The organism is Bacillus sp. FCW2 (genome assembly GCF_021228595.1).
GTDB lineage: Bacteria > Bacillota > Bacilli > Bacillales > Bacillaceae > Bacillus > Bacillus velezensis.
The window spans coordinates 3166993-3224663 of record NZ_CP089436.1 but is presented as its reverse complement, the minus strand read 5'-3'; the positions used below and the strand labels follow the sequence as shown (position 1 = coordinate 3224663).

At 46.2% G+C, this 57671-nt stretch carries 52 protein-coding genes, 2 pseudogenes and 2 riboswitches (2 of these 56 only partly in view); of the genes and pseudogenes, 12 read left to right on the top strand and 42 right to left on the bottom strand.

The window, feature by feature from the left end; translation table 11 throughout:
* From cotJC to K3G25_RS16060, 6 genes are all read right to left on the bottom strand, one after another.
* A protein-coding gene (gene cotJC / locus K3G25_RS16085) for a spore coat protein CotJC (RefSeq protein ID WP_003155700.1) crosses the window boundary here: on the bottom strand, window positions 1-558 show its 5' portion. The gene continues 12 nt to the left of window position 1, outside the view; 558 of the gene's 570 nt are visible here — the first part of the coding sequence; it begins with the start codon at window positions 556-558; the stop codon falls past the left edge of the window.
* Between the two features lie 14 nt (window positions 559-572).
* Entirely contained in the window at window positions 573-836 is a 264-nt protein-coding gene (cotJB, locus tag K3G25_RS16080) for a spore coat protein CotJB (protein WP_007408934.1), read from the bottom strand.
* Window positions 820-1068, bottom strand: a complete 249-nt coding sequence (gene cotJA, locus K3G25_RS16075; protein ID WP_003155704.1) for a spore coat-associated protein CotJA — start codon at window positions 1066-1068, stop codon at window positions 820-822. Before cotJA ends, cotJB begins: the two co-directional genes overlap by 17 nt.
* 133 nt (window positions 1069-1201) lie before the next feature.
* Window positions 1202-2071, bottom strand: coding sequence for an aminoglycoside 6-adenylyltransferase (gene ant(6) / locus K3G25_RS16070; RefSeq protein ID WP_017419060.1), 870 nt, complete (start codon window positions 2069-2071; stop codon window positions 1202-1204).
* Between the two features lie 197 nt (window positions 2072-2268).
* Entirely contained in the window at window positions 2269-2562 is a 294-nt protein-coding gene (locus tag K3G25_RS20900; protein ID WP_025649911.1) for a hypothetical protein, read from the bottom strand.
* A gap of 179 nt (window positions 2563-2741) precedes the next feature.
* On the bottom strand, window positions 2742-3461 hold the full coding sequence (locus K3G25_RS16060; RefSeq protein WP_003155709.1) for a YebC/PmpR family DNA-binding transcriptional regulator: 720 nt from the start codon (window positions 3459-3461) through the stop codon (window positions 2742-2744).
* 343 nt (window positions 3462-3804) lie between these two features.
* Between K3G25_RS16060 and K3G25_RS16055 the strand changes: the two genes are divergently transcribed.
* The 7 genes and pseudogenes from K3G25_RS16055 to K3G25_RS16025 all read left to right on the top strand — a co-directional run.
* Entirely contained in the window at window positions 3805-4104 is a 300-nt protein-coding gene (locus K3G25_RS16055) for a contact-dependent growth inhibition system immunity protein (RefSeq protein WP_061861935.1), read from the top strand.
* 91 nt (window positions 4105-4195) lie between these two features.
* The gene (locus K3G25_RS16050) at window positions 4196-6079 is read left to right on the top strand and encodes a ribonuclease YeeF family protein (RefSeq protein ID WP_232489403.1); all 1884 of its coding nucleotides are present in this window, start codon (window positions 4196-4198) and stop codon (window positions 6077-6079) included.
* Window positions 6080-6095: 16 nt separating this feature from the next.
* Window positions 6096-6386: a contact-dependent growth inhibition system immunity protein gene (locus K3G25_RS16045; RefSeq protein WP_015417243.1), complete on the top strand. Its 291-nt coding sequence runs from the start codon at window positions 6096-6098 to the stop codon at window positions 6384-6386.
* Between the two features lie 596 nt (window positions 6387-6982).
* Window positions 6983-7378, top strand: coding sequence for an immunity 22 family protein (locus tag K3G25_RS16040; protein WP_232489402.1), 396 nt, complete (start codon window positions 6983-6985; stop codon window positions 7376-7378).
* Between the two features lie 280 nt (window positions 7379-7658).
* A pseudogene (locus K3G25_RS16035) lies at window positions 7659-8261 on the top strand (DNA/RNA non-specific endonuclease); the annotation flags it as partial.
* Between the two features lie 4 nt (window positions 8262-8265).
* Window positions 8266-8736, top strand: a complete 471-nt coding sequence (locus K3G25_RS16030) for an antitoxin YezG family protein (RefSeq protein WP_088056297.1) — start codon at window positions 8266-8268, stop codon at window positions 8734-8736.
* Window positions 8737-8827: 91 nt separating this feature from the next.
* Window positions 8828-9087, top strand: a pseudogene (locus tag K3G25_RS16025) (TIGR01741 family protein); the annotation flags it as partial.
* A 67-nt stretch (window positions 9088-9154) separates the two neighbouring features.
* On the opposite strand, the gene K3G25_RS16020 reads toward K3G25_RS16025, so the two are convergent.
* From K3G25_RS16020 to K3G25_RS15990, 7 genes are all read right to left on the bottom strand, one after another.
* Entirely contained in the window at window positions 9155-10030 is an 876-nt protein-coding gene (locus tag K3G25_RS16020) for an ABC transporter permease (RefSeq protein WP_103527092.1), read from the bottom strand.
* Complete coding sequence (locus tag K3G25_RS16015) at window positions 10031-10984, bottom strand: ABC transporter ATP-binding protein (protein ID WP_014417126.1); 954 nt, start codon at window positions 10982-10984, stop codon at window positions 10031-10033.
* 262 nt (window positions 10985-11246) lie between these two features.
* A complete protein-coding gene (locus K3G25_RS16010) occupies window positions 11247-13742 on the bottom strand; it encodes an FtsX-like permease family protein (RefSeq protein ID WP_232489401.1) in 2496 nt (831 codons plus the stop codon).
* The gene (locus tag K3G25_RS16005; RefSeq protein ID WP_014417124.1) at window positions 13739-14494 is read right to left on the bottom strand and encodes an ABC transporter ATP-binding protein; all 756 of its coding nucleotides are present in this window, start codon (window positions 14492-14494) and stop codon (window positions 13739-13741) included. The genes K3G25_RS16010 and K3G25_RS16005 overlap by 4 nt, the downstream gene beginning before the upstream one ends.
* 387 nt (window positions 14495-14881) lie before the next feature.
* A complete protein-coding gene (gene rlmD, locus K3G25_RS16000) occupies window positions 14882-16261 on the bottom strand; it encodes a 23S rRNA (uracil(1939)-C(5))-methyltransferase RlmD (protein ID WP_053285245.1) in 1380 nt (459 codons plus the stop codon).
* A 147-nt stretch (window positions 16262-16408) separates the two neighbouring features.
* Window positions 16409-17320 carry a diacylglycerol kinase gene (locus K3G25_RS15995; protein WP_232489400.1) on the bottom strand — a complete coding sequence of 304 codons (912 nt, stop codon included), beginning with the start codon at window positions 17318-17320 and terminating at the stop codon, window positions 16409-16411.
* Between the two features lie 152 nt (window positions 17321-17472).
* Window positions 17473-20616, bottom strand: coding sequence for an efflux RND transporter permease subunit (locus tag K3G25_RS15990; protein ID WP_232489753.1), 3144 nt, complete (start codon window positions 20614-20616; stop codon window positions 17473-17475).
* A gap of 128 nt (window positions 20617-20744) precedes the next feature.
* Between K3G25_RS15990 and K3G25_RS15985 the strand changes: the two genes are divergently transcribed.
* On the top strand, window positions 20745-21593 hold the full coding sequence (locus K3G25_RS15985) for a TetR/AcrR family transcriptional regulator (protein ID WP_021495171.1): 849 nt from the start codon (window positions 20745-20747) through the stop codon (window positions 21591-21593).
* A 63-nt stretch (window positions 21594-21656) separates the two neighbouring features.
* On the opposite strand, the gene gatB is transcribed toward K3G25_RS15985, so the two are convergent.
* Genes gatB through gatC form a run of 3 tightly spaced genes read right to left on the bottom strand, consistent with a single transcriptional unit; the run spans window position 21657 to window position 24863 of the window.
* Window positions 21657-23087, bottom strand: a complete 1431-nt coding sequence (gene gatB, locus K3G25_RS15980; RefSeq protein WP_003155730.1) for an Asp-tRNA(Asn)/Glu-tRNA(Gln) amidotransferase subunit GatB — start codon at window positions 23085-23087, stop codon at window positions 21657-21659.
* Window positions 23088-23100: 13 nt separating this feature from the next.
* Entirely contained in the window at window positions 23101-24558 is a 1458-nt protein-coding gene (gene gatA / locus K3G25_RS15975) for an Asp-tRNA(Asn)/Glu-tRNA(Gln) amidotransferase subunit GatA (protein ID WP_007408915.1), read from the bottom strand.
* Window positions 24559-24572: 14 nt separating this feature from the next.
* Window positions 24573-24863, bottom strand: a complete 291-nt coding sequence (gene gatC / locus K3G25_RS15970; protein WP_003155732.1) for an Asp-tRNA(Asn)/Glu-tRNA(Gln) amidotransferase subunit GatC — start codon at window positions 24861-24863, stop codon at window positions 24573-24575.
* 421 nt (window positions 24864-25284) lie between these two features.
* On the opposite strand from gatC, the gene putP reads away from it, so the two are divergent.
* Both putP and K3G25_RS15960 read left to right on the top strand, forming a co-directional pair.
* The gene (gene putP / locus K3G25_RS15965; RefSeq protein WP_021495172.1) at window positions 25285-26763 is read left to right on the top strand and encodes a sodium/proline symporter PutP; all 1479 of its coding nucleotides are present in this window, start codon (window positions 25285-25287) and stop codon (window positions 26761-26763) included.
* Window positions 26764-26883: 120 nt separating this feature from the next.
* Complete coding sequence (locus tag K3G25_RS15960; RefSeq protein ID WP_003155735.1) at window positions 26884-27576, top strand: MgtC/SapB family protein; 693 nt, start codon at window positions 26884-26886, stop codon at window positions 27574-27576.
* A gap of 37 nt (window positions 27577-27613) precedes the next feature.
* On the opposite strand, the gene K3G25_RS15955 is transcribed toward K3G25_RS15960, so the two are convergent.
* The 5 genes from K3G25_RS15955 to K3G25_RS15935 form a co-directional block, all read right to left on the bottom strand.
* Entirely contained in the window at window positions 27614-28609 is a 996-nt protein-coding gene (locus tag K3G25_RS15955) for a phosphotransferase enzyme family protein (protein ID WP_053285246.1), read from the bottom strand.
* Window positions 28610-28846: 237 nt separating this feature from the next.
* Window positions 28847-30043, bottom strand: a complete 1197-nt coding sequence (locus tag K3G25_RS15950; protein WP_014417115.1) for a CamS family sex pheromone protein — start codon at window positions 30041-30043, stop codon at window positions 28847-28849.
* 15 nt (window positions 30044-30058) lie between these two features.
* On the bottom strand, window positions 30059-32065 hold the full coding sequence (gene ligA, locus K3G25_RS15945) for an NAD-dependent DNA ligase LigA (protein ID WP_121984691.1): 2007 nt from the start codon (window positions 32063-32065) through the stop codon (window positions 30059-30061).
* Window positions 32066-32089: 24 nt separating this feature from the next.
* The gene (gene pcrA / locus K3G25_RS15940) at window positions 32090-34309 is read right to left on the bottom strand and encodes a DNA helicase PcrA (RefSeq protein ID WP_021495175.1); all 2220 of its coding nucleotides are present in this window, start codon (window positions 34307-34309) and stop codon (window positions 32090-32092) included.
* Between the two features lie 57 nt (window positions 34310-34366).
* Window positions 34367-35056, bottom strand: coding sequence for a heptaprenylglyceryl phosphate synthase (locus tag K3G25_RS15935; protein ID WP_003155740.1), 690 nt, complete (start codon window positions 35054-35056; stop codon window positions 34367-34369).
* A gap of 195 nt (window positions 35057-35251) precedes the next feature.
* Here K3G25_RS15935 and K3G25_RS15930 point away from each other — a divergent pair, with 195 nt between their 5' ends.
* Window positions 35252-36826, top strand: coding sequence for an FMN-binding glutamate synthase family protein (locus K3G25_RS15930; RefSeq protein WP_232489399.1), 1575 nt, complete (start codon window positions 35252-35254; stop codon window positions 36824-36826).
* Window positions 36827-36861: 35 nt separating this feature from the next.
* On the opposite strand, the gene K3G25_RS15925 is transcribed toward K3G25_RS15930, so the two are convergent.
* Genes K3G25_RS15925 through K3G25_RS15915 form a run of 3 tightly spaced genes read right to left on the bottom strand, consistent with a single transcriptional unit; the run spans window position 36862 to window position 39938 of the window.
* Window positions 36862-37173 carry a YerC/YecD family TrpR-related protein gene (locus K3G25_RS15925; RefSeq protein ID WP_003155745.1) on the bottom strand — a complete coding sequence of 104 codons (312 nt, stop codon included), beginning with the start codon at window positions 37171-37173 and terminating at the stop codon, window positions 36862-36864.
* Between the two features lie 2 nt (window positions 37174-37175).
* On the bottom strand, window positions 37176-38171 hold the full coding sequence (locus tag K3G25_RS15920) for a DUF3048 domain-containing protein (RefSeq protein WP_017419031.1): 996 nt from the start codon (window positions 38169-38171) through the stop codon (window positions 37176-37178).
* 24 nt (window positions 38172-38195) lie between these two features.
* On the bottom strand, window positions 38196-39938 hold the full coding sequence (locus tag K3G25_RS15915; protein WP_014417109.1) for an adenine deaminase: 1743 nt from the start codon (window positions 39936-39938) through the stop codon (window positions 38196-38198).
* A 121-nt stretch (window positions 39939-40059) separates the two neighbouring features.
* Here K3G25_RS15915 and K3G25_RS15910 point away from each other — a divergent pair, with 121 nt between their 5' ends.
* Window positions 40060-40290, top strand: coding sequence for a YgaP family membrane protein (locus K3G25_RS15910; RefSeq protein ID WP_017419030.1), 231 nt, complete (start codon window positions 40060-40062; stop codon window positions 40288-40290).
* A 156-nt stretch (window positions 40291-40446) separates the two neighbouring features.
* Here K3G25_RS15910 and purD read toward each other — a convergent pair whose 3' ends face one another.
* The 18 genes from purD to K3G25_RS15820 all read right to left on the bottom strand — a co-directional run.
* Window positions 40447-41715 carry a phosphoribosylamine--glycine ligase gene (gene purD / locus K3G25_RS15905; RefSeq protein ID WP_088056303.1) on the bottom strand — a complete coding sequence of 423 codons (1269 nt, stop codon included), beginning with the start codon at window positions 41713-41715 and terminating at the stop codon, window positions 40447-40449.
* Window positions 41716-41730: 15 nt separating this feature from the next.
* Complete coding sequence (purH, locus tag K3G25_RS15900) at window positions 41731-43269, bottom strand: bifunctional phosphoribosylaminoimidazolecarboxamide formyltransferase/IMP cyclohydrolase (protein ID WP_232489398.1); 1539 nt, start codon at window positions 43267-43269, stop codon at window positions 41731-41733.
* Window positions 43266-43853: a phosphoribosylglycinamide formyltransferase gene (gene purN, locus K3G25_RS15895; protein ID WP_007408902.1), complete on the bottom strand. Its 588-nt coding sequence runs from the start codon at window positions 43851-43853 to the stop codon at window positions 43266-43268. The genes purH and purN overlap by 4 nt, the downstream gene beginning before the upstream one ends.
* Complete coding sequence (gene purM, locus K3G25_RS15890; RefSeq protein WP_065180626.1) at window positions 43850-44890, bottom strand: phosphoribosylformylglycinamidine cyclo-ligase; 1041 nt, start codon at window positions 44888-44890, stop codon at window positions 43850-43852. The genes purN and purM overlap by 4 nt, the downstream gene beginning before the upstream one ends.
* Window positions 44891-44981: 91 nt before the next feature.
* On the bottom strand, window positions 44982-46412 hold the full coding sequence (gene purF, locus K3G25_RS15885; RefSeq protein WP_007408900.1) for an amidophosphoribosyltransferase: 1431 nt from the start codon (window positions 46410-46412) through the stop codon (window positions 44982-44984).
* The gene (gene purL / locus K3G25_RS15880) at window positions 46388-48616 is read right to left on the bottom strand and encodes a phosphoribosylformylglycinamidine synthase subunit PurL (protein WP_232489397.1); all 2229 of its coding nucleotides are present in this window, start codon (window positions 48614-48616) and stop codon (window positions 46388-46390) included. The genes purF and purL overlap by 25 nt, the downstream gene beginning before the upstream one ends.
* Window positions 48600-49283: a phosphoribosylformylglycinamidine synthase subunit PurQ gene (purQ, locus tag K3G25_RS15875; RefSeq protein ID WP_232489396.1), complete on the bottom strand. Its 684-nt coding sequence runs from the start codon at window positions 49281-49283 to the stop codon at window positions 48600-48602. The genes purL and purQ overlap by 17 nt, the downstream gene beginning before the upstream one ends.
* Complete coding sequence (gene purS / locus K3G25_RS15870) at window positions 49280-49534, bottom strand: phosphoribosylformylglycinamidine synthase subunit PurS (RefSeq protein WP_014417102.1); 255 nt, start codon at window positions 49532-49534, stop codon at window positions 49280-49282. The genes purQ and purS overlap by 4 nt, the downstream gene beginning before the upstream one ends.
* Window positions 49534-50253 carry a phosphoribosylaminoimidazolesuccinocarboxamide synthase gene (gene purC, locus K3G25_RS15865; RefSeq protein WP_014417101.1) on the bottom strand — a complete coding sequence of 240 codons (720 nt, stop codon included), beginning with the start codon at window positions 50251-50253 and terminating at the stop codon, window positions 49534-49536. Before purC ends, purS begins: the two co-directional genes overlap by 1 nt.
* 75 nt (window positions 50254-50328) lie before the next feature.
* Window positions 50329-51621 carry an adenylosuccinate lyase gene (gene purB / locus K3G25_RS15860; protein WP_014417100.1) on the bottom strand — a complete coding sequence of 431 codons (1293 nt, stop codon included), beginning with the start codon at window positions 51619-51621 and terminating at the stop codon, window positions 50329-50331.
* Window positions 51621-52802, bottom strand: coding sequence for a 5-(carboxyamino)imidazole ribonucleotide synthase (gene purK / locus K3G25_RS15855; protein ID WP_022552700.1), 1182 nt, complete (start codon window positions 52800-52802; stop codon window positions 51621-51623). The genes purB and purK overlap by 1 nt, the downstream gene beginning before the upstream one ends.
* Window positions 52756-53244, bottom strand: coding sequence for a 5-(carboxyamino)imidazole ribonucleotide mutase (gene purE / locus K3G25_RS15850; protein WP_007609846.1), 489 nt, complete (start codon window positions 53242-53244; stop codon window positions 52756-52758). Before purE ends, purK begins: the two co-directional genes overlap by 47 nt.
* A gap of 132 nt (window positions 53245-53376) precedes the next feature.
* Window positions 53377-53478, bottom strand: a riboswitch (purine riboswitch).
* Between the two features lie 78 nt (window positions 53479-53556).
* Window positions 53557-53754: an NETI motif-containing protein gene (locus K3G25_RS15845; RefSeq protein ID WP_007609843.1), complete on the bottom strand. Its 198-nt coding sequence runs from the start codon at window positions 53752-53754 to the stop codon at window positions 53557-53559.
* Window positions 53751-54305: a DUF2179 domain-containing protein gene (locus tag K3G25_RS15840; protein ID WP_014469850.1), complete on the bottom strand. Its 555-nt coding sequence runs from the start codon at window positions 54303-54305 to the stop codon at window positions 53751-53753. Before K3G25_RS15840 ends, K3G25_RS15845 begins: the two co-directional genes overlap by 4 nt.
* Before the next feature lie 122 nt (window positions 54306-54427).
* Window positions 54428-54601, bottom strand: coding sequence for a Fur-regulated basic protein FbpA (locus K3G25_RS15835; protein WP_003155777.1), 174 nt, complete (start codon window positions 54599-54601; stop codon window positions 54428-54430).
* A 138-nt stretch (window positions 54602-54739) separates the two neighbouring features.
* Window positions 54740-55522, bottom strand: coding sequence for a DUF6574 domain-containing protein (locus K3G25_RS15830; protein ID WP_021495184.1), 783 nt, complete (start codon window positions 55520-55522; stop codon window positions 54740-54742).
* Between the two features lie 197 nt (window positions 55523-55719).
* Window positions 55720-57042, bottom strand: a complete 1323-nt coding sequence (locus K3G25_RS15825; protein ID WP_007408891.1) for an NCS2 family permease — start codon at window positions 57040-57042, stop codon at window positions 55720-55722.
* A gap of 131 nt (window positions 57043-57173) precedes the next feature.
* Window positions 57174-57275: riboswitch (purine riboswitch) on the bottom strand.
* A gap of 123 nt (window positions 57276-57398) precedes the next feature.
* Window positions 57399-57671 carry the 3' portion of a DUF4179 domain-containing protein gene (locus K3G25_RS15820; protein WP_029973751.1) on the bottom strand. Its footprint extends 1170 nt past the window's final position, so only the last 273 of its 1443 coding nucleotides appear in the window; its start codon lies beyond the right edge, outside the window — the gene reads right to left on this strand; its stop codon occupies window positions 57399-57401.

Genomic DNA, 57671 nt, shown 5'->3' with positions numbered 1-57671 from the left:
CTTCTTATCACGTTCTTCTTTTAAAATCTCAACCGCTTCCCTGAAACGCATAGAGTGGACGATTTCACGCTCACGCAGAAAACGGAGTGAATCATTCAGGTCAGGATCATCGGAAATATCAATAATCCATTGATACGTCGCTCTCGCCTTTTCTTCAGCCGCAATATCCTCATATAAATCAGCGATCGGATCTCCCTTCGCCTGTATGTAAGACGCTGTGAACGGAACTCCGGCCGCATTGTGATAAAACAGCGCGCTGTCATGGTTGACGTAATGATCACTGAGCCCTGCATCACGCAGCTGCTCCGGGGTCGCATCTTTTGTCAGCTTATAAATCATCGTCGCAATCATTTCTAAATGCGCAAACTCCTCCGTGCCGATATCCGTCAGCAGGCCGATCACCTTGTCAGGAATCGTGTAGCGCTGGTTTAAGTACCGGAGCGCTGCGGCCAATTCGCCGTCCGCCCCGCCGTATTGTTCAATGAGAAACTTAGCCAGCATCGGGTTGCATGTACTCACTTTAACCGGATACTGCAGCTTTTTTTCATATACCCACATTTACAGATCCCTCCTTATACTTGCCATGGCCAAGGACCGCGGCCCCAGTCCCATTGAGCGCCGACCTGACTCACGCCGAATTGCAGAAGCGGTCCGTACTCAGGCTCAAACCGCTTTCTCAGCTGTCTTGAGTACCGGGAATATTCATGAAACTGCTGAAGCGCGAGACGGTCATGGGGATGTGTATCCAGATAAAGCGTCAGCTCCACCAAGACAAAGTCCGCCGCCTGGATTTGTTCCAGCAGCCGATAGTATTCATCATCAATCTTTTTCGCCATATTCGATTCCCCCCCGATAAGGATTATCATAGAAATCGTAAAGATCCTTCCAAAGGGTCCCTTTTCTCAATGCCTCCATCGGGGAAAACTGCTCCAAGTGATACGGCTGAAACCGCATATAAAGATGCGGCGGCGTTCTGTAATATTTTCTCCCGATCGGCGGGCAGGGATCAAACCGGCTGTGGAAGGGTTTATAGGATTTGACCGGTGTAAACGGCTGATTTTCTTTCATTACGATCCTCCTTTCCTAAACACATGACCTTAATAGGTATGAATCCGTATCGGCATTTATGCCCTGTAAGAAAATAAAAAAGCCCGTTAAAAACGGACTCAATGTAACTCATCTGGAATTTGAAGTAAAAAAATCATAATGAAAAATCTGATTGAAAGCGCTGATAATGTTTCAATGTATATTCCGTAATTTGTTGATCATATTCAGGATATTCATATCTCAATAAAACAGCCACTGACTTTGAATATGCTCTGAAGAGACCTTGGCAGTCAAACAATGCCTTCCACACGCTTTCATAAGTATTGCCGACATAAGTATTCAGCAGGATTTCCCAATCTTTCGCATTCATGTAATGTTGAATATACTTATAATTCTTCCCTACACTTAATGAAAACTGATTCTCTATCCCGATATTCCACGCAATCATACGCAAAACATTAGGCCTTAAAATGTCATTCATATGATCCAGCGCAAACAGTATTTCTTTACGCATTAATCCTTTAATCACATAGGTTGAAACCATCCAAAATTCATTACAGCAATCATCAAACTCTCGGGGAGTCGGTTTCTTTATATGATATTGTTCATCACTCGCAATAATCTTATGGTTGATTCGGTCATCCTTGTCTAATACTATTTCCGCCAAACCATCACTCTGTGTAAAATAATCCTCTGTTTGACTCAGAGGGATCAAAGTTAAGTCGATTTTATGATGATCTTTAAATAGCATTAGATAGGAGAACCAGTCTCCGAGTTCCGGAGGGAAAAGTTCCATATCTTCAGGTTTTTGCATCATCATTCTTTCGCCAAACTGATCCAGCCAGCTGTCGTCAGATGTGAAGGAGTCCATATCGGTCACAAAATAAGAAATATCATAGTCTTGAAATCTGTCTCTCGGTACATTTTTATTGGTTCTTGATCCCTCTAAAGTGACAAGACGGATTCTCTCGTCCTTCATCGCAATATCAAGAATCAATTTCATCATTTCGTCTTCACTTCTCACATGTAAAACCTCCCGATAAAGAGATTTTTACAGATCATGCTTTTCAGTTTATAAACAACAGAAAGAAAAGGTTTGTGAGCTTGCTCATGATTTACAGAAAGCCTTATGTACTTGATGATTTTGCTCCAATCGTAACACAGCTGCAAGAACATGAGAAGAGCACTCCTGCTGTTCCAAGAGTGCTTTTTCCCGAATGGTCAGATATATTGGCTGTCCCGATGATGATGATGGAACGGGTAGCCGCCGTAGCCTCCGCCATAGCCGCCAAAACCGTACCCCGGATATCCCCCGAAGCCTCCGTAGCCGCCGTAGCCGCCAAAACCGCCGTAACCGCCAAAACCGTATCCCGGGTAGCCGTAGCCTCCGCCGAAACCGTATCCCGGATATCCTCCGAAGCCTCCGTGGCCGCCAAAACCGTACCCCGGGTAGCCTCCGAAGCCTCCATAGCCGCCGCCAAAGCCTCCGCCGTAAATCGGTCTTCTTTCATTCATGATTTATCGCTCCTTCACATAGGTTACAGTCCAGTTTATGACATCCGGAAGGAAACGTATGGGCATCCGCCCAGTTTTGGCGAAATAATCAATAATTGCTTACGGAGATATACGATACAGGCCGACCGCGTAAGCAAAATAAAAAGGCCGGAACTTATGCCGCCCCGGCCTTTTTGTCTTTATTCGCCTAAATCTACATTGTGATAAACCTGCTGTACGTCTTCCAGATCTTCCAGCACATCGATCAGCTTTTCAAATTGAGCTTTCGCATCTTCCGGAAGCTCGACTTCATTTTGCGCAAGCATCGTCAGCTCGGCAACCGTGAACTCTTCAACGCCGGCATTTTTGAATGCCTCCTGCACGGCATGGAATTGGTCAGGCTCGGCATACACGATAACACTGTCATCCTCTTCTAAAATATCGCGCACGTCCACATCAGCTTCCATCAGCAATTCCAGCGCTTCATCCGCCGTCTTGCCTTCAACGCCGATAACGGCGGTCGCATCGAACATGTAAGCGACAGACCCGCTCACACCCATATTTCCGCCGTTTTTCCCGAATGCGGCGCGCACTTCAGGCGCCGTGCGGTTTACATTATTCGTTAACGCATCAACGATGATCATTGAACCGTTCGGCCCGAAACCTTCGTAACGCAGCTCGTCAAAGTTCTCCTCCGCGCCGCCTTTCGCCTTTTCAATCGCACGCTCAATAATATTTTTCGGCACACTGTACGTCTTCGCGCGCTCAAGCACCACTTTTAACGCCTGGTTCGATTCCGGATCTGGCTCGCCCTGTTTTGCCGCCACATAAATCTCACGGCCGAACTTCGCGTAAATCCGGCTCGTATTTGCGTCCTTCGATGCTTTCTTTTCTTTAATATTGTTCCACTTACGGCCCATTTTGTTCCACTCTCTTTCACGAATTGAATCTGTATGATAAATACTCTGCTTCTATTATACCTCAGCGGTTAGGTTGTTTCGAGTGTAAGACATTAGAAAAAACAGGCACGCTTAAAATCACCGGAGCGCAGTAAGCCGAATTTGAAGGTTATTGTACAAAACATAAAAAGCCTCCCTTCATACAGGAAGGAAGTCGCAAGCCAAAAGATTCATTTTATTCTTATTACCTATTTCCTACACTGTATATCCCGACTCACGTGGTAAAATTTTGATATCGAACAAAAGAAAGGATATGGTCATGAAAGTTTTCGAAGCAAACAGCCTACCCCACGAGGTGAGAACAATGATCGAAACAAATATTTCTGAACCTGTATTTCAATTTTTAGGAGGGACTTTCCATCAAGATATAGACACTCCTGAGACAGCTCTTGAAGAATACTTAGCAGAGATACCTAAAAAAGAACAAGAAAACGATGTAGTAGCACTCAAAACGTTTATAAATAGCGATTACTCAGATGAAGAAAAAAATGATTTTATAGAAGAGTCTGCAGATGGTGTAGATATCAATAGTTACGGACTATCCCCAATACTATGGCTCGGACAAGTCATTCAAAAAATCGAAAAGAATATTGAGGCTTTATAGATTCAGGGAAACCCTATTCCTATGTTTGCACAGTCCCTGATAAGTTTCTTAATCTTTCCCTCTATAAACCCCCGAATGAAAGGATATGGTCATGAAAGTTTTCGAAGCAACCACCCTCCTCGCCGCTGCCAAACAGCGCGCGGGTGAATACAAAAAACTGCGCGGCCAGATGGTCAATCTGAAAAAAGCGTTTCAAGGTATGGCTGACCTTGGTGACAATGATTTCTCAGGCCGGGGCGCTGACAATATCAAAGCTTTTTTCAAGGACCACGCCGGCGTCACAGACAGCTGGCTTGATCTGATCGACATGAAAATCGCATTTCTCACAAGCCTTCCCGGTAAGGTCGAAGACGCCGGACTTTCCAATTCGCATGTGGAGGAATCATTTCTGGAGCACGAGCTCACCCACGCCCTCAGTAAATCAAAGGCGATTATGGAAGAGCAGAAAAAGGACATGCGCTCCATCCTCGGAGAGATCGAAGACATCATCTCGCTCGAATTGTTTTCAACCGAAAGCACGGATCAGAAGCTTTCTTCAGCTGACAAAAAAAGAAGCGAAACGATACATAAACTCGGCAAACTTGATCACGATCTAACGAAAGAATACGCAGAAACCGAAGCGAACGAACAGTTCATCCAAGCTGACTTCCAGCAGCTCCAAAACGCTACAGGCAAAGGAAAAAGCGCCACGCCGCTTCACTACAACGCCAAAGCGTATCGCGAAAGCGACATCCATAAGAAAAAAGGCGATATCGCAAGACATTCGGATGCTTATTTGACGATGAAGAAGGAAGAAGCGAAAGAGCGGGAAATCAAGGATCTGAAGAAAAAGCTTGCTGATGGTGTCACCGATCCGGATGAGTATTTGGAAATCGCGAAGAAAATCGGCTATGAAAACCTTGAACCCGCTCAGGTGCAATATGTGATGCAGCTCGAACAAGCAAAACAGCTCGAAGAAGTCGGAGAAACGGCTTGGGATATCGTCAAAGGAATAGGCGTCGGCCTTTATGATGTCGGGAAAGACACAATAACCGGCGTCAAAGATCTGGCTGTCGGCGCATGGGATTTTTACCATCTCTCCGATGAACAAAAAGTCGCTAAAACCATATCCGGCGTATTGAACACGCCCTCTTACGCAAAAATCATATGGACAAACCTGGCGGATTCATGGAATGATAAAATGGTTAACGGGGATGCGTATTCAAGATCACATTACATCACCTACGCCATCGGGAGCATTGTCGGGCTCAAAGGTTCCGGCTCAGCTGTAAAAGTATCAAGCAAGCTCGCCAAAACAGGTGCCGCCAAAGTGGATAACGTCTTGGAAGCCGGAGAAAAAGCGGCTGCAAAACATGTAAAAACCGGGATTGAAAAAGGAAATGACTATATTAATTCCGTTTCGAAAAACAAGTACGAACCCGCGCTTGCCGGAATAGCACAGAATATTGAAAATACTCACAATGTGAAGAATACGCCTTTGTTGAAAAGTATTATTGAAGATAAAAAAGAGAGTGTGCTCAGTAAGTCTGTGACTTCTGACAATAGCGGTATACATAGTGTTAAACAAGGAGACAGCAGCCCTCTCGCACCAGGCGGTGGCTTAGCTGCTCATGAAGCAAAAGGCGGACACCTTATAGAAAGACATGTTGGGAAAACAGATAAAGAATTAATAGAAAGACTGAAGACTGATCCTAACCCACATATTACAGCTTCATCTACTTTTAAAGATAGGGCTACCGCTGAAAGAATTGCTAATTCAGTTTTAAACGATCCAAAAAATATAAAGAAAATCGAAAATTGGATTGATGATCCTAAAAAACCTAAATTAATGTTAAGATACAAGGGCGATGGAGAAATAATCGGCAGAAGTGTATCAAGAAATTCAGAACTAGTAGAAAACGTTACAAACGCGAAAATTATACTCAAAAAAGATAATAACGGTAACTTTATTCTTACAGGATATCCAACCAAATAGAAAGAGAGGAAGTATCATGGATGAAAGGTATGATTTCTTAGATGAATTAGAAAATTTTTTAGGTGCAACATTTCATCAAGATATCCAATCCCCTGAACACGCCTTAGACGAATTTATTGAGGAAATTAGTAAAGAAGGTTTGCTATTTACAGTAAAGTATTGCGAAGAGTTTCTAAATAGCGATCTAACTAAAGAAGAAAAGGAAGACATTATAAAGTGTAATGCAGAAATATATTTCCCGACAATTGGCTTACCGCCTATAGAATGGTTAAAAAGTGTAATAGAACAACTAAAAGAGGCTATTTAAAAGAAACACTGAAAGGCCCCCATTTTATGGAGGGCCTTTTTATATTGATACCGAATTTTTCGGCTTTCTTATCCGGATAGAAATGCAATACCGACAGTGCGGTTTGGATCTACTTGACGGCATCACCAGCTGAACTTTTCAACAATTTTGCCCCTAAAAGAGATACGAACAATAAATTTCGAGCCAAAAAATCAAGTTCGCCAACAACTTGCGAATTTGATAAACCGGCTTTATTAAGAGAAAGTAAAAAATCCTAGCGTAGCAAGGGTTTCGTCTATGATTCCGACTGGGCCCGAACCAGCGACCTCTACCCTGTCAAGGTAGTGATTATCTTCTGATACAAACATTGGAATATTACAGCGCAACAAATAAGAGATTTAAGAACTGCTATAAACGAAGTTGAGTTCGTAAATCCTGTTGGTAAACACGGGGGATTGGGCTCTACAGCTGCCCATAATGAATTGCTAGGAATTATTGATTCATCTCTGAACTATAATATATTTGTCCGTAGATTGAATAATTGGGCAAACTATAGACTTAAAGGTGGAGTGGAAGCCCTGCCAAAAGGATTGAGGATTAAATAATAGGAGGTTTATATGGAACGCAAAAATTACGTATCATTGTGGATCGGAAGTATAAAGGATAATGAACCATTAAGTAAATATGTTGAATTAGTTTACAATGAAGATGAGGGTGATTTTCTTCCTTCCCAATTTTTAATTGACTTTGATATAGATATCGATGATTTAGATGAAGATTTTATAGAAAAAGTTGCACATGAAAATAGTCGTAACAATTTACCTGCACTAATTGACGGCTGTTCATACGATAGTGTCATCTTACCTCGTTTCGAAGACATGGTAGGTACCACACTCCCTGATCAAATCAATGCTGCTGTTCTTTTATACAATTTTGAATATGACGGCAGGGAGAAAGAAATAAACGATAAAAACTATTCATTTAAATTTATTGGTACTGTTTCCTATGTTTAAAAGAAAAAATTATAATAAAGTATAATTCAGAATTACGTTTTCATAATGTAGTGATTATATGAGATGGTTATTTATACTACTTGGAAGAGGATAAAAAGTAGGATGACTAGAAGAAGGCTCTCTTTTTTTCAGAGGCCTTTTTTGTTTGCGTGTAAAACCTAAAAGACTATAAATATCCATAGATAAACAAAAGGAGGGGCGTTCTCTCAAAGACAAAGTAACTAACTATAACTGGAGGCTTTTCTCCACTATCGCCCACTCCATGCGTGGTACCGCCAAAGGAGTACCTTACAAACACAGTCAACAGCAAAAGTTTAAAAGAGGCACTGCAAGCATTCGCCAAAGTGGTACTGCCGAAACCTCCGCAACACCGGCACCGCATGTACCGCCGGTAACAGTCAAATACGGCGCCGAGCATTTTGCGAAATGGACCAGAAAGAAAGTATTGAAGCCGAATGTCATCTACACAAAAGAAGGCTACACGTACACCACTGACAACTATGGTAGAATTACAAGTGTCAAAGCAGACTTGCAGCTGGAAGAAGCAAAACGCAACCAATATGCACAGTCAAAAGCAGGTAAACCAGACTGTCTGACAGATGACGATAGAGGCCACCTAATCGCCACTCAATTCAAAGGCTCAGGCCAGTTCGACAACATCGTGCCGATGAATTCTCAGATTAATAGGAGCGGCAGGAAATGGTATGAGATGGAGCAGGAATGGGCAAAAGCTCTTAAAGAAGAACCTCCCAAATTAGTAACAATTGAAATTAAGCCTATTTATAGTGGAGACTCTTTAATACCTAATTTATTTAAGGTCAAATATAAGATCGGAAATAAAAGATTTAAAAATGTTAGAATAAAAAATCAAGCAGGAGGCTGATATTGTGGAAACTGAAAAGATGGGAGTACTGTATCAAAAAATAGCTGAGCAAATAAATGAAATCATTCCGTCTGAGTGGGAGAAGGTTGCTCTTTATGCCGAAATTTTAGATGATTCTTCAGAAGTTTACTTCTTCTTTACTACTCCACAAAATCAGGAATATATATATTCACACGATATTCCTGAACATTTTAATGTTGATGAAGATATATATGACGAACTTCTATATGAATTGCATGATTACTTTGAAGAGTTACGGGATCAATTTAAAACAAACAACGAGGACTTATGGACAAACCTCACTTTGCATCTCGAACGAAGCGGTAAATTCTCAATTGACTACGATTACACCGATGTCATCGCCTCAGACTTAAACGGAACACAACGGCAAGTGGTATGGGAATATCAAAACTTGGGGATTTTGCCTGAAGATGAGGACGACAAAGAATTTGTAATAAGCTACTTCGGTCTATAAATCAATAATGGCTCAGCAGTTCCCTGCTGGGCTATTTTTTATAACTAGGATTTCTCGACAATTGAAGGTGAAAAAGTTGGAAACTAAGCAAATGCAAGATTTGCACCACATTATTGGTGAAAAATTAAATGACATCATACATTGTGAATGGACAAAAATATATCTTTATGCAGAAGTATTAGATGACTCTACCATGGTTCTCTATCACTTCAAGACACCAAATGTCAACTGATTTATTCGCAAAATATACCAGTCCGATACAGTGTAAGTAAAGATATCTTCAAAACTTTTTCAAGAGAAATCCGAGAACTCTTTGAGGAATTAAGAATTGAGCACAAAAAGAATAATGATAAACAAAACAGGCAGCATCCAGTAAACGGATGCTGCCTGTTACATCGTTATGTATCGTCTGAAGAAGTCATTTATTTTGTTTTTTAAATATGAAAATAGATATGACGGTAAATATGATGGCTGTAATGACAATGACCCACAAGCTCGCAGCCGTACTGATAAAATGGCCGTTTAACTTGTAGACGATCCCGTAATGCTTTTCATATTCCTGTATTTGGGTTGTGGAAGCATGTTTAAATACTTTATCAACTGAGTCTGTCATAAACGCTTTTCTGAACAGAACAGCGGTGTGGCTGATAGGGAAATACATAATAATCTTCTGCACAAACACCGGTACGCCGCCGATCGGCACATATACTCCGCATAAAAAACCGATGGCTGTTCCGACAATCGTACTTAACGTCGAAAATGCATTTTGTGTGTGAATAAACAGCGTTAAAAATAAATTTATGGAACTTGACAGTGCAACTGAAAGAATAATGATCCCCAATACTTCAAGTATATCTGTACCGCTTAAAAGCTTGCTGCCTGTTGAAATGAGAAAAATTTCACAGCCTAAAAAGGCGATGAAAGAAAAGATCAAGCCGATGACAAATGAATGAATGACATAGCTCAATTGGATGGTCGCCCTTGATAAAGGAGCTGTTAAAAAGTCATACGTTCTCTTACTTTCTTTATCTTTCACCATAATTCCGAAAGCGCCTAAAGTCGTTGTCACAGCTGTAATGGACAGCAATCCCGCCACCATCCATTCGTTCACCATTGCTTTGGAATCATCTGTCGAACCGACCAAGGCCTTAATGGCGTCCAGCTGTGTCTGCTGTAAGAACACGGCATATAACAGAATGACGATAAATACTGACAGCAAAGAAAGAAGCAAAAGCGTTCGATCACGGAAGTATATTTTTATATTTCTGCTGATTAAACTGGATAAAGACTTCATTTATGCAATGCTCCCCTTTACTGGCAAACTGCTTCCTTGTTCCTCGATAATATGGATAAACACATCATCCATATTCCCTTTAATCACCTCGAAAGATTCAATTTTTCCTTCAAGACCTTTCAAAATGTCCAGCGCATGGAGAGTGGACTCTACACGAAGAGAATAAATAGAGTTTTTAACCGTAAAATCCAGTTGTTTATTTTCAAACCATGCCGTCGGATCAACGCCTTGCTTAAACATCATATGCAGACTGTCAAACGCATATTGATCTTTCAGCTGACTCGGTGTACCCTCTGCGATCAGACGTCCTTCTTTGATGACCACAACGTTATCAGCCACAGCGGCCTCCTCCATGTAATGGGTCGTTAAAAAGATCGTCATGTTTGTTTCTTCCTGCAGCCTTTTAATCGCATTCCAAACAAATACTCTCGTTTGCGGATCAAGACCTGTAGTAGGCTCATCTAAAAATAATATAGTCGGTTTATGGATGATGGCACGGGCAATATCAGCTCTTCTTCTTTGTCCGCCTGACAAATCGCTGTATTTTTTCTCCTTAATATCATCCAATTTTAAATAGTCTGTTACAAACTGATAGTTCTCTTGCACTTGTGCCTTGCTTAAATGATAATATTGTCCGCGGTTCATGATATTTTCATAAACGGTCAATCGTTCATCCAAAATGCTCTCTTGGAAAACAACTCCGATCTTTTTGCGGATATGATTATTCTCTTTTCCTTCACCCAGCGTATAACCGTCTATTACCACTTTTCCGGATGTCTTTTTAATCAGCGTACAGAGAATATCGATAGTGGTCGATTTCCCTGCACCGTTCGTTCCCAGAAATGCAAACAGCTCGCCGCGTTTGACAGAAAAGGATACCCCTTTCACTGCTTCAAATGATCCATATTTTTTACGAAGATCCGTTACTGTAATAATGTCTTGTTCTTCTCCCATTCTGTTCACCTCGAAAAGTAAGATTCTATACCGTTGTTCACTAACTTTATATCGTCATTCCCGCCAGGATTTTCCTCATTTTTATCCAACTTTATTATGATTCCTGAAAATACCATCTTGATTACGCACATAAAAAGGCTTCTTTTCAGCAGCCTTTTTATCGTTTGATATGAACATAATGCTAATTCCCAACCTTATGCTCGTTCTTAATCTAATAATTGTTTATATCAATAAAACCATGTCACATGTTTTTACACTTTTTTCACTTATTATCTTGAGTAAGTTCTAAAGTTATTTTCTTGTTTCCTAACTTTGCTGCCAACGGAAGGAATATAATCAGTCCCATTAATAACATAAACCCTGAGATTAAACCGATAATTGAAAAATTAATATATATCTTCCCGGGGTCTATCAAGGAGATAACGACAGCTAATAAAGCACCGGAAAGCACACCTAAAAGCAGGCCAATAAAAAGATAAAGCAAAATTTGCGTAAGTATAACGTTGATGATTCCCCTTTTGCTTAAAGAAATGGTCCGTAAGATAGCGAATTCTCTTCTTTTCGAATTGATATTATTAATTAGCGAACTAAATACACCGATAGTAATACTTATCAGCATAACTGATATAACAACAATGAAGATAGACCATCTTTGATAAAACATATCCTTTGATTTTTTTAAAGATTCTTTATAGCTATTGATTTGGATTTCTGGAAACTGTCCTTTCATTTTCTCAAGTTTACCAATCATCTGTTTCGCATGATCTGTCTGGACAAGCAATTTAGAAAATACAGTGGCATCCGTTCTGTATTTTATTTCTTTCCAATCCATATAGACATCAGAATCCTTTAATCTATTCGTAATTGCCCCTATTTTATACTTTCCAGTACTAATAATTTTTTGATCTGTATCCGAGTACTTCCCAAGTTCAACAGTATCTCCTATTTTTAAACTGTGCTTCCCAGCAAAATCCTCTGAAATGACAATGATATTCTTTTTATCATCTGGCAATCCAGTGAAAATTCCTAATTTCTGCATTCTTCCTAGATCACTTAACGAGTAATCAAATGTAATACTTCCATTGCCATTCATTAATTCTCCAGACGATTGAGTGCTAATTGAGCTTGTATATTTGATTCCATTTATTGCCTCTATTTCCTTTTCCAGTTTAATTGCGTTAATTGAAGATTTATCGCCCAGTCTGCTCGTTAGAACAACACTGGTAGGAAACTGCTCTTTTAATGCATTTTCCTCATTTTTTTGTATAGTGTTAAGCATTACAGATCCAAAAACCGTTATAATCATCATCGTACTGATTGTTAATATTACAAAAGTATTTTTTTTAACCTGTGGGATAACATTTTTAATCGCCACATACGAATTAACTCCTGAAATTTTCTTTATGATTGGTGCGAGGAACATTAATAACGGCCCTAAATAAACCGGAAATAACACGAATATACCTGTCAATAATAAGATAGAAGCCAGCAATAGACAAAATACTTGTCCTCCGTCCTCTTTAGGTATAAACTTCCCAAACAAAATTGTAATAACGCTAAGAATAACAAAAGATTTGCCAATGAACTTATTATACTTATATGTTCTGAAATTAATTTCCTCATTTTCCTGTATTACTTTGAGCGGAAGTATTTTTGTTATTTTCATTGTCGGCGATAGTAAAAACAGTTGAATAATTGTCATACAAATCAACATTATTAAAACCGCTAATTTAAAATTAAACGTAACACCAGAAGAAACATTAAATGAAAATATTTTTTCAAGCCAACCCCAGAGATACTGATTGCTAAACATGGCAAATCCAAGTCCCAGAATAGAACCGATCGAAGTTATGAAAAAGCTCTGCAGCAGAACAATTGAAAACAGTTGTCTTCCCGTAGCACCTATAGATCGCATAATCGCAAACTGATTTTTATATTTGTAGAGAAACATTTCAAAATTAGAAACAATGAGTAAAGATGTCACAATCATAGTTAAAAAAGAGAGGACTACGATAAAGATACTTAATGATTCTATATTGCTTTTCAGGAAAGGATCTTCTTCTGCAATATCTATCCTTAAGTCTTTTTCCTTCTTCTTAATCTCATTTGCTAATGACAATTTGTCTGTTCCGTTTTTTGCTTTAATCAATATATAAGTAGCTTCAATGTTTTTTCCGAATTTTTTTGCAATAATGTTTTGCAAAGTATCGTGAGAAATCAGGAGGATATTGGGAGCAATGCCTGTAGAGTTCAGATCTTCAATTGTTTCCACAAGTTTGAAGTCTTTCCCTTCTGATTGTAAGTGATCCCCGACCTTAACCCCTAGTGATTCAGCTAACCCCTTGTTTACAATAAGTTCATTTTTCTTTATATTTCTCGTGAAATGGTACCTGCTTTTTGATAAATTGTCATTATTGACTCCAACTGTGTAAAAACTAGCCTTTGAATCAGATGTTCCTAGCTTTATCTGTGATACTAAAACACTGGATATTTGCTCTATGTTTTTATTTCGATGCAGATTTTCAACAAAATGTTTATCAATGATCTTTTGACTTCCGTTCTCATAACCAACAGATAAATCCATTTCTCCGTACATCTTGGAAACTTCATCTTTTAATGTCTGTTTTGCATTAAATGCAAATAAGGTCATAGAAATGATTAAAGAAACAGATAAAATTACACCGATAATGGATGTCAGTGTAATAAATTTATTGGTGCTGAAAAACCGCAGGGACAGACCAACTATATTCTTTTTCATTGGTCTCTCTCCATTATTTTTTGAAATTTATTAAGGATACTCGACAGATCTCCTTGTCCAAGACTTTTATATTCATCAACTATATTTCCATCATGAAAAAATAAAACTCTGTCAGAATATAACGCGACATTCGGATCATGAGTAACTATGATCATACTCTTATTAAGACGTTTCTTCATATCTACAAGCACATTTAATATATCCTGTGTTGTATTAAAATCCAAATTTCCTGTAAGCTCATCTGCTAATACAATAGGAGGCGAAGTAATCAGTGCTCTGGCAATCGCAACTCTTTGCTGCTGACCTCCTGAAAGTTGAATAGGCCGATGTCTTTTCCATTTTGTAAGGCTTACAAGCTGTAGCATTTCCTTTACTTTTTTATCTGCATCCTTCTTATTTATTCCCTTTAATACAAGTGGTAAAGCTATATTCTCCTCAACTGTAAGATCCTTCAATAGATTAAAAGATTGAAAGATAAAACCAATGTTATCCCTTCTATAGATCGTAGCTTTAGGTTCTTTAAAAAAGTCATTTGTTTCTTTACCATCAAGAATAACTTTACCGCTTGAGGGTTCATCAAGAGCACCGAGTATATTTAAAAGAGTGCTTTTACCTGAACCGCTTGTCCCCATAATTGCAAGCAGTTCACCATTCTTCAATTCAAAAGAAACTTTGTCTAATGCAGTTACTTCATAACCACTCCCTTTGTAGACCTTGGATAAGTTTTTAACTTCCAATACTTTATTAGCCATTTCACACCTCAATTAATCCAATTTCTTCATTATACCAGTTGGATTGGGATTGATACATCCGATAATAGAGTCCCTTTTGCTCCATCAAAGAATGAAAAGGTCACTATCTTTTTGATAGTCTCATTCGATCGCTATTCTACTCCGGATAACCCTCTGCAATATTTTTAAGTTTCCACTAATCCCCTTGCAACAAGTTATATTATACCAAAAATACAAATATATTTAAATTTTCCTATAAAATTTTCCGAATTTAAAATACATTGTTGTTACTAAGCTTTATCATCTGCATTAGGATTGTACAAAAAAAGATTGCAGAAGTTACTCTATGAGTAACACCACTGCAATCCGAAAAAAGTTTTAAAGAACGTATAAGAAGTTTAATTATTTTTATTTTCTTAGTATTAATTGCGCCACACACTCCACATGATTCGTATGCGGGAACATATCCACTGGCTGCACTTCTCGCGTCTGATACCCGCCATCCTCAAGCACCCGCAGGTCTCTTGCAAGCGTTCCTGGATTGCAGGATACGTACACCACCCGCTTCGGTTTCATGTCGATGATTGTCCGCAGGAGGGCTTCGTCACAGCCTTTTCTTGGCGGGTCGACGACGAGGGTGTCGGCCGTGATGCCTTCTTCATACCATTTTGGAATGACTGTTTCCGCTTCTCCGACTGCGAATTCCGCGTTTGTGATGCCGTTCAGCTCAGCGTTGCGTTTTGCATCCTCGATGGCTTCCGGCACGATTTCGACGCCGTATACTTTCTTCGCCTGCTTCGCTAAGAAGAGAGAAATGGTTCCGATGCCGCAGTAGGCGTCGATGACGGTTTCTTCCCCTTGCAGCTCCGCGTACTCAAGCGCTTTGTCGTAGAGCACTTTTGTCTGTTCCGGGTTGACCTGATAGAACGATCTGGCGGAGATGGCGAATTTGACGTCTCCGATGAGGTCGTAGATGTATTCTTCGCCCCAGATGACGTTTGTTTCGTTCCCAAAGATGACGTTTGTTTTGTTTGGATTGATGTTTTGCACGATGGATTTGACGTGCGGGAATTGCGCCGTGATGTCTTCGATGATTTTCGCTTTGTGCGGAAAATCGCTTGTTCTTGTGATGAAGACGATCATCATTTCGCCCGTGACGACGCCGTATCTGACCATAATGTGGCGGAGCCAGCCTTTGTGGCGTTCTTCGTTATAGGCTTTGACACCGTATGCTGCGCAGATGTCTTTGACGGCTTGGACGGCTTCGTCATTTTTGGATTGCTGGATCAGGCAGGCGCTCATGTCGATGATGTCATGGCTTCTTTGCTGATAAAATCCGGCGACGAGTCCGCCTTCTCTTTCTCCTACCGGCACCTGCGCTTTGTTTCTGTAGTTCCACGGGTCTTCCATGCCGAGCGTCGGGTGCACGGTGACTTTTGAGAGGTCCAGCTTGCCGATTCGTTCTAAGACGTCTTTGACTTGTTTCTGTTTAAACAAAAGCTGGCCTTCATAGGTCATGTGCTGAAGCTGGCAGCCGCCGCATTGTTTGTAGATTGGGCACGGGGCATCCGTTCTGTGCGGGCTTTCTTCCTTCAGCTCGATTAAGCGGCCGAAAGCGAAGCCTTTTTTGACGCGTGTCACTTTGATTTGCGCTTTTTCCTCAGGCAGGGCGTTCGGCACGAAGATCGGGAAGCCCTGAACCTTTGCGACGCCCGCTCCTTCGTGCGTCAAATCCTCAAATGTCACATCATAGTATTCATTTTTTTCTATCGGGGGTTTCATTTTCATCTATAATCACCTCTAGTTTTACCAATAACCTTGTTTCAGCGTGCTGGCAAACCTTCAAATTCAATGTCAGCCTTCAAAGGTTTCCGATCACGCTGAAAAGATGACAAAATCCTAAAACGAATACTGTTTTAGGATTTTGTCCGCGTATTAATCATCCAGCTGTTCCGCTTTCTCCTTCGGCATGATGACGTGAATATGCCGGTACAGGTTCACGAATTCGCCCGGCAGCATGCCGCCGTACTCGCCGTCCAGGTTCAGCTGCATTTTTTCTGATACATTGACTTTCACACGGTTCGCTTTTGTGTAAATAATGTGCTGATCGTTAATATGATCGCCTCTGAGCGCCATGCTCGCGACTCTGATAAACTCCGCGAGATTGGCTTTTTTCAAAATAATCAAATCAAACATGCCGTCATTCAGGCTGGAATCAGGGGCCAGCTTCTCGAATCCGCCGACCGAGTTGGTCAGCGTCACTAAAAACAGCATAATTTCGCCTTGAAACAGCTTGCCGTCATATTCAATCTCGACTTCTGTCGGTCGAAGTGAAGGCAGCATTTCCATTCCCTTTAAATAATAAGCAAGCTGGCCGAGCATCGTTTTCAGTTTGCTTGGCACATCATACGTCAGCTCCGTCAGACGGCCTCCGCCGGCGATGTTGATAAAATACTGACCGTTCACCTGTCCGATGTCGATCGGGCGGGCTACGCCGTTAATGACGGTATCAGCGGCATTCAGTATATTCTCTCTCGGAATGCCCAGCGCTCTGGCGAAGTCATTTGTCGTGCCGACCGGAATGATGCCGAGTGTCGGGCGTGTGTCTAACGGCGCGAGGCCGTTGACGACTTCATTAATCGTTCCGTCTCCGCCGGCAGCGATAATCAGGTCAAACTCCCGCAAAGCGGCTTCTTTTGCGGCGTGGGTGGCATCCCCCGCGCATATGGTGGCATGGGTGGAGGTTTCATAACCGGCTTGTTCAAATTTTTGCAGGACCTGGGCAAGATTTTTCTTAAAAAGCTCCCGTCCTGAAGTCGGATTGTATATTATGCGTGCACGTTTCATTATCTCATCATCCTACTTAAGAGTATCCGATCCATTATTAACACTAACAACCTTTAATTATACTATGACTTGAGAAAATCGCAACAATATGTACAGGAATTCCCAGAAGAAAAAAGGCCCCGGCTCCGTTTAAGGAGCCAAGGCCCGCTGTCTTACTCTTCTTCCGTTCCAGGTTTTTTCTTACGGAATTTCGCCAATACTTCATATACGATCGGCACAATCAGAAGGGTAAGCAGAGTTGAACTGATTAAACCGCCGATAACGGTGACACCGAGTCCTTTAGAAATGACCTGGCTGCCGCCTTCGAAGCCCAATGCCAATGGAAGCAGGGCGCCGATTGTCGCGATCGCCGTCATCAGAATCGGACGCAATCTCGTAGAGCCGGCTTCCAGGAGCGCTTCTCTCGTCGATAAGCCTTCCGCTTCTTTATGGATGACGCGGTCGATTAAGACAATCGCGTTTGTGACGACGATTCCGATCAGCATCAGCATACCGATCATGGCATTCAGACTGATCGTCTCTCCGGATACATACAGGCCGGCTAATGCGCCGATGACTGTAAACGGAAGCGAGAACAGAATCGCAAACGGCGCTAATGCTCCGCCGAACGTGATCACAAGAACGAGGTATACGATGGCGATTGCGGCAAGCATCGCTAAGCCGAGTTTCGTAAAGGAATCAGCAATATCCGCTGATACACCGCCGGTATCAATCGATACATTGTCCGGCTTATCCAGTTTGTCAACTTTCTTTTGAACGGCTGATGACACCTTCGTGACGTTGTCAGAAGTGACGGTTGCCGTTACGTCAGCGTACACTTTGCCGTCGCGTTTGGAAATGGTATCGGATGTCGTGCCGTTTTTCACTTTCGCCACATCGCCGATTTTTACTTCTTGGCCTGCAGGCGATGTGATGGTTTTATCCTCTAATTCTTTTACACTCTTATACTGGTCTTTTTCTGTTTTTATGTTGACGTCAAGCTCTTTGCCGTCCTTTTTCACCGTTGTCAAAGGAGACTGTGACGTTTGGGACATCAGGGCTTGGGAGATTTGCGAAGCCGTCAGGCCCTGCTTGCTGAGTTTCTCCTGGTCAGCGGTGAACGTGTACTCATCATATGTGCTGGAAAGGCCTGAGTTGACGTCTTTCAGATCTTTCTGCTTTTTCATGATGCCTTCGATGTCTTTGACCGTGCCTTTAATATCAGACTCTGAATCTCCGTACACATAGTACGTTAATTCGTTGTTGTTGCCTGACGAACTGAAATTTTGTGATTTCCATTCGCCGCGGCTGGATGTTTTTTTGATTTCTTTTAAGACATTGTCTTTTTCTTTGTCAAAATCAGGCGTGTCATCCTCGTATTTCACGTAGAACAATGCGCCGTTTGAGCTTCCGCCGAGCGGACTTTGCGAGCCTAATGAATACTGAACGGTATCGACATGTTTGCGTTTAAGCAGCATGTCTTCCGCTTTTTGCGCAGCTTTTTCAGCTTCGCTTTTCGTTTCGCCCGGTTCAGGCGTGTATGTGAGCTGCATCGTTTTGTCCGCTTGCGCAGGCAGGTAGCTCGCGCCGATCAGAGGTACGAGGAACAAACTGCCGACAAGCATCAGAACCGCGATGATAGATGTAATCCATTTATGTCTTAATGACCAATTCAGCACTTTTTTATAGAAATTGGCCAATCTGCCCGGCTTATGCTCTTTCGCTTTAACAGGCGCACCTGTGAGCGATTTTTTGAATAAGCTGTGCGCAAGCATCGGCACCAGTGTGATCGAAATCAACAGCGATGCGGCAAGCGCGAAGACGATTGTTAATGCAAACGGCATAAACAGTTCGCCGATCTGTCCGCCGACCATGGCAAGCGGCAGGAATACGGCAATGGTTACGATCGTTGATGACATGATCGGTTTAAACATTTCTTTCGTCGCTTCACGCACCAATTGCTTCCCGCGTAAAGGTTCATCTTTCAGCCTCATGCGGCGGTAAATGTTTTCGATCACGACAATCGAGTCGTCGACTACCCGTCCGATGGCGACCGTCATTGCACCGAGCGTCATTATGTTTAATGTGACATCAAGCTGATTCAGCACGAGAAGCGCAATCAGCAGTGACAGCGGGATGGAAATGATAGAAATCATCGTTGATTTAATATCTCTTAAGAATAAGAGAATGATCACGACCGCAAAAATCGCGCCGAAAATCGCTTTGCTTAACATCGTATCCACCGACTCTGTAATCGGCTCTGCCATATCAAGAGTCGAGCTGTACTTGAACCCTTTGTGGTCTTTTTTGTATTGATTCAGTTCATCTTTAATCGCATCGGCCACTTCTACCGTGTTGGCGTCATTGGCTTTTACGATATTAATTCCGATGCTGTCCTTTCCGTTCGTGCGGGAAATGGATTCAGCTTTTTTCACATCTTTAATGTCGGCAATATCAGAAAGCTTGACTGTCGGCACCCCTGCTGCCGCGCTTTGCTGTGCCTGCTGCATAGCCTGAGCGCCCGCCGCAGATGCCGCACCGGCTCCGCCCGCTTGACCTTGAGCGGCAGAAGAAGATGTGACCGGAATTCTCATATCTTTCAGATCTTTAATTGACGTAATATTTCCGTTAACGACAACTGATTTTTCTTTGTTGCCGAATGTGTACAATCCAAGCGGCGTATTGACGTCAGAGCCTTGGATCACTTTCTTGACGGTATCTTCATCAAGTCCGTACTCTTTCATTTTTTTGTCTTTGAAAGAGAATTCCACCTGCTCTTCCTGCTGACCGGAAACTTGCACGGACGCAACGCCCTGAATGCCTTCAAGCTTAGGAACGAGAGTGTTTTCCACATTTTTGGTCAGGTCTTCAAGCGAGCTTTTGCCGCTTGTCACACTGAGCGTCAAAATCGGGAAAGAGTTGAGGCTGTAACGGGAAATGTCAGGTTTTTTCGCGTCGTCAGGAAGGCTGACACTGTCCAGCGCTTCAGCGACTTCGGTTTTCGCCTTGTCCATATCCTTGCTGTAATCATATTCAATCATAACCGATGAGACGTTTTCAGAGGATGTGGACGTTACGACGCTCACTCCTTCTAAATTCTGGACCGCCTGCTCGATCGGTTTTGTCACGTCATCCGCAACTTGACTCGGAGCAGCTCCGGGATAAGTCGTATTTACTGAAAGGTAAGGCATGTTGACGTCCGGTATGGATTCCTGCTTCATATTCATACCGGCATACAGCCCTGCTACAGTAACGATAATCGTCATCAGCCAAACTGCGAATTTGTTCTTCAGTACAAAGTTAATAATGTGGTTCATCATGTCCTCCGTTAATTTTTATTGACTGACTGGTCATTCTATATAATACTAAACGGTATAACTCAACATCGTCAACTAATAAGGCAGTAAATTTTTCTAAATTTTTCAGGATTAAGGGGAAGCACGTCATGAACGAAAAAAAAGAGAAAATCATAAAAACAGGCATCCATTTATTTGCCAAAAAAGGGTTTTCTTCAACAACCATTCAGGAAATCGCCGGTGAATGCGGAATTTCAAAAGGAGCCTTCTATCTCCATTTCAAATCAAAAGAAGACCTTTTGCTGTCAGCATGTGAGTATTACATCGGCATGTCCATGGAAGAAATAAAGAAAATCAAAACAGAACATCAGCATAAACCGCCTAAGGACGTATTTCGAAAACAAATCGCTTATCAATTCCAGGAATTTATGGAGCACAAGGACTTTATCATTCTCTTGCTGAGCGAAAAGGTCATTCCTGAAAATCAAAAGGTCAAGCAGTATTTTCATGAGGCCAATATTCAATTTAACATGCTGTATCGGGATGCGTTGCTCTCCGTTTACGGAGATGCCGTCACACCGTTTATAGCGGATGCGTCCGTTATGGCGCAAGGAATTGTGAGCTCCTATATTCATTTCTTGATTTTTAATGAACATACGGCATTCCGGACGGAAAACGTGGCGGCCTTTCTGATTGCCAGAATCGATGATCTGATTACGGGACTGATAAAAGACAACCCCGATCCGCTGCTGCCTGAGGATATCTTCACTCAGCCCGCGGCGGACAGAGAAAGACTGCTTGCGGATATTCAAAAGATAAAAGCACAGCAGGGGCTGCCTGAGGACGTCCTCGTATCGCTTGAAGTCATTGAAGAGGAATGCGCAAAGGAAGAGCCGCGAAAACCGATTATTAAAGGAATGCTGTCCAACTTGGCAGGCAGCGGAAATGAGCAGATTGAAACGCTGCGGGCTTCCATTGAAACCTATTTCAGCTTATAAAAAAAAGAGACCGGCGCTTACCGGTCTCCGTGTCAGCAGCGCCCTTAGAGGCGGCTGCTTTTTTTATCGTTTTTTGATTTCTTCAAGTAAGATCTTGTTGACCATCGGCGGGTTGGCCTGTCCTTTTGAGGCTTTCATAATCTGCCCGACAAGGAAGCCGATCGCGCGGTCTTTTCCGTTTTTGAAGTCTTCAATTGACTGCGGGTTGCTGTCAAGCGCATCTGTTACCAGCTTCAGAAGCACGCTTTCGTCAGAAATCTGCACGAGGCCTTTTTCTTTGACGATTTTTTCTGCGTCGCCGCCTTTTTCAATTAATTCTTTAAAGACTTTCTTCGCGATTTTGGACGAGATGGTTCCTTTTTCAATCAGCTTAATCATGCCGGCAAGGCCTTCAGGAGTCAGGGCGACATCCTCAAGCTCTTTTTGTTCGGCGTTCAGGTAAGCTGAGACTTCACCCATCAGCCAGTTTGATGCCTGCTTGGCTTCTGCGCCTTTATTGACCGTTTCTTCGAAGAAATCAGCCATTTCTTTCGTCAGCGTCAGAACCATTGCGTCATAAGCAGGCAGGCCGAGCTCTTCGATATAACGCTTGCGGCGCTCGTCCGGAAGCTCAGGAATGGTTGCTCTTACGCGTTCTTTCCATTCGTCATCAATGTAGAGCTCGACAAGGTCAGGCTCAGGGAAATAACGATAGTCGTCCGAACCTTCTTTGACACGCATCAAAATGGTTTTTTTCGTCGCTTCATCGTAGCGGCGCGTCTCCTGCTGAATGACTCCGCCTGACAGAAGCACCTGCTCTTGGCGTTTTTCTTCATGCTCAAGTCCTTTTTGCACGAATGCGAAGGAGTTCAGGTTTTTCAGCTCCGTTTTTGTGCCGAATTTCTCCTGGCCGATCGGACGAAGGGAAATGTTGGCGTCACAACGCAGTGAACCTTCTTCCATTTTACAGTCGGAAACGCCTGTGTATTGGATAATTGATTTCAGCTTTTCGAGATATGCGTAAGCTTCCTCCGGTGTGCGGATATCCGGCTCAGATACAATCTCGACAAGCGGCGTGCCTTGGCGGTTGAAGTCAACGAGGGAATAGCCGTCGCCCGTATGCGTCAGTTTTCCCGCATCTTCTTCAAGGTGAAGACGGGTAATGCCGATTTTTTTCGTTTTTCCGCCGACTTCGATTTCGATCCAGCCGTTTTCGCCGATCGGCTTGTCAAATTGAGAAATTTGATATGCCTTCGGGTTGTCCGGATAGAAATAGTTTTTCCGGTCAAACTTCGTATCCGTTGCGATTTCACAGTTCAAAGCCATTGCGGCTTTCATCGCGAATTCAACCGCTTCTTTGTTCAAAACGGGCAGCACGCCGGGATAGCCGAGGTCGATGACGCTCGTTTGGGTATTCGCTTCCGCGCCGAATGGCGTCGGTGAGCTTGAGAAAATTTTAGATTTTGTTTTTAATTCCACATGGACTTCAAGTCCGATTACCGTTTCAAAGTTCACTTCATTTCACCCCTTACAGTTCAGGTTTCGCTTTATGATGATCTGTTGCCTGCTCAAAAGCATGAGCGACGCGGTATACAGTGCCTTCATCGAAGTGTTTTCCGATGATTTGCAATCCGAGCGGCAGCCCGTCCGCAAATCCGCACGGCACGCTGATTCCCGGCACACCCGCGAGGTTGACAGGGATCGTTAAAATATCGTTGGCGTACATTGTGAGCGGATCGCTGGTTTTTTCGCCGATTTTGAATGCCGGTGTCGGCGTTGTCGGTCCGACGATGACATCGTATTTCTCAAATACGTCTTCAAAATCTTTCTTAATAAGCGTGCGCACTTTTTGCGCTTTTTTGTAATACGCGTCATAGTAGCCGGAGCTGAGCGCGAAGGTGCCGAGCATGATGCGGCGCTTCACTTCATTGCCGAAGCCTTCTGAGCGTGTCTGTTTATAAAGGTCGATCAGGTTGTCCGCATTGTCTGAGCGGTAGCCGTAGCGGATGCCGTCAAAGCGCGCAAGGTTTGCAGACGCTTCGGAAGAAGACAGCAGATAATACGTCGCAAGCGCGTATTTGCTGTGCGGCAGAGATACTTCTTCCCATGTCGCTCCGAGGTCTTCAAGCACTTTTAAAGCGGCTAAAACCGATTCTTTCGCTTCTTTGCCGACGCCTTCTCCGAGATATTCTTTCGGTACGGCGATTTTTAAGCCTTTAATATCGCCAGTTAATGAAGAAAGAAAATCCGGCACTTCGACATTGGCGCTCGTAGAGTCCATTTTGTCCGGGCCTGAAATCGCCTGAAGCAGGAATGCGTTATCTTCTACGGTTCTTGTGATCGGCCCGATCTGGTCCAGTGAAGACGCAAAAGCGACCAAACCGTAACGCGACACGCGTCCGTATGTGGGCTTTAATCCGACGACGCCGCAGAAAGAAGCCGGCTGGCGGATGGAGCCGCCCGTATCAGATCCGAGTGAAAACGGCACTTCGCCCGCGGCAACCGCAGCTGCGGAACCGCCGCTTGATCCGCCGGGAACCGTATCGAGATTCCAAGGGTTTTTCGTCGCTTTGTACGCGGAGTTTTCAGTAGAAGAACCCATCGCGAACTCGTCCATATTCAGCTTTCCGATCGTGACGGCTTCAGCGGCTTGAAGGCGCTCCACGACCGTCGCATCGTAAATCGGATCGAAGTTTTCGAGGATTTTGCTTGAGCATGTTGTGCGAAGCCCTTTGGTCACGATGTTGTCTTTGACGCCGATCGGCATTCCGAAGAGAAGACCGTGTTCAGACCGTCCGTCAACCGCTTCGTCAAGTTCTTTCGCGTAAGCGCGGGCTCTTTCTTCATCAAGCTGTAAAAACGCCTGCACCTTATCATCCACGGATGCGATCCGTTTGTAAGATTCATCAACAAGATCGGAAATCTTGATTTCTTTTTTATGTATCATTTGTTTCAGTTCTGTGATTTTGTGATCAAATAATGACATACTGTCTCCCTCCTTTAATCCAGAATAGATGGCACACGGACATAGCCGTCTTTATGATCGGGAGCATTTTTCATGACATCCTCGACCGGAAGGCCTTTACCCGCTTCATCTTCTCTCATTACGTTTTTCATTTTCAGCACGTGTGTTGTCGGTTCCACGTTATCCGTGTCCACTTCATTAAGCTCCTCGGCAAACGAGATGATGCTGTCAAGCTGTTCTGTGAACATTTCAGCTTCTTCATCCGTAATGGCGAGTCTCGCCAAATGAGCGACATGCTTTACTTCTTCTATAGAAATTCGTGACATAAGATCCACCTCCGCATAATTCTCCGTTTCGTCATATAATACTGATCATATCAAAAATGAGCCCTCTAAAGCAACAAAACGCCGCCTTCTGAGGCATGATGAAACCCTCTCTATTTTATCCTAAATCGGGGAGAAAGAGAAACGAATTATATGTCAGAAAATTTTTACTTTTATAATTTATTGGTAGCGTTTTCATCTCTAAGCTGTTCTATGTTGGCGGGGATTTTTTCCTTGAGCGGGCCAGGTTTCGAGAGTTGATTGATCGGGGATACTTTGTTAGGTTTAGTAACCATAGCCAGCACTAAATCATGCGATCCGCATGGAATGATGACTAAAGGCTGGATCGCCGGCGCATATTCCGGCACTACTAATCTGCAGAGGTGATGCAACATTTACATGAAAGAAGAGAGGGTCCAAAAACGTGAGTATTGAATTAATTATATCTCTTGGCATTTACTTTGCTGCCATGCTGTTAATCGGCTGGTACGCATTCAGGAAGACAACGAATATTAATGATTACATGCTGGGCGGAAGAGGACTAGGCCCGTTCGTAACGGCGCTGTCCGCAGGTGCGGCCGATATGAGCGCATGGATGCTGATGGGAGTTCCCGGCGCAATGTTCGCAACGGGGTTATCGACCTTATGGCTGGCGCTCGGTTTGACGATCGGCGCGTATTCAAATTATCTGCTGCTTGCTCCGAGGCTGCGCGCTTACACGGAAGTTGCGGATGATGCGATTACGATTCCCGATTTTTTCGATAAACGGTTCCGCCACTCGTCATCATTGCTGAAAATTGTTTCCGCCGTGATTATTATGATCTTTTTCACGCTGTACACATCGTCCGGGATGGTATCCGGAGGCAGGTTATTTGAATCGGCATTCGGCGCCGACTACAAATTCGGTTTGTTTTTAACGGCCGGTGTTGTTGTGCTTTACACGCTGTTTGGCGGTTTCCTCGCTGTCAGTCTGACTGACTTTGTACAGGGAGCGATCATGTTTGCGGCATTAGTGCTTGTGCCGATCGTTGCTTTTACCCAGCTCGGGAGCGTTTCAACGACGATTGATTCGATCAACGCCGTTAACCCGAAACTATTGGATATCTTTAAAGGCGCGAGCGTCATTAGCATTATTTCTTATTTGGCATGGGGACTCGGCTATTACGGCCAGCCTCATATCATCGTACGATTTATGGCGATTAAAGAAGTGAAAGATTTAAAACCCGCCCGCAGAATCGGGATGAGCTGGATGGTTATTTCAGTTGTCGGTTCATTGCTTACCGGGATTATCGGGGTTGCGTATTCTCATCACTTCGGGGTCTCCGTAAAAGATCCGGAAACGATTTTCATTATTTTTTCTAAAATCTTGTTCCATCCGCTGATTACGGGCTTCTTGCTGTCCGCAATTTTAGCGGCGATCATGAGTTCCATTTCCTCACAGCTTCTCGTAACGGCAAGCGCCATTACGGAAGATTTATACCGCGCCTTTTTCAGACGGGAAGCGAGCGATAAAGAATTGGTCATGACCGGACGCCTGTCGGTATTGATCGTGGCCGTTATCGCCATCCTGCTTTCCATGAATCCGAACAGCACCATTCTTGATCTGGTCGGATATGCGTGGGCAGGCTTCGGTTCGGCTATCGGCCCGGCGCTCTTGCTCAGTCTGTACTGGAAACGGATGAATGAATGGGGAGCGCTTGCGGCGATGATTACCGGGGCCGCGGCCGTTTTAATCTGGATCACGACAGGGCTTGCCGCTTCAACCGGCATATACGAAATCATTCCGGGGTTCTTCCTCAGTCTGATTGCCGGTATTGCCGTCAGCCTGCTGACCAAAAAACCGGCCGATGCTTCTTATCAGCTGTTCAGCCGGATGGAAGCTCTTTTGAAAAACAAGAAATAGACAAAAAGCCGTCAGATTTTATCCCTGACGGCTTTTTTCTTCCGCACTTGTCCTGCTATAAATACTGTGAGAAAATCATATCAATTTATTATAAGAAAAATTGCGGAGGTGCTGTGCAAATTGAGCTGGCCTATCGAACCAGACATTTTATTAAAGCTGGGCATTGCCACGCTGATCGGCATGATCATCGGTCTTGAACGCGAGCTGAAAAACAAACCGCTCGGCCTGAAAACCTGTATCGTCATCGCCGTCAGCTCCTGTATGCTGACGATCGTCAGCATTAATGCGGCATATCATTTCCCAAAATATTACCGTATCATGATGGATCCGCTCCGCCTTCCCGCCCAAATCATTTCCGGCGTCGGTTTTATCGGTGCGGGCGTGATCCTGCGCAAAAGCAATGACGTCATTTCCGGCCTGACGACATCGGCTATCATCTGGGGCGCAGCCGGGCTCGGTCTGGCGACAGGCGCCGGCTTTTATAAAGAGGCGTTCGCAAGCCTCTTGTTTATCCTGATCAGTGTCGAATTTCTTCCGTGGCTGATCAGAAAAATCGGTCCCAACCGCTTGAAGGAAAAGGATATCCGCGTGAGAATGTCTCTTTCCGATAAAGACAAAATGACCGAGATTTTAAAAGAAATGAAAAGCAAACAGCTCCGCATTCACTCCGTCCGGATTGATGATCTGGGTGAAAAAGAATTTCCGATTATGGAAGTGAAAGTCAGTGTTCACAAAAACCGCTACACCACTGACGTCTATTATGATATTAAAGAAATTCAGGGTGTCGTCGGAGTGAAGTGTGATACGCTATAAAAAAACGCCGGGCTGGATTCAGCCGGCGTTTTTCTATTTATACGAATGCAGAAAAGTTATACTCCGTAATCGGGGTTTCGTTTTCGATATCGCGCCTGAAGGTTTTCAGCATCTCAAGTTCCTCGTCCCCGAGTGCATTGAGGTCAAACGCCTGATGCAATAATCCGTAGATCAGCATATGGCGCAGCCGGAGAAAATCCGGGATGTGTTCAAGCCAGGCGGGGTCAAGGTCATTTTCTTCCCTGTAGCCTTTCATAAAGTGTGTCATGAATTCACCCGTAAACGCGGCCTTGTCTTCATACGGGATGACCGGATACCACAACATGTTGTACAGCAGAATACTGATATCATTCACAAACCAATTGTAGCCGGTATCATCAAAATCAAATGCAGTGATTTTACCGTTGTCCCAATTGAAATTGCCGTGGTGCAGATCGGCGTGCACAAGGCCGTAGTTTTCAGGATTCTTCGGCAAACGGCGCAGTTTTTCCATTAGAGCATCCGCCCGCTCAAATACGAGATGCTGATCTGCGGGCACGTATTTTCTCAGCTTCAGCTGCTCCTCTTCATCCCATTCCTGCCTTTTATATGCCGGATCGCTCAGACAGTAGCTTTTCGTCAGCCGGTGCATGTTCCCCGTGTATTTTCCAAGCTCGTAAAACAGAGTTCCGTTCCAGTCTGATTCCTCCACTTTGCGTCCGGGCGCTTTTTCATAGACTCTTACTAAAAACGCTCCGCCTTTTCCATCCGGCACTTCTTCGACATCTCTGCCATTTAATGAAGGAATCGGTTTTGCTGCTGAAAGCCCTCCCTTTGCCAGATGATGAAGCCATTCCATTTCTCCGAGAATATATTCCGGTGTTCTTCTGATCGTATGCGTAATTTTTAAGATATAAGGTTCGTTATCTTTCACAATTTCATATACGTAGTTCTCTGCGTCCGCGATAAATTGAAACTTGGTAAAGCCGTATATTTCACCGGCCTCAGCCAGTACCTTATCTTCCTCAAAAATCGCTTTAATATCTTTATGCATGCTGATTCACCCTTTTCATAACGTTTGTAGGCGGTGTGTGTACTCAGCAAATGTCATTCATCAACATTCCTGCCCTTCTTTTTTCACAGCAGATTCGTAACATCCGCTTAGAAATGAAATGTGTTTTCCTGTTAATTCCTAATTATACAAATATCTTAACATACCTCATCCCTCTCTCCAACGATATTCACAATAAAAAAACCCTTGCTCATACAGAAATGAACAAGGGCATCTTGGTTAATCGTAAATATGGACGGTCGGTTCTTTGTCACCCGCATTGCGGACGATCAGCGCTTCCTGGCCGTCAGACGAGGTAATGTTAATTTCGACATCAACTGAGCTTTTTGAATAATAATCCATCAGCTCACCTGTTAAGTATTGGGTAAAGGCGATAACTTCGCTTTTCCCGTAAAATTGCATCGGGATTTCAATCTTCATTTTTCTCATTTCATCGTTTTCGTACATTGCCGTTCCGACGACTCCGGTGTAATTCGGGAAGTAGCTGTCGATGGCGTTTTTGAAGCGTTTAAACACTTCGGAATCATCAGGGTATTTCTTTGCCGTGTCTGTATCCGCCGGATAGAAGACGTACTTTTCTTTGACATCATCCCAGTTTGAAATGGTGGATGAGCCGGCCTTGACTTCTGTTTTCGCAATGTAATTCCCCGGCACGATTGATGTTTTCGGCGCTTGTTTATAAAGGGCGACGGTAATCGGCACATTTTTCAGGTTATCCATTTTCCGAAGGCGGTTAACGACTTCCTGGGCGATTTCTTCACCGTGGCTGCGGATCGTTTTGTCACTGAGCTCCACTTCCTGCTGCGGATCACCTGTGTTTTCGCGGTAATAGTAAACAGAGTTGAGAGCGAGACCGATCATGACACCGCCAAGCTGGATGGAATTTTTATCTTTTCTTACTAAGTAATCCTGTTCAAGCATAGACGCTAAGTAAATCGGGCTGTTTTCATTTTTCTCTTTTGCCGATCCCGAGCTTGGCAGCACCGGGTTTAAGCCGAGATTCTGAAAATTGGCATCTGCCTTTTTCGCCTTTTTCAGATCACTGCCCTCTTTTTTGCGGTCAAGCCAGCTGAGTACCGTGTCCTCATCTAAATACTGGCCTTCCTGATACAAATAGTCATCCGTCGGGAACGTGTCTTGAGCGAGCCGCATCAGACCCGTCTCGAATTCATCGATGTCCAGCCTCGTGTTCAGCCGGTCCGCGGTCAGGCCGCGCGCTTTTCCGGCCTTAAACGGAAGCACCATTTTATAGTAGGAATCAGAGATATTATATTTCGGTATGATCGCTTTTTCAGAAGACTTTGCCGTTTTCTGCGTGATCTCTTCCTCTTTGTTCCCCCCGAAACTCGGCGAACAGGCCGACAGCATGAGTACTGCCGCCGTTGCCGTCGCCGCCAATGCCAACATCTTTTTCAATAGAAAACACTCCTCTTATTTCTTTAGCTCTCCCAATAGCTGTGCTTCATTCCATACTTCAATGTTTAATTCCTGCGCTTTTGTCAGCTTGCTTCCGGCCGCTTCTCCGGCAATCAGCAAGTCTGTTTTTTTGCTGACAGATCCCGTCAGCTTTCCGCCGAGCGCTTCAATCTGCGCCTTGGCTTCATTTCTGGACAGCTCTTCAAGCTTTCCGGTTAACACGATGGTTTTGCCGGCAAAATAAGAGTCGCTGTCCTCCGCTTTTACTTTTTTCGGGCCTTTGTAGAGTGTGTTCACACCGAGTTCCTCAAGTTCATTCAATAGCTCAACCATTTCTTCTTTACGGAAATAGGTGACAACGGCATCGGCCATCTTTTCGCCGATTTCATCTACCGCAAGCAGCTCTTCTTCCGTGGCTTGTTTCAGATTTTCCAGGCTTTCAAAATGCATGGCGAGTGTTTTGGCCGCTTTTGAGCCGATAAAACGGATGCCGAGACCGAACAGCAGGCGTTCCAGCGAATTCTCTTTCGACTTTTGGATGGAGCTGATCAGATTGTCAGTTGATTTTTCCCCCATCCGCTCAAGCCGGATGACCTGCTCTTTCGTCAGCTTATACAAATCAGCGACATTACGGACGAGATGTTCACGGAAAAGCTGTGTGATGACACGTTCTCCGAGTCCGTCAATATTCATCGCGTTGCGTGAGACAAAGTGAATCAGGCCTTCTCTGATCTGCGCCGGACATTCCGGATTGATGCAGCGCAGCGCGACTTCCCCTTCAATGCGGACAAGTTCGCTCTCGCACTCAGGGCAGCTGGTAGGCATATTGAATTCTTTTTCTTCCCCGGTCCGCTGTTCGATTAAGACATTGACGACCTCAGGGATGATGTCGCCCGCTTTTTTGACGACCACTTTATCGAGAATGCGGATATCCTTCTCTTTAATTAAATCTTCGTTATGAAGGGATGCTCTTGAGACCGTCGTTCCCGCGACTTTTACCGGTTCCAGAACGGCGGTCGGCGTAATGACGCCCGTTCTTCCGACATTCAGTTCGATATCGAGCAGTTTTGTCACGACCTCTTCCGCCGGGAATTTATAAGCAATCGCCCAGCGCGGGCTTTTTGCCGTATACCCGAGTTCTTCCTGTTGATCGAGCGAATCGACTTTGATGACGATCCCGTCAATTTCATACGGGAGATCGGCCCGCTTCGCCTGCAGCTCTTCGATCATTTCAATGACTTCATCTATCGTGGCGCATTTTTTCCGTTCCTGATTTGTTTTAAAACCGAGCTCATCCAGAAAATCCAGGCCCTGACTCTGTGTTTCCACACCCATTTCGTCAAGCTCCGCTATACTGTAGACGAAGATGTCAAGATTTCGTTTCGCTGCAATTTTCGGATCGAGCTGTCTGAGTGAGCCCGCAGCCGCGTTCCGGGGATTGGCGAACGGCTCCTCTTCATGTTTCAGCCTTTCTTCATTGAGGGCTTCAAATGACTGTTTCGGCATGTACGCCTCTCCGCGCACTTCTATGGAAAGATTCCGTTTCATTTTCAGCGGAATGTTGCGGATCGTTTTTAAGTTTTCCGTGATATCTTCGCCCGTCGTTCCGTCTCCTCTTGTCGCGCCTCTGACGAAATAGCCGTCTTCATAACGGAGAGAAACAGCAAGACCGTCTATTTTCAGCTCCACGTTATAAGCGACGCCGGCACCGACAGCCTGACGGACGCGGCGGTCAAAATCGCGGAGATCATCATCGTTAAATGCGTTGCCGAGACTGAGCATCGGCGTGCCGTGCTGCACCTTTTGAAACGATTCAAGCACCGCTCCCCCGACCCGCTGTGTGGGCGAATCAGGCATTCTGAGCTCCGGGTGCTCTTCCTCTATGGCAATCAGCTCCTGCATCAGTCTGTCGTACTCGGAATCCGGCACGCTCGGTTCATCTAAGGTGTAATATTCATAACTGTACTGATCGATGGTGCGGCGCAATTCTTCTGCCCGGTGTTTCGCTGTTTCTTTGTCCATCATGTTCTTCCTTTCCTCTTCAGGTTACTGCTTTTCAATCGGCGCAAAAGCGGCAAGCAGACGCTTCACGCCGACTGGGCTCGGGAATGCAATATCAAGCTCGGTGCTTTCGCCTTCTCCTTTTACGCTGACAACCGTTCCGGTGCCCCATTTTTTATGGCCCGCTTTATCGCCGACCGCCCAGCTGAGCGAGTCGCCGCCTGTTTTGTTCGCATAGGAAACGGGACGGGATACGGGCCCGCGTTTTGGCTGCACTTTTCTTCCCGGCTGCATGCGAGGTGTTTTCTTCTCATTTAGGTTCTCCAATAAATCGCCAGGTATTTCCCTGATAAAGCGGGATTCCGGATTCATATTGGTGCGGCCGAATAAGGTGCGCATTTTGGCATTCGTTAAATACAGTTCTTCCTCCGCCCTCGTAATGCCTACATATGCGAGCCTGCGTTCTTCTTCCATCTCGGCTTCTTCCATCAGGGAGCGGCTGTGCGGGAACACGCCTTCTTCCATGCCCATTAAGAACACGACAGGAAATTCAAGCCCCTTAGCGGCGTGCAGTGTCATTAAAGTGACGGCATCCTTTCCGCCTGATTCCTCTTCCTTCTGGTCGAGCTGGTCAATATCCGCGATCAGCGCCAGATCAGTCAGAAACGCGACGAGAGACTTGTCTTCGCTTTTTTGTTCGAAGTTTTTCGTCACGGAAAGAAACTCGTCGATATTTTCAAGGCGGCTTTGGGCTTCGATTGATTTTTCGGCCTTCAGCATTTCTCTGTATTCCGTTTTCTCGAGAATTTCTTCCGTGAGTTCCGTAATGGACAGGTAATCCTGCATGTTCGTCAGATTTTCAACCATCGCGCCAAAGCCGTCAAGCGCGTTTGCCGCTTTTGCGCTGACGCCGATGAAATCAACCTGTTTGATCGCCTGGAACATTGACATTCCGTTCATCGCCGCATATGAAGCGATTTTTTCTAGCGAAGTTGCGCCGACGCCCCGCTTCGGCACATTGACGATCCGCGTAAAACTGATGTCGTCGTCCGGGTTTGACACAAGGCGCAGGTATGCGAGAATGTCTTTAATTTCTTTCCTGTCGTAGAACTTGGTTCCGCCGACGATATTGTAGTTCAGTCCGGATTTTAAAAGGGTTTCCTCAATGACGCGCGACTGGGCGTTTGTCCGGTATAAAATCGCGATATCGGAAAGCTTCCGCCGGCCCGAACTGTTCAGCTCATAAATTTTGCCCGCGACGAATTGGCCTTCGCCGAATTCATTGTCGCCACTGTAATAAGAAAGCTTGATGCCTTCGTCATTTTCCGTCCACAGGTTTTTCGGCTTGCGGTTTGAGTTGTTTTTGATCACTTCGTTAGCCGCCTGCAGAATCCGCTTTGTTGAGCGGTAGTTTTGCTCGAGCAGAATCACGTTTGCGCTCGGATAATCTTTTTCAAAGGAAAGGATATTCGCGATATCCGCCCCGCGCCATCTGTAAATGGACTGGTCGGAGTCACCGACGACGCAGATATTTTCAAGACGGGCCGCAAGCTGCTTCACAAGCAGGTATTGCGCCCTGTTCGTATCCTGATACTCGTCTACGTGAATGTATTGGAATTTACGCTGATAAAACTCAAGCACTTCCGGCACACGCTCGAAAAGCTTAATCGTCGTCATGATTAAATCATCAAAATCGAGCGATTGGTTTTTCAGCAGTTTTTTCTGATAATCGGTATACACGTCACTCGTGACCTGATCGTAGTAGCCGCCGGCCGTTTTTGCGAATTCCTCAGGTTCGATCAGCTCGTTTTTTGCGCTGCTGATGGAGCCTAAAATACTTCTCGGATCAAACTTTTTCGGATCGATATTCCGCTCTTTCAGAATCCCTTTAATAACGGAAAGCTGATCAGCCGTATCAAGAATGGAGAAATTTCGGTTGATGCCGATTCTGTCAATATCCCTGCGCAGAATCCGCACGCACATGCTGTGGAAGGTGGAAATCCAGATTTCATCCGCGCCGGGTCCGAGAATGCTCTCCACCCGCTCCTTCATTTCTCTGGCTGCTTTATTTGTAAATGTAATCGCCAGAATGTTCCATGGCGCCACGTGTTTTTCCGCCATTAAGTATGCGATTCTGTGCGTCAGCACACGTGTTTTTCCGCTTCCCGCGCCCGCCATCAGAAGCAGCGGACCGTCCGTCGTCTTGACCGCTTCCTGCTGAACGGGATTTAATCCGCTTAATAATTGATTGCTAATGTAATTCATATCCGTTCACCGCCTATCAAACATATGTTCTATCATAAATCAATTTCGTCCGCTTGGCTACTTTGTCTTTACAGCCGCCACCGTTTTGAGCGCCTGATCAAAATCTTCATATACGGCATTTCCGACAACGATGACATCGGCATGACGGCCGAACCGTTCCGCCGTTTCCGCGTCTTTAATGCCGCCTCCGTAAAACAGGACGGACTTGTCCAGCACAGCCTTCGTTTTCTCCACCGTTTCTATGTCCGCCAGCATCCCGCTGTATTCCAGATAAAAAATCGGGAGATGAAGCAAATGTTCCGCGACCCGCGCATAGGCGAGAATATCTTCTGTTTCTATATGTGTATCCGCCTCCGTCAAAGCGGCCGCCTTACAATCAGGATTGACGATGCAGTAGCCCTCCGTCACGATTTCCTCCATTGACATGAGCTCTCCGTATTCTTTCATCGCCTGATGATGCATGCCGACAATCCAGTCCGCCTTTTTGCTGTTGAGCACACTCGGAATGAAATAAAGATCAAACCCGGGCACAATGGAATCAATCGTCGACACCTCAAGTACGCACGGCACTAAAAACCGCCGCACCTTTGACATCAGTCTCAGCACATTGTCCTCGGTGATATTGTCGCTTCCTCCGATCACAATGGCGTCAGTCCCTGATTCACAAAGCCGTTCCAGCTGTTCATCCGGTAAATCTTTATTCGGATCGAGTTTAAAAACATGCTTCCACTCGTTAACATCGTACATGCGTTTTCGTTCCTCCATTCGTTTCTTGCCATTTAAACATTATAACAAATTCGTTTGGCCCGGAAAAACGGAAAAAGACGTCATTCACCTGATTCACAAAAAAAGATTGCGCTCCGCCGGACGGGAAACGGCTATGTTTGAAAACAGACAATATGTGGAATGTCAAAGAGAAAAAAGACAAGGAGTCTGATCTCAATGGAACAAGCCATTATCGTACTGATTTGTATATTGATCTTTATTATTTTAGTTCCCGCCGCATTGTTTTTCTGGATATACATAAGAGACGAAAAGCAGGAAGAACATTCAGTGCTGCGCAATTATCCCGTAGCGGGAAAACTGCGCTATATATTTGAAAAAATCGGACCTGAGCTGCGGCAGTATTTATTCAGCAATGATAATGAGGAACAGCCGTTTTCCCGGAGAGAATATGAACAGACGGTCATGTCGGGAAAGTATAAAAGCAGAATGATGGGCTTCGGCTCAGAACGGGATTTCGATCAGCCGGGCTATTATATCCGTAACGCCCTCTTCCCGAAACAAAGGGAGGAGCTGCGCGCAGATCAGACGCCGAAGATCGACACGATGATATACAAAATTGACAAAGACAACCTGCTGAAACGCAGCGAACACCGCGAAAAAGCAAAGGCGGACCCTTATTACCTGCATCCGGACGATGTGCAAGTGATCGGCCGCGATACATGCAAGAAGCCGTTTTATGTGAAAGGGTTAATCGGACAATCAGCGATGAGCTACGGCTCACTTGGCGACCGGGCAATTACCGCCCTGTCAAAAGGGCTGCACCAGGCCGGCGGCACATGGATGAATACAGGCGAAGGCGGCCTGTCTGAGTATCACCTGAAAGGCGGCGCGGATATTATCTGCCAAATCGGTCCCGGGCTGTTCGGCGTGCGCACTGAAGATGGAGAATTTTCATGGGAAGAATTTAAGAAAAAAAGCCGCCTCGAGCAGATTAAAGCCTTTGAATTAAAGCTTGCGCAAGGGGCGAAAGCAAGAGGCGGGCATATTGACGGTTCAAAGGTGACCGAAGAAATTGCCGCCATCAGAAATGTGCAGCCCGGACAATCCATTGACAGCCCAAACCGCTTCAACGAGTTCTCAAATGTCCCGGACATGCTTGATTTCATTGAGAAATTAAGGACTGTCGGCGAAAAACCGGTCGGCATCAAAATTGTCCCGGGAAGCCGCAAAGACCTTGAAGACCTTATTTCCTGTATGAGCTCATCAGGCAAACTTCCCGACTTTATTACGATTGACGGCAGTGAAGGGGGAACGGGAGCTTCTTTCCATGAGCTGGCGGATTCCGTCGGCCTGCCGATTCTGACCGGCCTTCCCCTTGTTGACGGCCTTTTGAAGACATACGGGATAAGAGATAAGCTGAAAATTTTCGCATCCGGAAAGCTGCTCACTCCGGATAAGATTGCCGTTGCCCTCGCGTTAGGCGCGGATTTTGTCAATATTGCCCGGGGAATGATGTTTTCAGTCGGCTGTATCCGCGCTCAAGTATGCCACACCAATCATTGTCCTGTCGGAGTGGCGACAACCGATCCAAAACTTCAGCGCGCGCTCAGTATCGAAGATAAACAGCACCGCGTCTGCAACTACGTGCTCTCGTTGCGTGAAGGGCTGTTTCACCTTGCCGCGGCGGCGGGCATCAGCTCGCCGGTTCATTTCTCAGCTGAACACATCGTATACCGGGAGGAAGACGGAAGCCTGAGGGAACTTCCCGGCCTTTTGAATCAGCACGCATAAAAAAAACCGCCTGCCGTCATCGGCAGAGCGGTTTTTTACGTAGCTGAGGAGGATTCTCCTTTGTTTACGCGGTCAAGCGCCATTTCATAGGCGTCGTTTCCGTAATTTAAGCAGCGCTTCACCCGGGAAATCGTCGCTGTGGAAGCACCCGTTTCGCTTTCAATTTTGTGATACGTATTTCCTTCGCGGAGCATTCTTGCCACTTCCAAACGCTGCGCCAGCGATTGGATTTCATTAATCGTACAAAGATCGTCAAAGAAACGATAGCATTCCTCCAGATCTTTCAGCGATAAAATAGATAAAAATAACTGGTCCAGTTCTTTTCCGCGTAATTTATCGATTTGCATCGTCAAACACCTTCTCCTTTACTAATGGAAGCTGCATCGAGATCAGGCACGATATTAATCCATGTCTTTCCTGGCACAAACGGAAGAATCTCACCGCCTTTTACGGGCAGAATACGGCCGTCTTTATATTCCCAGTCTGACTCCATAACATCGCCGTGCTGAAGCAGGAGGCCCTTCCCCCCTGACTGAATATCGATGGCCCGCCTTCCATCTTTGTCTGTCATGCGATGGCCGGCTTCAACAATAAAAATGTTGTGCATGGCTAAAGGCTTTCCGGTCTCCCGGTCTGTCGCTTTCACACCATCAGAGCTTCTTGTATAAGCATCAGCTTTTTTATCATAATCGTATTCGACAAGATTTGTAATGTTTTGTGTTCCATAATCTATCCGAATATTGTAGGTTTCGTTTCCGGGTTTTGCATCTGATGTCTGAAATGGGAGCGGTTCTGTTTTTCCGTTCAGCTTGTATCCTTTTTGTTCCGCCGCCTTCCTGATATTGTCATACGACGTGTAGGAATTGTGGGGCGGCTTGCTGAAATCGGCTCTCCAAAACAGGCTTCCGTCAAAATCCAAACCGTTTATATAATCGTAAGCTCCGGACTCCAGCTGCTTTTTTGCGCCGGGACTCCAGCCATGATGGACAAATATGCTGTTAAACCCGCTGCTGAGCGTGACAAAATATTCCCTCGCGCTCCGCACAGGCCCGACCGTTTCCGGCATCTCACTTTGAAAAATCGCGAGAAACCGCGTAATCCGGCCCTCCGCAAGCGCCTCGATGACAACATCCGCCTTTGACAGCCCGGATTGGGGCCTCGCCTTCGGATGATTGTTCACTGCGACTGCAATCGGACGGCGTTCTGCAAGCTTCTGCTCAGTTTTCAGCCCCGTTAAAGGAGCTTCCGCTTCTTTCGGCTGCACCTGATCGGCATTGTTCTGCCGGCAGGCGGCAAGCAGCAAAAACGCAAAACAAAGCATACAAACGGTTTTCCATCTTTTCATATGTCGGCTCCCTGCTTTTATATTTTAACGCATTATCGATGGAAAGAGTACAGTTTTTTTCATCACGTCGAATATTCCTCTCGGCGTAATGCGGATATAAGGCAGATGTGTGCTCTGCAAAAAGAGCAGCGTATAGATCGGATCGCAGAATCGGTAGCCCCGCTCCTCCAGCAGCGTCCTCAGTTTTTGCTCTTTCTCAAGCACTTCTTCATAATTCTCCGCAGATGCAGAACCGTTTAAGGCGAGGGGAATCTCATGCAGAATCTTCCCGTTTTCGGCAAGCACGATTCCGCCGCCGATTTCTTTCATCCGTGAGAAAGCGAGCAGGATATCTTCCTTATTTTTTCCGGCAGCGATAATATCTCCAGTTGTCGTGTAGGAACTGACAAAGCCCTGCACCCGATCGGCAAAACCTTTCAGCATTGTATTAACCCGCCATTTTCCATGCTTATCGAGAAGCGTGAGATAGCATTCATCATGATCAAAAGAAAGCTGGTCAACAGAATTATCAATCGCAATCATATACGGCTCCATAATGACCGCGTTGCGCATGGACACACCCATCGGCATTGAAAACTGTAAATCATCCATCGTCATATCATATGAAAGCTCAAGAGGGACAAGACCGCCCTTTTTCCAATCCGTTTCTGTAAACGCATTCATATTTCGGCCGTCTTCCCTCAGCAGGATACCTTTGGAGATCACCGTGACCGGGTCAGGATTCATCGGGTCATCGAGAATGTTCAATGAAGCAAGCCGGCCCGGACCGATCACACCGAGAAAGTCGTCCATCTGATAATACTTCGCGATATTAAAGGAGGCCATATTGTAGGCGTCAATCGCCGGAACTCCTTCCTCCAAAGCGATTTTGATTAATTCATTCGTCATGCCGCCTTTATAAAAATGCGGCGTCGCTCCATCCGTCGTGTAAAAGAAATGATCATAATGCCGGAAGCCTTTTTGATGGAGATCCTGCAAAATCGTTCTCAAATCGGGGCGGATGGATGAATGTCTGAGCGAAACATAGTAGCCCAATTCAAGCCGTCTCATTACCTCGCCGCCATTCATCGCCTCGTGGTCGGAATCAGCTCCGAACAGTTTCATCTTCGTCAGTGTTTTTTCAGAGGCTCCGGGAAAATGCCCTTCTATCCGCTTGCGCAGTTTCTTTGTCGCCTGCATGCAATGAAGCATCAGGTCATCGCCGTCCATGAGGCGCGGCCATCCGGTCAATTCTCCGCCTTGAATGACATCCGGGTGCTCAATCCATTGCTTTCGGACATCAAAAGAAAGAAGCTGATCCTCATTCAGCACTTCAGTCTGCAGATCATATCTGGACCACCAGAAATATTGCACCGGCTGTTTTTTCAGTTCTTCCAATATAGTAAGCGCTTTCTTTTTACCGCTGTGCAAAAGAAAAAACAAGTTATCATTAACAAACGTCGTTGTTCCGAATTGAGACACATATTCGGCGAGCGTTTGGGGATTATATATTTGAAAAGGATGTGTATGCGGTTCAATGTAACCTGGCACAATGTATTTTCCTTCACAATTTATGGTATGAATGTGCTCAGCTGCATCAGGAAGCTCATCACCAACATATACAATTCGGTCTCCGTAAATCCAGACGTTCTTTTTCAGCCATTGTTTTAAAAAAGGATTTAATACGAGAGCATCCCGTAAAAGTAGCGTTGGAAGCAGCTTTGAGTCTACAACATCCGCCTGTGATCTGATGTCTTTATTTTTCCAGTTAAAGGTACGTTCGGACATTCACATACTCTCCTTCGCTTATATTAGACCCATCGTATCACATCCGCACAATTATCGCACGGCTAAAACGTTACAAATTATTGAAGATGAATGAAAAACTTTTTCTAAGGGAGCTGAAATGATGAAACCGAATATCAGTTTATTAAATGCCGTTATGCGCATCACTTGCGGCCTCACAATTTTGTCTGCTGCTTCAGCGAAATACACGAGAAAACCTTGGTGCAAGATGCATCTCTTCTGTATGATGATGGGCGCAATGAAAGCGGCGTCCGGCATCCTCCGCTTCTGCCCGGTGACATATATGTTCCAAACCGGAATGAATCAGGATGACAGCCATCAGCAAGAAAAATAACAAGCCGTTTCGGCTTGTTATTTAATTTCTCCTGTCCAGCGAGTCTGAGAAGAATCCGTCTATACGCCTTCATCGATGACTGGCAAGCCGACAACCTAGGCCGTCCTCAGCTTACGTAAAAAACCCCGCAGCTCGGGTGCTGCGGGGTTCTGCTTTCTATCGTTGAGAAGCTTTCAGCGCACGGGCGCCGATGTCGCTTCTGTAAAACAGTCCGGGTTTTGTCAGCCCTGAAACGGCGCTGTACACTTTATCTCTCGCCGCTTCAAATGTCTCAGCAAATGCGGTGACATTGGCGACCCGGCCGCCGTTTGTGACAAATTGACCGCCTTCTTTTTTCGTTCCGGCATGAAAAATGGCGATCCCGTCTTCAGCGGATGCCAAACTGCCGATCGGCGTCCCTTTCGCATAGCCTTCCGGATAGCCTTCAGAAGCCAGTACGACGCTGACGGCGGCCGTATCTTTCCACCTTAGGTCAACATCTTTCTCATGCAGCAGATCCAAAAGCACCTGGATGAGGTCAGATTCCATTCTCGGCACGACAACCTGTGTTTCCGGATCTCCGAAGCGCGCGTTGAATTCAATGACTTTTGATCCGTTTTCCGTCAAAATCAGCCCCGCGTACAGCACGCCCGTGAAGGAGCGTCCCTCTTTCACCATTGCTTTTGCCGCCGGCTTCACAATCGTTTCGACTGCGCTTCTGACGATATCATCGGAAATGTGCGGCACCGGTGAGTAGGCGCCCATTCCGCCCGTATTCGGCCCTTTGTCTCCATCGAAGGCGCGTTTATGATCTTGAGCGATTACCATCGGATAGACGGTCTCCCCTTTTACAAACGCCATTAAAGAAAATTCTTCGCCGGCGAGGAACTCTTCAATGACCACAGATGCGCTCGCCTCGCCGAATTTCTCATCTTCAAGAAAATCGTGCAGGCATTCAATCGCTTCTTCTTCCGTCATCGCGACCGTGACACCTTTTCCGGCGGCAAGCCCGTCCGCTTTAATGACAATCGGCGCGCCTTTTTGCTGCACATATGCTTTCGCCTCTTCAAATGAAGTAAACGTCTCATACTCCGCCGTCGGAATACCGTATTTTTTCATTAAATCCTTGGCAAACTGTTTGCTTCCTTCAATGATAGCCGCTTTTTCAGACGGTCCGAAAACAAGCAGTCCGGCTTTTTCAAACTCGTCCGCTATCCCTTCAATCAGAGGAACTTCGGGGCCGATAATCGTCAGCCCGACATGATGTTCTTTCGCAAACGCAATGAGTGCGGCATGATCGCTTTCTTCAATGTTGGCCAGCGTCGCGCAGTCTGCCATACCGTCATTTCCGGGCGCGGCGTACACCGTGTCAACAAGCGGGCTTTGCGCCGCTTTCCAAGCCAATGTATGCTCTCTGCCGCCTTTTCCGATAATCAATACATTCACGCTTCGTTCCCCCTCTTAATGTTTGAAATGTCTGATGCCGGTGAATACCATGGCGATGCCGTATTCATCCGCTTTTTTAATCGAATCTTCATCGCGGACCGATCCGCCGGGCTGGATAATCGCCGTGACACCGGCTTTTGCGGCTTCTTCGACTGTATCCGGCATCGGGAAAAACGCGTCTGATCCGAGCGCGCTGCCTTTTGCTTTTTCTCCGGCCTGCTCAATGGCGATTTTAGCTGAACCTACGCGATTCATCTGTCCTGCGCCCACACCGACCGTCATATGGTCTTTTGCAAGAACGATCGCGTTGGATTTCACGTGTTTGACGACTTTCCAGGCGAGCTTCAGATCTTCCCATTCCTGCTCGTTCGGCTCTCTTTTTGTCGGGATGCTGATGTCGGCGTCATCAAATCCATGGACGTCTAAATCTTGAATCAAAAGGCCGCCCTGTACGGATGTCAGCTGTTTTTCTTTCTTCCCTGATGCGGTCACGTCAAGCGTGAGCAGACGAAGGTTTTTCTTCGCCGTCAGCACGTTCAGCGCTTCTTCACTGAAAGAAGGGGCGATAATGATTTCTAAAAAGATGCCGTGAAGGGCTTCAGCCGTTGCCTGATCAACTTCACGGTTCAGCGCGATGATGCCGCCGAAAATGGAGGTTTTATCAGCTTCTTTCGCTTTATTGAATGCTTCCTCAATTGAAGCTCCCGTACCGACTCCGCACGGATTCATATGTTTAACGGCAACAGCTGCGGGTTCTGTAAACTCCCGGACGATTTGAACGGCCGCATCCGCGTCCTTAATATTGTTGTAAGAAAGCTCTTTGCCGTGAAGCTGTTTTGCCGCCGCGATGGAACCGGAGACAGGGAGTGCGCTTTGATAGAAAACAGCCTCTTGGTGAGGGTTTTCACCGTAGCGGAGCGATTGTTTTTTCTCAAATGTAACGGTGAATTGCTCAGGGTCTTTCTCACCGGCCTCGCGTGTTAAGTAATCAGCGATTAATGCGTCGTATGCCGCGGTATGGCGGAATACTTTGGCCGCAAGCTCGCGTTTTCTTTTAAGCGAAACACCGCCGTGTTCTTTAATCTCATTGAGCACGGAGCTGTAATCGGCCGGATCTGTGATGACCGTCACATCCTGATGGTTTTTCGATGCGGCGCGCAGCATGCCGGGGCCGCCGATATCAATGTTTTCTATCGCTTCATCGTATGTTACATCTTCTTTTGAAATCGTTTCTTTAAACGGATAAAGGTTGACAACCACAAGGTCAATCGGTGCAATGCCGTGCTCATTGATCTGCGCCATATGCTCTTCATTGTCTCTTACGGCAAGCAGGCCGCCGTGAATATTAGGATGGAGCGTTTTTAACCGTCCGTCCATAATTTCAGGAAATCCGGTCACTTCTGAAATGCCGATGACATCCACACCGTTTTCCTGAAGTAGTTTTTTTGTTCCTCCGGTCGAAATGACTTCGACGCCGATCTCTGTCAGTTCCTTTACGAAAGGTACGAGATTTGTTTTATCAGAAACACTGATTAGTGCGCGTTTGATTGTCATGCCTTTTCACCTCTGTTATTTAGTCCCAGCAGCTGTTTCACAACGCTCGGATACCATTTGTGCTCAAGCTCGTGTATTGTATGCTCTATGTCTTCAAGCGTATCGTTTTCCTGTATTTCGAATGCTTTTTGCGCGATAATCGGTCCTGTGTCCATGCCTTCGTCGACGTAATGAACGGTAATGCCCGCCACTTTCACACCGGCCCGATACGCCTGTCCGACAGCGTCAATCCCGGGGAATGCCGGAAGAAGCGAGGGATGTATATTAATAATGCGGCCCCCGTATGCTTCAAGCAGCGTATCTCCAATCAGTCTCATATAACCGGCGAGAACGATTAATTCCGCCCCGTGCAGGCGCAGCTGTTCAATAACGGCCCGTTCAAAGGCCGCTTTGTTTTCAAAAGATGACGGTTCAAAGGCAAATGACGGAATGTGTAAAGCCTCCGCCCTTTCCACCGCCTTTGCCTGAGGCTTATCCGTCACGAGAAGCGAGAGCTCCGCATCCCACTTCTCTTCTCTCATGCGTTTGGCAATGGCCTCGAAGTTCGATCCGTTTCCTGAAGCAAATACCGCAAACTTTTTCATGAAAGAGCCGCACCGCCGAAAGAAATGCCTTCGCCCCGCTTGACCCGGCCGATCAGATAAGCCTTCTCGCCCTGAGCTTCAAGCGTGTCGATGACGTCTGTCAGGTTTTCTTCTTTAACGGCAAGGACAAAACCGATGCCCATATTAAAAACATTGAACATTTCTTCTTCTTTCAGCTTGCCGTGCTCCTGCAGAAACGAAAAAATCGGCGGGATCGGCCATGATCCGTGATCAATTTCCGCACTCAATCCGTCCGGCAGCATCCGCGGGATGTTCTCGATGAATCCTCCGCCTGTCACATGCGCCATGCCGTCCACCTTACCGCTTTTCACCGCCTTGAGCACCGGCTTCACATATATTCTCGTCGGTTCCAGCAATTCTTCTCCGAGAGGACGCGCAAACGGTTCATAGACAGTATCCAAATCAAGTCCGCCGTCATCAAGAAGCACTTTTCTCACAAGGGAAAATCCGTTGCTGTGAAGGCCGCTTGAAGTAAGTCCGATTAAGAGATGCCCCTCTTCGATATGTTCACCGGTGACGATTTCGTCTTTTTCCGCGACGCCGACTGAAAAGCCCGCAATATCGTATTCATCAACCGTATACAGTCCCGGCATTTCCGCCGTCTCACCGCCGATAAGCGCTGATCCTGACTGCTCGCATCCGTCCGCCACGCCCTGAACGATCTGCTCAATTTTTACCGGATCAGCCTTGCCGACCGCCAAATAATCAAGGAAAAACAGCGGCTCCGCTCCTTGGGCAAGCACATCATTTACACACATCGCGACCGCATCGACGCCGATCGTGTCATGCTTATCCATTGAAAATGCGAGTTTCAGCTTGGTGCCGACACCGTCTGTTCCGGAAATTAAAACAGGCTTTTGATACGGAAGCTCTGACAGATCAAACATTCCGCCAAAACCGCCCAGGCTTCCCATAACGCCGAGCCTTTTCGTGCGCTCCACGTGTTTTTTCATTCGTTTGACGGCTTCGTATCCGGCTTCGATGTCAACTCCGGCATTTTTATAAGCATCAGACATCCCTATCACTCCTTGTCAATTCGTTTCTCCTTAAAAGGCAGAAAGAGAAAGGCAGCCTGAATTCCCGCTGCCTTTATGTCATTTTCAGATTTTATTTTGTCAGCACCGCTTCTTTTACGTGAGGAAGCACTGTATCCTGATAAATTTCCGTCGGATATTTGCCCGTAAAACAAGCGAGGCATTGTCCGCAATTGGTGTCTTCAAATGTTCGGCCGACTCCTTTTAACAATCCGTCTACACTTAAGAAAGAAAGCGTGTCGGCACCGATGATCTGGCGGATTTCTTCCACGGAATGAGAAGAAGCGATCAGCTCCTCATGGGTTGATGTGTCGATGCCGTAGAAGCACGGATGAGCGATCGGCGGTGAACTGATCTTGACGTGCACCTCTGTCGCTCCCGCTTCTCTGAGCATTGTGACAATCCGGCGGCTTGTCGTCCCGCGCACGATGGAATCATCAACCATGACGACCCGTTTTCCTTCAACAACCCCGCGCACCGCAGACAGCTTCATTCTCACGCCTTGCTCACGCAGAGCCTGGGACGGCTGAATAAATGTTCTGCCGACATAACGGTTTTTAATGAGACCGAGTTCGTACGGAATGCCCGTTGCCTCGGCATAGCCGATGGCTGCAGAAATACTGGAATCAGGCACGCCTGTGACGACATCCGCTTCAACCGCGGACTCCTGGGCAAGCATTTTTCCGAGGTTTTTTCGGGCGCTGTGCACGTTAATGCCGTCGATATTGCTGTCAGGTCTTGAGAAATAAATGTACTCCATGCTGCAGATGGAACGGTTGATATTCATGGAGAAACGCTCTGATTTCATGCCTTCATCATTGATGATCAGCATTTCGCCCGGCTCTACCTCGCGAAGGTATGTCGCGCCGACCACATCGAATGCGCACGTTTCTGAAGCGACGACGTAAGCATCACCCATCATGCCGATTGACAGCGGTCTGAGTCCGTTCGGGTCAAGCGCTACGATCATTTCTGTTTCAGTCATGATTAAAAAGGCATAAGCGCCTTTCAGCATAGACAGCGAATTTTTGATCTGATCCTTCAGCGAAAAGTGTCCGCTGCGTTTAATCAGATGAGCCAGCACTTCCGTATCGGAGGAAGTCTGAAAGATGCTCCCTTGGTTTTCAAGCTGCTGCTTCAACTGTGTGGCGTTGACCAAGTTGCCGTTATGAGCAAGCGCGAGGCTGCCGTTGTTTTGCGAACGGAACAGGAGCGGCTGGACATTTTCATATCCGCCTCCGCCTGCCGTCGCATAACGGACGTGCCCGATCGCGCCTTTTCCCTTCACTTTGCTCAGTTCGCCGTTTTGAAAAACCTCGGTAATAAGCCCCTGTCCTTTGTGCGCCGTCAGTTTTTCACCGTCAGTTGCGACAATTCCCGCGCCTTCCTGTCCTCTGTGCTGGAGGCTGTGCAGGCCGTAATATGTGATCTGCGGAGCTTCTTCATGTCCCCAGATGCCAAACACACCGCATTCTTCATTCAGGCCTTTGATTTCAGCAAGCATGGAATAGCTCCTTTCCACGCGCGCTCAAGTTCTTTCGTTTGCGCGTGAACCAATTGTTGTCCGTCCTGGTTTTGAATCGCCAGAAGTCCGTCAGCCGTTACCTCGCCGATATGAACCGCATCGGCCATAGCCGCTTCAAACGCCGCTTGGTGTTCTTTTTTCACCGAAACGACGAAGCGTGATTGAGATTCAGAGAATAATAATGCCGCTTCCCCTTCTACAGTCACGTGCGCGCCAAGGTTTTCCGTCGTCATGACGCTTTCTGCAACCGCTACGCCTAAGCCGCCTTCAGACACATCATGCGCTGATTGTACGAAGCCTTTTTTAATCGCGTCAAGCAATGCTTTTTGGCGTGACAGCTCTACATCAAGATCGATTTGCGGCGCTTTGCCGTAAATGCGGCCTTCTGTCATTTTTTGCAGTTCGCTTCCGGCAAACTCAGGTTTTGTTTCGCCGATCACGTATACAAGATCCCCCGCTTGTTTGAAATGCTGTGTCGTAATATGAGCGGTATCTTCAATTAAGCCGACCATGCCGATAACAGGCGTCGGGTAGATCGCCGTTCCGTTCGATTCATTATAAAGTGATACGTTACCGCCGATGACGGGAGTGCTGAGAACATTACACGCCTCGCTGATGCCGTCGGCCGCTTTTTCGATCTGCCAGAAAATTTCAGGTTTTTCCGGGTTTCCGAAATTCAGATTATCCGTGACCGCAAGCGGTTCGGCGCCGGAGCATACGATGTTGCGCGCCGCTTCGGCAACGGCGATTTTCCCGCCTTCTTCTGGATCAAGATATAAATAACGCGCGTTGCAATCCGTCGTCATCGCCAGCGCTTTTTTCGTGCCGCGGATTCTGAGCACTCCCGCGTCAGAGCCCGGAGCGACCACCGTATTTGTGCGCACCATGTAGTCATACTGATCGTACACCCACTCTTTGCTGGCGATTGTCGGCTGCTGCAGCAGGGCAAAAAGCGTCTCTGTCGCATCTTTTACTTCAGGCGCGGGAACTTCCGTTTCCTGAAACTCGCGGTAGTACGCGGGTTCTGCTGACGGCTTGTGGTATACAGGCGCTTCTTCCGCCAGCGCGTCGACCGGAAGCTCGCAAACAACCTCTCCGTTATGGCGGAGGCGGAGCATTTTATCATCCGTAACATGACCTACGGAAACCGCTTCAAGATCATATTTATCAAAAATATCGACAATTTCCTGTTCACGTCCGCGTTCAATGACGAGAAGCATGCGTTCCTGAGACTCGGAAAGCATCATTTCGTAAGCGGTCATACCTGTTTCCCGCTGCGGAATGAGATCAAGGTTCATTTCAATGCCGGAGCCGGCTTTGCTTGCCATTTCAGCACTCGAACTTGTCAGACCGGCCGCCCCCATATCCTGAATGCCGACTAAGGCGTCGCATTGGATGACTTCAAGGCATGCTTCCAGGAGAAGTTTTTCCATGAAAGGATCGCCGACCTGCACCGCGGAACGTTTTTCTTCAGATGAATCTGACATTTCTTCTGATGCGAAAGTAGCGCCGTGTATGCCGTCGCGGCCCGTTTTAGCGCCGACGTACATGACCGTATTGCCGACACCTTTCGCCTGGCCCTTTTTAATATCTTTATGATCAATTAAGCCGACGCACATTGCATTGACAAGCGGATTGCCCTCATAGCTTGCGTCAAACTGCACTTCTCCGCCGACCGTCGGAATGCCGATACAGTTTCCGTATCCCGCGATTCCCGCCACTACTTCTTCAAACAAGTACTTCACACGAGGTGAAGTGAGCTCACCAAATCGAAGAGAGTTTAATACAGCTATCGGACGGGCGCCCATTGAGAAAACATCACGGATGATGCCGCCCACTCCCGTCGCAGCACCTTGGTATGGCTCAATCGCTGACGGATGGTTATGAGATTCAATTTTGAACACGACCGCCTGATTGTCACCGATGTCAACGATTCCCGCGCCTTCTCCGGGACCCTGCAGCACGCGTTCGCCGTTAGTCGGGAATTTGCGTAAAACCGGTTTTGAGTTTTTATAGCTGCAGTGCTCTGACCACATGACGGAAAAAATCCCGATTTCCGTGTAGTTCGGCAATCTTCCGATAATAGATTCAATGAGTACGAACTCGTCATCACTGACACCCATTTGCTGATAGAGTTTCTCTTCTTTTATTTGTTCTTTACTTGGTTCAAGCAGTAGCGACATGAGTTTCCCTCCAATTTTTCACGATAGACCGGAACAATGTAAGACCGTCTGCGCTGCCGAGCAGTTCATCGACTGCGCGCTCAGGGTGAGGCATCATGCCTAATACGTTGCCTGTCTCATTCACGACGCCGGCAATGCCGCTGACGCTTCCGTTAATATCGCCGCCGTATGTGAAGGCGATTTGATCGTTTTCTTTTAATCTTTCAAGCGTTTCGTCATCACAGTAGAAATTGCCTTCGCCGTGGGCAACCGGAATCGTAATCGATTGTCCTTTTTCATAGGAAGATGTGAATAACGTGCCGCTGTTCTGCACGATTAGTTCAACCGGGCGGCAGATGAACTTTAAATCTTTATTGCGTCTCATCGCGCCGGGCAGAAGTCCGAGCTCCTGCAGAATCTGGAATCCGTTGCAGACGCCGAGAACCGGTTTTCCTTCGGCAGCCGCTTTTTTCACGGCCGGCATGATGTTTGCGAATCTGGCGATGGCGCCGCATCTCAAGTAGTCGCCGTATGAAAACCCGCCGGGGATGAGCACGCCGTCAAATCCGTCAAGGCTTGTTTCCTCGTGCCAGACATACTCGACTTCTTCGCCGAGTTCGTCCTTTACGGCGTGGAACATATCAATATCACAGTTGGAGCCGGGTAACACAATCACCGCAAATTTCACTGTGCGACAACCTCCTCAACTTCATATCGGTAGTCTTCAATGACTGTATTGGCAAGGAGCTTTTCACACATTTCTTTCACGAGCGCGTCAAGATCGCGGTCAGATTTTTCAATCGTCAGCTCCATGTATTTTCCGATGCGCACATCCTGCACTTCATTGTAGGCCATGCTGTGCAATGCATGCTGCACCGCGCTTCCTTGAGGATCGAGCACACTTTCTTTTAAGCTGACATAAACTTTCACTTTATACATTATGAAATGCCTCCCAGTCTTTTGAAAATCTCTTCATATGCGTCGGTTAAGCTTCCCAGGTTCCGTCTGAACAAATCTTTATCGAGCTTTTCGTTTGTGTCTTTGTCCCACAGACGGCACGTGTCAGGAGAAATTTCGTCCGCTAAAAGCACCCGTCCCTCTGCGTCTAAGCCGAATTCCAGCTTAAAATCTATTAATCTGACGCCGCAGTCTTCAAAAATATGCTGAAGTTCTTGATTCACCTGGTTTGTAATCGATTTGATCGTTTTGACCTGCTCAGGAGCCGCAGCTTTTAAGAGCCAGATATGATCTTCTGTGATGAGCGGATCACCGAGTGCATCATCTTTATAGTAAAATTCGATAATCGGCTGCGGAAGCTCAGTTCCTTCCGGGATGCCGAGACGTTTCGACATGCTTCCGGCGGCAATGTTTCTGACCACGACTTCAAGCGGAATGATGCTCACTTTTTTGATAAGCTGCTCTGATTCTGAAACACGCTCCACAAAGTGGTTGTCAATTCCTTTGGCGTGCAGATGTTTGAAAATCAGGCTTGAAATTTCATTGTTCAGACGGCCCTTTCCGCTGATCTCCGCTTTTTTCTCACCGTTAAAGGCTGTTGCGGAATCCTTGTAGACCACGCGGAGAATCTGTTCGTCTTCAGTTTGATAAATCCGTTTCGCTTTTCCTTCATAAAGAAGATTATTGTTCACAATATTCACGGAAGGCCTCCTAACCCGAATGTTGGGAATATTCAATCTATGGCGGCTGAAGAAGCCGCCTCCGGCTGGCTTCTTCTATAAACCTAAACGATCAAAGATCAAGTCGACGTTTTTCAGATGATAATTGTAGTCAAAGCAATCGGCAATCTGTTCCGGTGTGAGACGGGACGTGATTTTTTCCTCAGCTTCGACAAGCTGGCGGAAAGGCACTTGTTTTTCCCACGCTTCCATCGCTTTCGGCTGAACCGTGTCATATGCTTCTTCACGAGGCAGACCCGTGTCGATTAAAGCGAGCAGCACGCGCTGAGAGTAGATTAAACCGAGTGTGCGGTCCATGTTGCGTTTCATATTTTCCGGGAATACCGTTAAGTTTTTGACGATATTGCTGAATCGGTTCAGCATGTAATTCAGCGCGATTGTCGCGTCAGGAAGAATGATGCGTTCAGCTGATGAATGAGAAATATCACGCTCATGCCATAAAGGTACATTTTCGTATGCCGTCAGCATGTACCCGCGGATCACGCGCGCCATGCCCGTCATATTTTCCGACCCGATCGGATTCCGTTTATGAGGCATAGCCGATGAACCTTTTTGTCCTTTCGCAAAAAACTCTTCCACTTCACGTGTTTCACTCTTTTGCAGACCGCGGATTTCCACTGCGAATTTTTCAATGCTCGTCGCGATCAAAGCCAGTGCCGCCATGTAATCCGCATGACGGTCGCGCTGTAATGTCTGAGTGGAAATCGGCGCCGCTTTCAGGCCGAGTTTTTCACAGACATACTGCTCTACGAACGGATCAATATTTGCATATGTGCCGACCGCGCCGGAAAGCTTCCCGACTTCGATCCCTTCTTTTGCCTGCTTGAAACGTTCAAGGTTGCGTTTCATTTCTTCATGCCAAAGCGCGAGTTTCAGGCCGAATGTCGTCGGTTCCGCGTGTACGCCGTGCGTGCGGCCCATCATGACCGTGTATTTATGTTCTTTCGCTTTTTCTTTTATAATGTCAACAAATCTCTCAATGTCCTTGAGCAAGATCTCATTCGCCTGTTTTAATAGATAGGAAAGAGCGGTATCCACGACATCTGTTGACGTCAGGCCGTAGTGAACCCATTTTCTTTCTTCGCCTAATGATTCTGAAACCGCGCGGGTGAATGCAACGACGTCATGGCGCGTATCCTGCTCGATTTCCAAAATGCGGTTGATGTCGAAAGACGCGTTTTCGCGCATGACCTTGACGTCTTCTTTCGGAATGACGCCAAGCTCAGCCCAGGCTTCACAGGCTAAAATCTCGACTTCCAGCCATGCCTGGTATCTGTTTTCGTCCGTCCAGATCGCGGACATTTCAGGTCTTGAATAACGTTCGATCATTATGCTCGTCCTCCGTCTCTATTCATCCATATGTTCGTGATGTCCTGAATCCATGTTTCATCAGGCTTCCGCAAAAATGTCATATGCCCCATTTTGCGGCCTTTTTTAATCTCGTGTTTTCCGTACAGGTACAGTTTGGCTTCCTTTAAAAGCTCCGTATGCTCCTCCGCAAGCTTCACTTCATCACCGAGCAGATTCACCATCATTCCCGGTTTGAGAAGATCGGTTCTGCCGAGAGGAAGTCCGCAGACCGCTCTGATGTGCTGTTCGAATTGGCTCGTTTCACAAAGGTCGAGCGTATAATGCCCTGAATTGTGAGGACGCGGCGCCAGTTCATTAATCAAAAGGTCTCCGTCTTCCGTGACGAACATTTCCACCGCAAGCGGCCCGACAAGTTCCAATTTCTCCGCGAGCTGAACGGCAAGCGCCTCTGCCCGCTTCTGAACCGTTTCCTCCGCTCTCGCGGGTACGATGCTTTGGAACAGAATATTATTTTTGTGGATATTTTCAGCAGCCGGAAAGGTTGAAATCTCACCGTGCACCGATCTCGTCACGATAACGGAAAGCTCCATCCGGAACGATACCCAGCTTTCAAGTATGCACGTGCCGTTTTCTAACAGCGCAGCCGCTTCATCTGTCTGTCCTTCTTCCTTAATGACAAATTGGCCTTTGCCGTCATATCCGCCGCGGCATGTTTTCAGCACCGCCGGGAGCCCCAGTGCCTGAACGGCTTCCTCAAGCTCCCGTCCGCTGTTTACGATCCGATAAGGAGCGACTTGACAGCCTGCTGACTGGATCGCCTTTTTTTCCGTTTCCCTGTTTTGGGTGATGAGCAGCAGCTCGCTTCCCTGGGGAAGATATGCATGTTCTTTGAGCCAGTTGAGCGCCTCGTAATCGATATTTTCAAATTCGTACGTAATGATGTCACTGACTCCGGCCAATTTTTGAATCGCTTCACGGTCATTGTACTGGGCGGTAATCTCAATATCGGCGATCTGTCCGCATGGCGAGTCTTTCACGGGATCGACGACAGCGACTTTATAGCCCATCTGTTTTGCGGCGACAGCCATCATTTTTCCGAGCTGTCCGCCTCCGATAATGCCGATGACGGCGCCGGGAAAAATCGTTTTTTTATCAGACAAGCTGATCACTGCTTTCCAGCACCGTTTGTTTTGTCGCATTTCTTCTCGCCTCTAGTTTATCCGCAATGTCATCGTCAAATGCCGACAAAATTTGCGCGGCTAACAGACCCGCGTTCACTGCGCCCGCTTTCCCAATCGCCGTCGTCGCGACCGGCACGCCGCCGGGCATCTGTACGATAGACAGAAGAGAATCAAGCCCGTTAAGCGATTTCGTCTGAACCGGTACGCCGATCACCGGCAGCGTCGTTTTGGCCGCCGTCATTCCCGGCAGATGCGCCGCTCCCCCGGCTCCGGCAATAATGACTTTTAAGCCCCTGTCTCTGGCGCTTTCTGCATATTCAAACATCAAATCAGGCGTCCGGTGCGCGGATACCACCTGTTTTTCATAAGGAATGTGAAGTTCGTCAAGTATGTCGCATGCATGTTTCATTGTCTCCCAATCGGAGGTGCTTCCCATGATGATTCCTGCTAGCGGCTGCATTCTGTTCCCACCTTCTCATGCTTTGTTTTTCAGAAAAAAAAGCCCGGCTTATATTGCAACTATGAGGAAGCAATACAAACCGGGCATGGCGCGCGTATCGTCAGTCGTTCGCTTCTGCGATATCCATGTCAGCTGTTTATCACTTTCCTGCATAGTCCGGCCGTTTACGGCAGCCGGGTAGAAACTTATGGGCCATATTCCCAAGATTATATGAGGTCGTGTTTTGATTTCATGTTTATCTTAACAACGGACTTGGATAATGTCAACGACATTATCGAACGATATAAAAATTCTTTCTTTTAATGTTCGTGTTTAGATCAATTTCCCTTCAAATACGATTTTTTTCCCGCAAGGAACGACTTGAATTGATCCATTTTCTTTCTTTTCTGTAAAGATCGGCTCTTCCATCCGCCGGACCGGCATATAACCCTCTTCCTTCATTAAAGTGAGAATGGTGTCAATCGTTTCATCTTCCGTTACTTCAAACCGTTTCTTTTTTGGCTTTGTCATTCCTTAATTCTCCTCTTCTTCACTGCTTTCACCCAGAATCCGCCGTGGATCGTTTTCGGCTCAAAGGCGATAATAAACGCTTTTTCATCAAGCGTTTTAATCGTATCATAAAGCTGAAGCTCATATTTGCGCGGCGTCAGAATCTGCATGGCGGTCCGGTCTCCTTCAAGTCCGCCCGCAACCCAGCTTGTAACCCCGTATCCTTTTTCCCGGAGCTGTTTCGGCAGGTCCAGATCGAGCTCCTTCGTAATGACGTTGACTGTAATATAGCCGAGCGCCAGTTTCTCTTCAATTTTCATTCCCACTATGACGCCGAGGCCGTAGCCGAGTGCATAGGCAATGACGTTTTGAATTTGATTCAGATTGCCGAGCACGAGACTCAGGCCGGTCACATACACAAGGATTTCAATCGTACTGATGCCTGCGGCGAAATAGCGCTGTCCCTTTAATGTCAGAATCATCCTGATCGTAAAGAAAGAGACATATATAATGTTAATGATGAGAATAATGAGAACCATACCTATACTGTTGGATAAAATCGTCTGCATCACTGATTCCCCTCCTCTGATACTTTGAAAAGCATCAATCCTTCAATTAAGGATAGTTTACCCTCTTTTCATCATTTTCAAAAGAAAAAAAAGCCCGCCCCGCAAGGCAGACTGTTAAGCTCTTATCAGTGAAGCTCGGCTTTTTTCAATCGTTTGACGGCTTCATATTCCTTCTCAAGTTCACTCAGCGTGTACCCGGACAGTTCCTGAACATGGTCTTGATAAAACCCTGAGCGGATCAGTTTTGTCCTCAGGTGCTGTTTTTTCCGATTAATGGCTTCTCGCAACAACGGGGCCATCTTCATCATCCCTTTCCGAATCATAAAGAGTAGTGCCGCTTTCGAATTGCTGTTGCTCTCATCATATCTCGGCCGGGTCCTCAAAACAACACGCTTTATTAGAAAAATTTGTAAACATTGTGAAAGACAAATTTCGACTTATAAAGGGATCAGCGAAGCAGTAAAGTACTCGGAAATGAGCGGCCATGTCACAGCCGTAAAAACGAGCATGATGATGACCGCCGCGGAAATACAGTACATCACGTCAGCCGCAGGCTTTTCAGCCGATTTGTATAGAATCTGCACAAACTGCACCATCGCCGAGGCGGCCAGAAACAAGGTCAGCGCCGTAAACACCACGGTGACGACCGGCAGATTCAATATCGCGAAAATCATCCACACGATAGAGCAGGCGACAGCCGGAACCAAAAGCGATCCGACCCCCGCGGCCGCATCCCGCATCGTAATTTTCTGTTTCATCATATAACGTGATACAAGCCAGACCGCGCCGGCCGCAGCGGCAAAAAAGACGAGCGTATACACGAGAACGACAGTAAAGCCGTCAAAAAACGTATGATGCCGCTCCCCGTATCCGAGAGGCCTTTGCTGGCTTGCCCTCAGCTGAAACCAATTTCCGATTGAGAAAAAGATACTGAATACAAGCATTGAAATAAGAGCATATTTAAAGCGGGAAAAGCCGTCTTCCCCAACGACCTTCACCGGTGATGTCAAAATGCGCAGCGCGAAACGGCAATAACGTTTGGCCGCGGCCCATGCAGAAGCGAGTTTTTCCGTAAAAGCCGGAGCCGGGCGCCGTTCCTTTACTTTTTTCTTTTGCTTTTGATAACGTCCCGCATTTCTGGACATTCTCGACAGCGGTTCTTCATCAGTCCCCTGATGCTGTTTTTCTTCTTCCAACGTTTCTTTTCTTTCTTCCGTCATGTCAGCAACTCCTATCAAAAAAATACGGCGGAATTTGTTAAACAAGAAAATAAAACACTTATATAAGGTACCGAAGCGTCCTTAAACAGTCAAGCGGTTTTCTTCACCCGGACACCCACATGACGTTTTATAGTATGTATTGGTTTTACGGAATAGGACAAAAACAAAAAACCGGCTTAACTCAGCCGGTTTTTCCGTTATTTCAAGAAGATGAAATACAGGATAAAGATGACGAACAGCCCGTACATAATCGGGTGAACGCTTTTTCCTTTTCCTTTGCAGATCATTGTAATCGGGTAGAATATAAAACCGATCGCAATCCCCGTCGCAATGCTGTACGTCAGCGGCATCATAATCATCGTTAAGAATGCCGGCACAGCCACCTCGAATTTATCCCAGGCGATCTTACCGAGCGGCGCCACCATCAGCGCGCCGACAATAATTAAAGCCGGAGCCGTCACATTCGTGGTGACAACTGACAGAAGCGGCGAGAAAAACATCGCCAGCAAAAAGAGAATGCCCGTCACAACAGCCGCGAAGCCGGAGCGCGCCCCCGCCGCAACGCCTGAGCTGGATTCAACATAAGAAGTCGTTGTAGACGTACCGAGTACGGCTCCGATAACGATTGATGTTGAATCTGCCAGAAGCGCTCTTCCCGCACGCGGAAGTTTGTTTTCCTTCATCAGCCCGGCCTGTGTCGCTACAGCCACCAGCGTTCCGGCCGTATCGAAAAACCCGACGAACAAGAAAGTTAAAATGACAATCAGCATTTGGACGGAGAAGATATCCGGAAGATGCATCCACGCCTGTCCGAAAGTCGGCGCAAGACTCGGCACGCTGCCGACAATGTGCGTCGGAACCGGAATCAGTCCGCAGACCATGCCGGCAACCGCCGTCAGAAGCATTCCGATAAATACGCCGCCGTTTACGCGAAGCACCATCAGAATGACAGTCACAATAACACCGAAAACCGTCAGCAGCACAGGGCCGCTGTGAATATTGCCGATAGACACCAGAGTCGATGAGTTCGCTTCAATAATGCCCGAACCCTGCAAACCGACAAATGTGATAAACAAACCGATACCCGCGCCGACCGCCAATTTCAGCTCAGGCGGAATCGCATTAATGATTTTTTCCCGCAGTCCCGTCAGCGAAAGCGCCACGAAGATAATTCCGGAAATCAAGACGCCGGAAAGCGCAGCCTGCCATGAAATCCCCATGCCGAGGACGACAGAGAAAGCAAAAAACGCATTTAATCCCATACCCGGCGCAATCGCGATCGGATACTTTGCAATGAGCCCCATTAAAATACAGCCGGCCGCAGATGCCAAGGCTGTAGCGGTGAATACCGCGCCCTGATCAATTTTTAATGCTTCCGGAAATCCCTTCACACCGTTTAAAGACAATGTCAGCGGATTGACGAACAGAATGTACGCCATTGACAAAAAGGTCGTTAAACCGCCGATGATTTCATTACGATAGCTTGTCCCCAGCTCATCAAACTGAAAAAATTGCTTCAAGCCAATTGCCTCCTTCATTCTCTCCCATTTATTCTGCCCGTTATCCGCCAAATAAAAAACGCCCCAAATACATTTGGGACGCTTGACTACATACGTTCAGTCTGAATAAATAAGAATGGATTATTTATATCAAACGATTGAGATTGATCCGTAGTCAAGCCATTTACGGTAGCTTGGTAGAAACTTGCGGGCCATATCCCCGCCATTATACGATATCTGCATATTTGATTTCTGAGTCTATTGTATCAATTCAATTTTGAAAACTCAATAAAAAAAACGAACAATCCCGTTAAAAAAATTTGGTTTATTCGTTAATTGACCAAAAATGGAAGACGGCAAAAGCCGCCTTCCCGACATCATTTTCCGTCCGCAGGCCGAACCGGCACCGCGAATGTGATCCCCTTATCATCCGCCAGCAAGTTCATAACCGTTTGATTGACGTACAAAGCGTATGAATCGAATGAGAAATCGCGCAACGAATAGTCTTTATCGGTTGAATCATCTAATTCAAAAACGGATTCCATTTCACCCGTTTTAAGGTTCGTGACTTTCGCCTTATTCCCTTTCAGATAATAGCCTTTTTCATACTCATTAAGCGATGGCCAGGTTTTCATTTTTTTCGTATTGCC

Coding starts and splice junctions, on each gene's coding strand:
- pcrA (WP_021495175.1), bottom strand. CDS start 34,309: ATGAATTACATTAGCAATCAATTATTAAGCGGATTAAATCCCGTTCAG.
- gatC (WP_003155732.1), bottom strand. CDS start 24,863: ATGTCACGAATTTCTATAGAAGAAGTAAAGCATGTCGCTCATTTGGCG.
- K3G25_RS16050 (WP_232489403.1), top strand. CDS start 4,196: ATGAAAGTTTTCGAAGCAACCACCCTCCTCGCCGCTGCCAAACAGCGC.
- purF (WP_007408900.1), bottom strand. CDS start 46,412: ATGCTTGCTGAAATCAAAGGCCTGAATGAAGAATGCGGTGTGTTTGGC.
- K3G25_RS16055 (WP_061861935.1), top strand. CDS start 3,805: ATGATCGAAACAAATATTTCTGAACCTGTATTTCAATTTTTAGGAGGG.
- cotJB (WP_007408934.1), bottom strand. CDS start 836: ATGGCGAAAAAGATTGATGATGAATACTATCGGCTGCTGGAACAAATC.
- K3G25_RS15995 (WP_232489400.1), bottom strand. CDS start 17,320: ATGAAACGTGCACGCATAATATACAATCCGACTTCAGGACGGGAGCTT.
- cotJA (WP_003155704.1), bottom strand. CDS start 1,068: ATGAAAGAAAATCAGCCGTTTACACCGGTCAAATCCTATAAACCCTTC.
- purS (WP_014417102.1), bottom strand. CDS start 49,534: ATGTATAAAGTGAAAGTTTATGTCAGCTTAAAAGAAAGTGTGCTCGAT.
- K3G25_RS15930 (WP_232489399.1), top strand. CDS start 35,252: ATGGAACAAGCCATTATCGTACTGATTTGTATATTGATCTTTATTATT.
- K3G25_RS16010 (WP_232489401.1), bottom strand. CDS start 13,742: ATGAAAAAGAATATAGTTGGTCTGTCCCTGCGGTTTTTCAGCACCAAT.
- K3G25_RS15915 (WP_014417109.1), bottom strand. CDS start 39,938: ATGTCCGAACGTACCTTTAACTGGAAAAATAAAGACATCAGATCACAG.
- gatA (WP_007408915.1), bottom strand. CDS start 24,558: ATGTCATTATTTGATCACAAAATCACAGAACTGAAACAAATGATACAT.
- K3G25_RS16015 (WP_014417126.1), bottom strand. CDS start 10,984: ATGGGAGAAGAACAAGACATTATTACAGTAACGGATCTTCGTAAAAAA.
- purB (WP_014417100.1), bottom strand. CDS start 51,621: ATGATCGAACGTTATTCAAGACCTGAAATGTCCGCGATCTGGACGGAC.
- K3G25_RS15920 (WP_017419031.1), bottom strand. CDS start 38,171: ATGAAAAGATGGAAAACCGTTTGTATGCTTTGTTTTGCGTTTTTGCTG.
- K3G25_RS16045 (WP_015417243.1), top strand. CDS start 6,096: ATGGATGAAAGGTATGATTTCTTAGATGAATTAGAAAATTTTTTAGGT.
- K3G25_RS16005 (WP_014417124.1), bottom strand. CDS start 14,494: ATGGCTAATAAAGTATTGGAAGTTAAAAACTTATCCAAGGTCTACAAA.
- K3G25_RS15955 (WP_053285246.1), bottom strand. CDS start 28,609: ATGCATAAAGATATTAAAGCGATTTTTGAGGAAGATAAGGTACTGGCT.
- purH (WP_232489398.1), bottom strand. CDS start 43,269: ATGACAATCAAACGCGCACTAATCAGTGTTTCTGATAAAACAAATCTC.
- K3G25_RS15910 (WP_017419030.1), top strand. CDS start 40,060: ATGAAACCGAATATCAGTTTATTAAATGCCGTTATGCGCATCACTTGC.
- K3G25_RS15835 (WP_003155777.1), bottom strand. CDS start 54,601: ATGGCCCCGTTGTTGCGAGAAGCCATTAATCGGAAAAAACAGCACCTG.
- purE (WP_007609846.1), bottom strand. CDS start 53,244: ATGCAGCCGCTAGCAGGAATCATCATGGGAAGCACCTCCGATTGGGAG.
- purN (WP_007408902.1), bottom strand. CDS start 43,853: ATGAAAAAGTTTGCGGTATTTGCTTCAGGAAACGGATCGAACTTCGAG.
- ligA (WP_121984691.1), bottom strand. CDS start 32,065: ATGGACAAAGAAACAGCGAAACACCGGGCAGAAGAATTGCGCCGCACC.
- purL (WP_232489397.1), bottom strand. CDS start 48,616: ATGTCGCTACTGCTTGAACCAAGTAAAGAACAAATAAAAGAAGAGAAA.
- rlmD (WP_053285245.1), bottom strand. CDS start 16,261: ATGAAAATGAAACCCCCGATAGAAAAAAATGAATACTATGATGTGACA.
- purK (WP_022552700.1), bottom strand. CDS start 52,802: ATGCGACAAAACAAACGGTGCTGGAAAGCAGTGATCAGCTTGTCTGAT.
- K3G25_RS20900 (WP_025649911.1), bottom strand. CDS start 2,562: ATGAATGAAAGAAGACCGATTTACGGCGGAGGCTTTGGCGGCGGCTAT.
- K3G25_RS15935 (WP_003155740.1), bottom strand. CDS start 35,056: ATGTACGATGTTAACGAGTGGAAGCATGTTTTTAAACTCGATCCGAAT.
- K3G25_RS15845 (WP_007609843.1), bottom strand. CDS start 53,754: ATGACAAAGCCAAAAAAGAAACGGTTTGAAGTAACGGAAGATGAAACG.
- K3G25_RS15985 (WP_021495171.1), top strand. CDS start 20,745: ATGAACGAAAAAAAAGAGAAAATCATAAAAACAGGCATCCATTTATTT.
- purM (WP_065180626.1), bottom strand. CDS start 44,890: ATGTCTGATGCTTATAAAAATGCCGGAGTTGACATCGAAGCCGGATAC.
- K3G25_RS16040 (WP_232489402.1), top strand. CDS start 6,983: ATGGAACGCAAAAATTACGTATCATTGTGGATCGGAAGTATAAAGGAT.
- K3G25_RS15830 (WP_021495184.1), bottom strand. CDS start 55,522: ATGACGGAAGAAAGAAAAGAAACGTTGGAAGAAGAAAAACAGCATCAG.
- K3G25_RS15990 (WP_232489753.1), bottom strand. CDS start 20,616: ATGAACCACATTATTAACTTTGTACTGAAGAACAAATTCGCAGTTTGG.
- K3G25_RS16060 (WP_003155709.1), bottom strand. CDS start 3,461: ATGGGCCGTAAGTGGAACAATATTAAAGAAAAGAAAGCATCGAAGGAC.
- K3G25_RS15925 (WP_003155745.1), bottom strand. CDS start 37,173: ATGCAAATCGATAAATTACGCGGAAAAGAACTGGACCAGTTATTTTTA.
- K3G25_RS16020 (WP_103527092.1), bottom strand. CDS start 10,030: ATGAAGTCTTTATCCAGTTTAATCAGCAGAAATATAAAAATATACTTC.